At 60.2% G+C, this 55485-nt stretch carries 56 protein-coding genes, 1 tRNA gene and 1 pseudogene (2 of these 58 running past the window's edge); 32 read left to right on the top strand and 26 right to left on the bottom strand.

Annotation, left to right across the window (positions count from 1 at the left end):
* On the bottom strand, window positions 1–432 hold the 5' portion of the coding sequence (mobA, locus tag Q1A20_RS07835) for a molybdenum cofactor guanylyltransferase MobA (RefSeq protein WP_299402729.1). It extends 177 nt beyond the left edge of the window; the window shows 432 of its 609 coding nt (coding positions 1–432); its start codon is at window positions 430–432; the stop codon falls past the left edge of the window.
* Window positions 429–1316: a formate dehydrogenase accessory sulfurtransferase FdhD gene (locus tag Q1A20_RS07830; RefSeq protein ID WP_299916686.1), complete on the bottom strand. Its 888-nt coding sequence runs from the start codon at window positions 1314–1316 to the stop codon at window positions 429–431. Before Q1A20_RS07830 ends, mobA begins: the two co-directional genes overlap by 4 nt.
* A gap of 47 nt (window positions 1317–1363) precedes the next feature.
* Here Q1A20_RS07830 and Q1A20_RS07825 point away from each other — a divergent pair, with 47 nt between their 5' ends.
* Window positions 1364–2095: an AzlC family ABC transporter permease gene (locus Q1A20_RS07825; RefSeq protein ID WP_299916684.1), complete on the top strand. Its 732-nt coding sequence runs from the start codon at window positions 1364–1366 to the stop codon at window positions 2093–2095.
* Window positions 2092–2418: an AzlD domain-containing protein gene (locus Q1A20_RS07820; RefSeq protein WP_299402724.1), complete on the top strand. Its 327-nt coding sequence runs from the start codon at window positions 2092–2094 to the stop codon at window positions 2416–2418. Before Q1A20_RS07825 ends, Q1A20_RS07820 begins: the two co-directional genes overlap by 4 nt.
* 9 nt (window positions 2419–2427) lie before the next feature.
* Here Q1A20_RS07820 and Q1A20_RS07815 read toward each other — a convergent pair whose 3' ends face one another.
* From Q1A20_RS07815 to Q1A20_RS07795, 5 genes are all read right to left on the bottom strand, one after another.
* Window positions 2428–3027 carry a hypothetical protein gene (locus Q1A20_RS07815; protein WP_299402723.1) on the bottom strand — a complete coding sequence of 200 codons (600 nt, stop codon included), beginning with the start codon at window positions 3025–3027 and terminating at the stop codon, window positions 2428–2430.
* A gap of 21 nt (window positions 3028–3048) precedes the next feature.
* Complete coding sequence (locus Q1A20_RS07810; RefSeq protein ID WP_298973995.1) at window positions 3049–3183, bottom strand: aa3-type cytochrome c oxidase subunit IV; 135 nt, start codon at window positions 3181–3183, stop codon at window positions 3049–3051.
* A gap of 180 nt (window positions 3184–3363) precedes the next feature.
* Window positions 3364–3825: a DUF6173 family protein gene (locus tag Q1A20_RS07805; protein ID WP_298973998.1), complete on the bottom strand. Its 462-nt coding sequence runs from the start codon at window positions 3823–3825 to the stop codon at window positions 3364–3366.
* Between the two features lie 3 nt (window positions 3826–3828).
* Entirely contained in the window at window positions 3829–4875 is a 1047-nt protein-coding gene (locus tag Q1A20_RS07800; RefSeq protein WP_298974000.1) for an MBL fold metallo-hydrolase, read from the bottom strand.
* On the bottom strand, window positions 4875–6590 hold the full coding sequence (locus Q1A20_RS07795; protein WP_298974003.1) for an acyl-CoA dehydrogenase: 1716 nt from the start codon (window positions 6588–6590) through the stop codon (window positions 4875–4877). The genes Q1A20_RS07800 and Q1A20_RS07795 overlap by 1 nt, the downstream gene beginning before the upstream one ends.
* Before the next feature lie 126 nt (window positions 6591–6716).
* Between Q1A20_RS07795 and Q1A20_RS07790 the strand changes: the two genes are divergently transcribed.
* Window positions 6717–7673 carry an L-threonylcarbamoyladenylate synthase gene (locus Q1A20_RS07790; RefSeq protein WP_299916681.1) on the top strand — a complete coding sequence of 319 codons (957 nt, stop codon included), beginning with the start codon at window positions 6717–6719 and terminating at the stop codon, window positions 7671–7673.
* Window positions 7674–7700: 27 nt separating this feature from the next.
* Here Q1A20_RS07790 and Q1A20_RS07785 read toward each other — a convergent pair whose 3' ends face one another.
* Window positions 7701–8285 (bottom strand): YqgE/AlgH family protein, encoded by a 585-nt coding sequence (locus Q1A20_RS07785; protein ID WP_299503835.1) that lies wholly within the window; start codon window positions 8283–8285, stop codon window positions 7701–7703.
* Window positions 8286–8402: 117 nt separating this feature from the next.
* Here Q1A20_RS07785 and Q1A20_RS07780 point away from each other — a divergent pair, with 117 nt between their 5' ends.
* Window positions 8403–9209 (top strand): protein-disulfide reductase DsbD domain-containing protein, encoded by an 807-nt coding sequence (locus tag Q1A20_RS07780; protein ID WP_299916680.1) that lies wholly within the window; start codon window positions 8403–8405, stop codon window positions 9207–9209.
* On the opposite strand, the gene Q1A20_RS07775 is transcribed toward Q1A20_RS07780, so the two are convergent.
* The 5 genes from Q1A20_RS07775 to Q1A20_RS07755 form a co-directional block, all read right to left on the bottom strand.
* Window positions 9206–12835, bottom strand: a complete 3630-nt coding sequence (locus Q1A20_RS07775; RefSeq protein WP_299916678.1) for an efflux RND transporter permease subunit — start codon at window positions 12833–12835, stop codon at window positions 9206–9208. The two genes, Q1A20_RS07780 and Q1A20_RS07775, sit on opposite strands and share 4 nt — an antisense overlap.
* A gap of 5 nt (window positions 12836–12840) precedes the next feature.
* Entirely contained in the window at window positions 12841–14298 is a 1458-nt protein-coding gene (locus Q1A20_RS07770; protein WP_299402714.1) for an HlyD family efflux transporter periplasmic adaptor subunit, read from the bottom strand.
* A gap of 92 nt (window positions 14299–14390) precedes the next feature.
* Window positions 14391–14933: a molybdenum cofactor biosynthesis protein B gene (moaB, locus tag Q1A20_RS07765; RefSeq protein WP_298974017.1), complete on the bottom strand. Its 543-nt coding sequence runs from the start codon at window positions 14931–14933 to the stop codon at window positions 14391–14393.
* 1 nt (window position 14934) lies between these two features.
* Entirely contained in the window at window positions 14935–15546 is a 612-nt protein-coding gene (locus Q1A20_RS07760; protein WP_299916675.1) for a LysE family translocator, read from the bottom strand.
* Entirely contained in the window at window positions 15539–16318 is a 780-nt protein-coding gene (locus Q1A20_RS07755; RefSeq protein WP_299916673.1) for a uracil-DNA glycosylase, read from the bottom strand. Before Q1A20_RS07755 ends, Q1A20_RS07760 begins: the two co-directional genes overlap by 8 nt.
* Window positions 16319–16434: 116 nt before the next feature.
* On the opposite strand from Q1A20_RS07755, the gene Q1A20_RS07750 reads away from it, so the two are divergent.
* The 5 genes from Q1A20_RS07750 (at window position 16435) to Q1A20_RS07730 (ending at window position 20281) form a co-directional block, all read left to right on the top strand.
* Window positions 16435–17382: an aspartate carbamoyltransferase catalytic subunit gene (locus Q1A20_RS07750; protein WP_299916671.1), complete on the top strand. Its 948-nt coding sequence runs from the start codon at window positions 16435–16437 to the stop codon at window positions 17380–17382.
* Window positions 17379–17924: a hypothetical protein gene (locus Q1A20_RS07745; protein WP_299402708.1), complete on the top strand. Its 546-nt coding sequence runs from the start codon at window positions 17379–17381 to the stop codon at window positions 17922–17924. Before Q1A20_RS07750 ends, Q1A20_RS07745 begins: the two co-directional genes overlap by 4 nt.
* A gap of 181 nt (window positions 17925–18105) precedes the next feature.
* Window positions 18106–19389, top strand: a complete 1284-nt coding sequence (gene pyrC, locus Q1A20_RS07740) for a dihydroorotase (protein ID WP_299916669.1) — start codon at window positions 18106–18108, stop codon at window positions 19387–19389.
* On the top strand, window positions 19389–19997 hold the full coding sequence (gene plsY, locus Q1A20_RS07735) for a glycerol-3-phosphate 1-O-acyltransferase PlsY (protein WP_299402705.1): 609 nt from the start codon (window positions 19389–19391) through the stop codon (window positions 19995–19997). Before pyrC ends, plsY begins: the two co-directional genes overlap by 1 nt.
* Window positions 19994–20281: a hypothetical protein gene (locus Q1A20_RS07730; protein ID WP_299916667.1), complete on the top strand. Its 288-nt coding sequence runs from the start codon at window positions 19994–19996 to the stop codon at window positions 20279–20281. Before plsY ends, Q1A20_RS07730 begins: the two co-directional genes overlap by 4 nt.
* Here the strand turns inward: Q1A20_RS07730 and Q1A20_RS07725 are convergent.
* A complete protein-coding gene (locus Q1A20_RS07725) occupies window positions 20266–20652 on the bottom strand; it encodes an ectoine synthase (protein ID WP_299402702.1) in 387 nt (128 codons plus the stop codon). The two genes, Q1A20_RS07730 and Q1A20_RS07725, sit on opposite strands and share 16 nt — an antisense overlap.
* A 75-nt stretch (window positions 20653–20727) precedes the next feature.
* On the opposite strand from Q1A20_RS07725, the gene Q1A20_RS07720 reads away from it, so the two are divergent.
* From Q1A20_RS07720 to Q1A20_RS07710, 3 genes are read left to right on the top strand one after another with little or no spacing between them, the layout of a single operon-like run.
* Complete coding sequence (locus Q1A20_RS07720; RefSeq protein ID WP_299916665.1) at window positions 20728–21666, top strand: aldo/keto reductase; 939 nt, start codon at window positions 20728–20730, stop codon at window positions 21664–21666.
* The gene (locus tag Q1A20_RS07715) at window positions 21663–22733 is read left to right on the top strand and encodes an FAD-binding oxidoreductase (RefSeq protein WP_299402700.1); all 1071 of its coding nucleotides are present in this window, start codon (window positions 21663–21665) and stop codon (window positions 22731–22733) included. The genes Q1A20_RS07720 and Q1A20_RS07715 overlap by 4 nt, the downstream gene beginning before the upstream one ends.
* Window positions 22730–23386: a DUF938 domain-containing protein gene (locus Q1A20_RS07710; protein WP_299402699.1), complete on the top strand. Its 657-nt coding sequence runs from the start codon at window positions 22730–22732 to the stop codon at window positions 23384–23386. Before Q1A20_RS07715 ends, Q1A20_RS07710 begins: the two co-directional genes overlap by 4 nt.
* On the opposite strand, the gene Q1A20_RS07705 is transcribed toward Q1A20_RS07710, so the two are convergent.
* From Q1A20_RS07705 to Q1A20_RS07685, 5 genes are all read right to left on the bottom strand, one after another.
* Window positions 23383–25875 (bottom strand): FAD-dependent oxidoreductase, encoded by a 2493-nt coding sequence (locus tag Q1A20_RS07705; RefSeq protein WP_299402697.1) that lies wholly within the window; start codon window positions 25873–25875, stop codon window positions 23383–23385. The genes Q1A20_RS07710 and Q1A20_RS07705 overlap by 4 nt on opposite strands.
* 131 nt (window positions 25876–26006) lie before the next feature.
* Window positions 26007–26645, bottom strand: coding sequence for a spondin domain-containing protein (locus Q1A20_RS07700; RefSeq protein WP_299916663.1), 639 nt, complete (start codon window positions 26643–26645; stop codon window positions 26007–26009).
* A 28-nt stretch (window positions 26646–26673) separates the two neighbouring features.
* Window positions 26674–28083, bottom strand: a complete 1410-nt coding sequence (locus tag Q1A20_RS07695; RefSeq protein ID WP_299916661.1) for an FAD-linked oxidase C-terminal domain-containing protein — start codon at window positions 28081–28083, stop codon at window positions 26674–26676.
* A 26-nt stretch (window positions 28084–28109) separates the two neighbouring features.
* Complete coding sequence (gene ggt, locus Q1A20_RS07690) at window positions 28110–29888, bottom strand: gamma-glutamyltransferase (protein ID WP_299916659.1); 1779 nt, start codon at window positions 29886–29888, stop codon at window positions 28110–28112.
* A gap of 25 nt (window positions 29889–29913) precedes the next feature.
* Window positions 29914–30900, bottom strand: coding sequence for a D-glycerate dehydrogenase (locus tag Q1A20_RS07685; RefSeq protein WP_298974049.1), 987 nt, complete (start codon window positions 30898–30900; stop codon window positions 29914–29916).
* Window positions 30901–31018: 118 nt separating this feature from the next.
* Here Q1A20_RS07685 and Q1A20_RS07680 point away from each other — a divergent pair, with 118 nt between their 5' ends.
* Window positions 31019–31522 carry an SH3 domain-containing protein gene (locus tag Q1A20_RS07680; protein WP_298974051.1) on the top strand — a complete coding sequence of 168 codons (504 nt, stop codon included), beginning with the start codon at window positions 31019–31021 and terminating at the stop codon, window positions 31520–31522.
* Between the two features lie 18 nt (window positions 31523–31540).
* Here the strand turns inward: Q1A20_RS07680 and Q1A20_RS07675 are convergent, their stop codons facing one another.
* Window positions 31541–32467 carry a haloalkane dehalogenase gene (locus Q1A20_RS07675; protein ID WP_299402690.1) on the bottom strand — a complete coding sequence of 309 codons (927 nt, stop codon included), beginning with the start codon at window positions 32465–32467 and terminating at the stop codon, window positions 31541–31543.
* 92 nt (window positions 32468–32559) lie between these two features.
* Here Q1A20_RS07675 and Q1A20_RS07670 point away from each other — a divergent pair.
* Both Q1A20_RS07670 and Q1A20_RS07665 read left to right on the top strand, forming a co-directional pair.
* Window positions 32560–33553 (top strand): annotated as a pseudogene (locus Q1A20_RS07670) (NADPH:quinone reductase).
* A 100-nt stretch (window positions 33554–33653) separates the two neighbouring features.
* A tRNA-Gln gene (locus Q1A20_RS07665) sits at window positions 33654–33728 on the top strand.
* Window positions 33729–34005: 277 nt separating this feature from the next.
* On the opposite strand, the gene Q1A20_RS07660 is transcribed toward Q1A20_RS07665, so the two are convergent.
* Together Q1A20_RS07660 and Q1A20_RS07655 are read right to left on the bottom strand one after the other, a co-directional pair.
* Window positions 34006–34392 carry a DUF4440 domain-containing protein gene (locus tag Q1A20_RS07660; RefSeq protein WP_299402689.1) on the bottom strand — a complete coding sequence of 129 codons (387 nt, stop codon included), beginning with the start codon at window positions 34390–34392 and terminating at the stop codon, window positions 34006–34008.
* 4 nt (window positions 34393–34396) lie between these two features.
* Window positions 34397–34705, bottom strand: coding sequence for a hypothetical protein (locus tag Q1A20_RS07655; protein ID WP_299402687.1), 309 nt, complete (start codon window positions 34703–34705; stop codon window positions 34397–34399).
* Window positions 34706–34804: 99 nt separating this feature from the next.
* Between Q1A20_RS07655 and Q1A20_RS07650 the strand changes: the two genes are divergently transcribed.
* From Q1A20_RS07650 to Q1A20_RS07620, 7 genes are all read left to right on the top strand, one after another.
* On the top strand, window positions 34805–35707 hold the full coding sequence (locus Q1A20_RS07650) for a LysR family transcriptional regulator (RefSeq protein ID WP_299402685.1): 903 nt from the start codon (window positions 34805–34807) through the stop codon (window positions 35705–35707).
* Window positions 35708–35743: 36 nt separating this feature from the next.
* Window positions 35744–36145 carry an ACT domain-containing protein gene (locus Q1A20_RS07645; RefSeq protein ID WP_299403230.1) on the top strand — a complete coding sequence of 134 codons (402 nt, stop codon included), beginning with the start codon at window positions 35744–35746 and terminating at the stop codon, window positions 36143–36145.
* A gap of 321 nt (window positions 36146–36466) precedes the next feature.
* Window positions 36467–37420, top strand: coding sequence for a hypothetical protein (locus tag Q1A20_RS07640; protein WP_299402684.1), 954 nt, complete (start codon window positions 36467–36469; stop codon window positions 37418–37420).
* Window positions 37417–38286 (top strand): ThiF family adenylyltransferase, encoded by an 870-nt coding sequence (locus Q1A20_RS07635; protein WP_299402682.1) that lies wholly within the window; start codon window positions 37417–37419, stop codon window positions 38284–38286. The genes Q1A20_RS07640 and Q1A20_RS07635 overlap by 4 nt, the downstream gene beginning before the upstream one ends.
* The gene (locus tag Q1A20_RS07630; protein WP_299916654.1) at window positions 38283–39491 is read left to right on the top strand and encodes a hypothetical protein; all 1209 of its coding nucleotides are present in this window, start codon (window positions 38283–38285) and stop codon (window positions 39489–39491) included. Before Q1A20_RS07635 ends, Q1A20_RS07630 begins: the two co-directional genes overlap by 4 nt.
* The gene (locus Q1A20_RS07625; RefSeq protein ID WP_299916652.1) at window positions 39484–40569 is read left to right on the top strand and encodes a GNAT family N-acetyltransferase; all 1086 of its coding nucleotides are present in this window, start codon (window positions 39484–39486) and stop codon (window positions 40567–40569) included. Before Q1A20_RS07630 ends, Q1A20_RS07625 begins: the two co-directional genes overlap by 8 nt.
* Window positions 40566–41543 (top strand): hypothetical protein, encoded by a 978-nt coding sequence (locus Q1A20_RS07620; RefSeq protein WP_299916650.1) that lies wholly within the window; start codon window positions 40566–40568, stop codon window positions 41541–41543. Before Q1A20_RS07625 ends, Q1A20_RS07620 begins: the two co-directional genes overlap by 4 nt.
* Here Q1A20_RS07620 and Q1A20_RS07615 read toward each other — a convergent pair.
* From Q1A20_RS07615 to Q1A20_RS07605, 3 genes are all read right to left on the bottom strand, one after another.
* The gene (locus Q1A20_RS07615) at window positions 41540–43174 is read right to left on the bottom strand and encodes a hypothetical protein (RefSeq protein WP_299916648.1); all 1635 of its coding nucleotides are present in this window, start codon (window positions 43172–43174) and stop codon (window positions 41540–41542) included. The two genes, Q1A20_RS07620 and Q1A20_RS07615, sit on opposite strands and share 4 nt — an antisense overlap.
* 293 nt (window positions 43175–43467) lie before the next feature.
* Window positions 43468–44181, bottom strand: coding sequence for a response regulator (locus Q1A20_RS07610; protein WP_299402673.1), 714 nt, complete (start codon window positions 44179–44181; stop codon window positions 43468–43470).
* Window positions 44174–46405, bottom strand: a complete 2232-nt coding sequence (locus tag Q1A20_RS07605; RefSeq protein WP_299916646.1) for an ATP-binding protein — start codon at window positions 46403–46405, stop codon at window positions 44174–44176. Before Q1A20_RS07605 ends, Q1A20_RS07610 begins: the two co-directional genes overlap by 8 nt.
* Before the next feature lie 259 nt (window positions 46406–46664).
* On the opposite strand from Q1A20_RS07605, the gene Q1A20_RS07600 reads away from it, so the two are divergent.
* From Q1A20_RS07600 to Q1A20_RS07585, 4 genes are all read left to right on the top strand, one after another.
* Entirely contained in the window at window positions 46665–47510 is an 846-nt protein-coding gene (locus tag Q1A20_RS07600; RefSeq protein WP_299916644.1) for an alpha/beta hydrolase, read from the top strand.
* Window positions 47511–47589: 79 nt separating this feature from the next.
* Window positions 47590–48420: a class I SAM-dependent methyltransferase gene (locus Q1A20_RS07595; RefSeq protein ID WP_299916642.1), complete on the top strand. Its 831-nt coding sequence runs from the start codon at window positions 47590–47592 to the stop codon at window positions 48418–48420.
* 156 nt (window positions 48421–48576) lie between these two features.
* Window positions 48577–48936, top strand: coding sequence for a group 1 truncated hemoglobin (locus Q1A20_RS07590; RefSeq protein ID WP_299402666.1), 360 nt, complete (start codon window positions 48577–48579; stop codon window positions 48934–48936).
* Window positions 48937–48939: 3 nt separating this feature from the next.
* Complete coding sequence (locus tag Q1A20_RS07585) at window positions 48940–49962, top strand: adenylate/guanylate cyclase domain-containing protein (RefSeq protein ID WP_299402664.1); 1023 nt, start codon at window positions 48940–48942, stop codon at window positions 49960–49962.
* Window positions 49963–50043: 81 nt separating this feature from the next.
* Here Q1A20_RS07585 and Q1A20_RS07580 read toward each other — a convergent pair whose 3' ends face one another.
* Window positions 50044–50448: an Rrf2 family transcriptional regulator gene (locus Q1A20_RS07580; RefSeq protein ID WP_299402662.1), complete on the bottom strand. Its 405-nt coding sequence runs from the start codon at window positions 50446–50448 to the stop codon at window positions 50044–50046.
* A 72-nt stretch (window positions 50449–50520) separates the two neighbouring features.
* On the opposite strand from Q1A20_RS07580, the gene Q1A20_RS07575 reads away from it, so the two are divergent.
* The 6 genes in view from Q1A20_RS07575 to Q1A20_RS07550 are tightly spaced (at most 9 nt apart) and all read left to right on the top strand, a layout consistent with a single transcriptional unit that may run on beyond the window.
* Window positions 50521–50838 carry a DUF6525 family protein gene (locus Q1A20_RS07575; RefSeq protein WP_367180877.1) on the top strand — a complete coding sequence of 106 codons (318 nt, stop codon included), beginning with the start codon at window positions 50521–50523 and terminating at the stop codon, window positions 50836–50838.
* A gap of 9 nt (window positions 50839–50847) precedes the next feature.
* Window positions 50848–52371, top strand: coding sequence for an ABC transporter substrate-binding protein (locus Q1A20_RS07570; protein ID WP_299402660.1), 1524 nt, complete (start codon window positions 50848–50850; stop codon window positions 52369–52371).
* Window positions 52368–53051, top strand: a complete 684-nt coding sequence (locus Q1A20_RS07565) for an ATP-binding cassette domain-containing protein (protein WP_299402659.1) — start codon at window positions 52368–52370, stop codon at window positions 53049–53051. Before Q1A20_RS07570 ends, Q1A20_RS07565 begins: the two co-directional genes overlap by 4 nt.
* Window positions 53045–53770 (top strand): ABC transporter ATP-binding protein, encoded by a 726-nt coding sequence (locus Q1A20_RS07560; protein ID WP_299402657.1) that lies wholly within the window; start codon window positions 53045–53047, stop codon window positions 53768–53770. The genes Q1A20_RS07565 and Q1A20_RS07560 overlap by 7 nt, the downstream gene beginning before the upstream one ends.
* On the top strand, window positions 53767–54705 hold the full coding sequence (locus Q1A20_RS07555; protein WP_299402655.1) for an ABC transporter permease: 939 nt from the start codon (window positions 53767–53769) through the stop codon (window positions 54703–54705). The genes Q1A20_RS07560 and Q1A20_RS07555 overlap by 4 nt, the downstream gene beginning before the upstream one ends.
* Window positions 54698–55485, top strand: partial view of an ABC transporter permease gene (locus tag Q1A20_RS07550; RefSeq protein WP_299402653.1) — the 5' portion only. It continues 7 nt past the right edge of the window; the window shows 788 of its 795 coding nt (coding positions 1–788); its start codon is at window positions 54698–54700; its stop codon lies off the right edge, out of view. The genes Q1A20_RS07555 and Q1A20_RS07550 overlap by 8 nt, the downstream gene beginning before the upstream one ends.

The raw sequence follows: 55485 nt of genomic DNA, 5'->3' as shown, positions 1-55485 counted from the left end.
GAGGCCAAACGTCGGGTGTCGGACCCGACCACGATCGGGATCGGGCGTGGCCGCAAGCGCAAGGGGATGGCGCATCCCGTCAGCCGCCAGCAAAAGCTGCGGCACCAGATCGCCCGGGAAAAAAGGTGTGTCCGCCGCTGCCGTGACAATTGTATCCGCGCCGCGCTCTGCCGCCCAGTCGAGCCCGGCCAGCACTCCGGCAAGCGGACCGGCAAAACCCTCGATACTATCGGCCAGAACCGGCAGGCCAAAGCCTGCGAAGCGCGCAGGATCACCATTTGCGTTCAGGGCCAAACCTGCAACCTGCGGGGCAAGGCGATCAATCACACGGGCGAGCAGCGTCTGCCCCTTGAGGCGCAAGAGCCCCTTGTCGCCACCACCCATCCGCGTGGCCTGCCCACCCGCGAGGATCACACCCAATGGCTGTTTCATTCCGCGCCTTTCCGGCCTGCGCGCCGGGGTTCCTGTGGCACTGTCGAGGGGTCCGTGTCTCGGAGCAGGCGGTCTTCTCCGGACAGGCATAAAAACCGCTGACCCTTCATGCGACCAATCAGGGTCAGCCCGACCTGTCGCGCGATCTCAACGCCCCAAGCGGTGAACCCGGAGCGTGACGCGAGCACCGGAATGCCCATCATCGCGGTCTTGATCACCATCTCCGACGTCAGGCGGCCCGTCGTGTAGAGGAGCTTATCCGCTGCGGGAACGCCTTCGGCCAGCATCCACCCGGCGATCTTGTCCACCGCATTGTGGCGGCCGACATCTTCCATATAAACCAACGGTTTATTCTCATGACACAGGACCGTACCGTGGATCGCTCCCGCTTCAAGGTAGAGCGAGGGTGTGCGGTTTATCTTGGCACTCAGCGCATAGAGCCATGAGGTTTTCACCGGGGATGGCGGCAGGCTGACCCCTTCCAGCCCGGCCATCATGTCGCCAAACACCGTGCCCACAGCGCAACCGCTGGTTCGGGTCTTCTTGCGCATTTTTTCCTCGTAGTCGGTCTTGCGCGCGGTGCGGACAACGACGGTTTCCAACTCCTCGTCATAGTCCACGCCAGTGATGTCATCGGAGGCACGCAACATCCCCTGATTGCGCAAGAACCCCAAGGCCAGGTAGTCAGGATAGTCGCCAATCGTCATGGCTGTCACAATCTCCTGCCCGTTCAGGAAAATCGTCAACGGGCGCTCTTCAACCACATTCGTCTGAATGCGCGCGCCCTCATGGTCGAACCCCGCCACCGTTCGCGTCAGCCGGGGCGCGCGCGGATCAGGGGCGATCAGATAATCGCTGGTGGTATCCAGTTTGGCCAATTGCATCCTCTTTTCGGTTGGGGTACCGGTTGGGGCAACTGTAGAAGCATCTTATGCCCTCCACCACACCGAAAAAACGCACCACGGCCGGGGCCTTTTGGAAAGGCGCTGCAGATGGCGCCCCCTTCCTGCTGGTTGTCGCGCCTTTTGCGATGTTGTTTGGCGTTCTGGCAACAGAAGCCGGATTGGATGTGTTGGAAACGCTGATGTTTTCCGCTGTTGTCTTTGCCGGTGCGGCACAGTTCACCGCCTTGCAGCTGATGCAGGAAAACGCCCCGACCGCCATCGTTCTGGCATCCGCCCTGGCGGTGAACCTGCGGGTGGCGATGTATTCTGCCTCGCTGACCCCGTGGATCGGTGCCGCGCCGCTCTGGCAACGTGCGATTGCGGCCTATTTCACTGTGGATCAGTCCTACGCTTGTTCGGTGGTACAGTTCGAGAAAGAGCCGCAGATGACCGTGCCGCAGCGCATGGCCTATTTTTCCGGCGTTCTCAGCCCCATCGTGCCCACATGGTACATCAGCACCCTGTTCGGCGCCTTGGTGGGTACGCAGGTGCCGGACACCTGGGCCTTGGACTTTGCGCTGCCGATCACTTTTCTGGCGCTGGTTGCGCCGATGCTGCGGACACCGGCGCATGTCATCGCAGCGGTGGTCGCCATCATCACCAGCCTGCTGACCGCCTGGGTGCCCTATTCGCTGGGGCTCATCATCGCGGGCACATTGGGCATGATGGCCGGGGCCCAGACCGAACTCGTGCTTGAGCGTAGAAAGGCCAATGCATGATCGACAAAGCCGAACTCTGGACCGTGATCATTGGCCTCGGGGTCGGCAGCTATGCGCTGCGATTTGCCTTCCTCGGGATCGTGGGGGACCGCCCGATGCCGCCCTGGCTGCTGCGTCACCTGCGCTATACGGCGGTGGCAATGCTGCCCGCGCTGGTCGCCCCGCAGGTCGTCTGGCCAGCCGCCACAGATGGCGCTGCTGACCTGCCGCGCATGTCCGCAGCAACAGTGACTCTGGTGGTCGGGTTGCTGACAAAAAACGTATTGGCTGCGGTATTTTCGGGCGCTGCCACGCTCTTTGGCCTGCTGTACCTTTTAGGCTGATGGTGCAGCCTAGCCCTGTGCCGCGACAATCCCGTCACGCACTTCACCCTCGTCATTCTCGTAATACCTGTCCGTCACGACACCAGGGCGTTGATCAAGCTGTTCCATCAACCGGATCGGAAAGAATGTGCTGTCGACGTTTTCAAAACCAGGCACCTGTTGCAAGATTGATGACGTCGCACTGGTACAGAACGCCCCCGGCACGCCGCCATTGCTGCGCACCAGTTGCAAAGCACGCTCCGCCTGTTCCGGGGTCACCACGAATTCCTGGCTGACCACATGATAGGTGCTGCGCGCATGGGCGCTTTTATAGGCCTGCACCCAACCCGGCGAAATGCCATAGAGTACATCACCACGCTCCGGCACGTCCGCGTGATAAAAGGATCCCGCCGGATCAAAGATGACACGCTGTGATCCGGACACCATCAAGGCCGTGTGACCACCCGACCCGGACCGGTTGTTGACCATGGTAAATATGGTCAACTTGGGCGGACCCTCATCGACATAGGCGCTTGTGGCAATCTTTTCCTGCGAGGCTTCAAAAGGCGATGTAATCGCGCAACCCGTCAAAGCCGCGAAAACCGCCAGCATCATTAATGCGCGCATCATGCGGCTCCCAAAAACACGGGTTCAGGTGATGAAAATCGCCATCCAAACAATAATCACAATGATCGCAATCACGATCCGGGTGGTCCAGCGCATGAACCCGTCAAATGTCTTTTCTTGAGTGGTGACGTTCATCTCACCGTGTTTGTGATCTGCCATTGCCGCAGCCCTTTTTAGTGGTGTTGCCGTCAGCCCTACTGGATTCGTGCACCGATGTCACCCATCCCCGAACCTTCTGCGGTGAAATGACAGATCACAGCGCCAACATCCGCGCGTCTCTGCCAAAGGCAGAGCGCGTGGGCATGTCGTGCGGCGCAGCCGCTCCGCTCGACAGATGTTTCAGGCGCTGTCTTCGATGTCCTGCGCCAGCCGAAACCCAATCCGCCGCGCTTCGGCCTTCTCTTCCGGCTTGGGCAACGCCCGCAGCATCACGTTCAACTGGCTCACATGCTGGATCAGCTGCGTTTTGCCACCCGCCCCGTCCGAGCCGTAAAACGTTACGATATCGGGATCGAAATACCCCATACCCTCGATCCGCAGAACGCCGACATCGCCGCCGGTGAACCCCATCGCAACCTCATGCGAATTGTCCAGCTGCTCTTCGAAATGCTTGAGATAGAGGATGATGCGTTCATAGGCCCATTGCGCCGGTGATTTTTGTGCCGCGGGTTTCGATTTTATAGCATCCGGCAAATCCGTGGCTTTGGGGGCCGGCGTATCGGGGTCGCAATGCACCTCGTGGACCCGCGGCAAGGCGTCCGCTTCGATGGCTTCGGCTGCGGTTGCGATGTTTTCGCCCATGGTTCATCCTTTGCGTTGGTAGACCCAAGCACCATCTTCGCGTCTGGACCGCATGGCAAGCCCATCCTGATACAGATGGCTCAAATGAGCCACAGCCTCCACCAGCGCCAACCCGTATTCCCCCGGCCCAATCGTGCGCTTGAAAAGCGGTGCAAAGCATTCCGCGGCCGATTTCGGCGTGTCCAGATAGGCCAGCAACCGTTTCAGCGCTCCGTGATGGTTATCAATCAACTGCCGCATCCGCATCGGCAGTCCGGTAAAGGGTAACTTGTGCCCCCCCAGCACCAGGTGATCGGGTCGCGCCAACGTCGACAGCCGCTCGCAGGCCTCCAGCCACTCCGCAATCGGGTCGGCCATCGGTTCGGTCGCATAGACGCCGATGTTGGGGCTGATCGATGGCAATATCTGATCCCCGGCCAGCACCAGATTGTCGTCCCGGCTCCAGAAGGTTGCGTGTTCTGGTGCGTGGCCGTTGCCAATGTGAACATCCCACAGACGGCCACCCATCTTGAGAGTGTCCCCCTGCTTGATGCGGGTAAACCCAAGCGGCAGCTGCGTGACAACGTCCGAAAAGTTAAAAGGCCGCTCTTGTGCCCGTTGCGCGTAGATCTCGGCATCCATGCCCGCCGACCGATAGAAGGCCAGGTTTTCCGCAGAGGGCACGGCTTGTTCATCCAAGGTCAGCATCCGCGCCATCAGCCACGCCGTCCGCGTAGTGATCAGCTCCGCACCATGCTCCGACTGCAGCCACCCAGCCAGACCGATGTGATCGGGGTGGTGATGCGTCACGACAACCCGGCCAATGGGTTTGCCCTGCAACGGTCCGGCCATCAGCTGCTGCCAGATCGCCTTGCTGCGGTTGGACGCAAAGCCGCTGTCGATAACCGTCCAGCTATCGCCGTCATCCAGCGCATAGACATTCACATGGTCGAGCTTCATCGGCAGCGGCAGACGCATCCACAAGACGCCCGTTGCGACCTCAATCGCCGCGCCTTCCGACGGGGGGTCTTCCCAAGGGTAGCGCAATCCCTCTGGCGGTTGATCTTTCATCAGGCCGCCAAATCATCTGCGCTGAGCGCATAGAGGTCTTCCGCACCTGCCTGCGCCTGCGCCAGCAGCCCTGCGTGCTCAGGCAACAGTCGTTTAATGTAGAACCGCGCCAATGCTTCGCGTTTGCCCCCCTGATCCGCCAGCGCCGCCTTGAGGTGCAGATACCCGCCCATCACCCGTGCAAAAGCCCGCAGGTAAGGCACCGCACCGGCAAAACGGGTGGTCATGTCCTGCTGCGCCGCCATCCATTCGGTTACTTCTCGCAGAGTTTCCGTGGCTTGCCAAACCGGTTCTGCCAGATCGGGCAGCGCCGCCCGGGCTTCTTCGGCGCAGGACTCGATCTCGTCCAGCAGTCGGGCGGCAGCATCGCCCCCATCCATCATCTTGCGGGCAACAAGATCCATGGCCTGAACCCCGTTTGTCCCCTCGTAAATCGCGGTGACTCGCACGTCTCGGCTGAACTGAGCCGCCCCGGTCTCTTCGATGAACCCCATGCCGCCGTGCACTTGCACACCCATTTCGGCAACGGCAATGCCGGTATCGGTGCCAAAGGCCTTGGCAATCGGCGTCAGAAACGCGGCACGGGCGCGCCAATCGGTATCGGAGGTTGCGTGTTCCATGTCGATCGCCATCGCACAGCTCAGCGCGATGGCCCGTGCGGCAAAAATATCGGCTTTCATGGTCATAAGCATGCGCCGCACATCTGCATGATCCATGATCGTGCCGGTGCCTGCCTCCAAAGTGCTGCGCCCCTGCTTGCGCTCCAGCGCATAGGCCAGCGCGTGCTGATAGGCCGCCTCGGCAACACCAATCCCCTGACCGCCGACACCCAGACGGGCGTTGTTCATCATCGTGAACATCGCTGCCATGCCGCCCTCTTCCGACCCGACCAGCCATCCAGTGGCCGCATCAAACTGCATAACTGCGGTTGGGGATCCGTGCAGGCCCAGCTTGTGCTCCAGGCTGACCACATTCACACCATTGCGCGCGCCCAGGGTACCATCGGCGTTCGGGATGAATTTCGGCACGAGGAACAGGCTGATGCCCTTGGTCCCTGCAGGCGCGCCGGGGATGCGGGCCAGGACAAGATGACAGACGTTTTCGGCCACATCATGATCGCCCCAGCTGATGTAAATCTTCTGTCCGGTGACCGCAAACGTCCCATTGCCGTTGTTTTCAGCTTTGGTTGACAGCGCGCCGACATCGGAGCCCGCCTGTGGCTCCGTCAGGTTCATGGTGCCCGTCCAGTCGCCCGCTGTCAGCTTCGGCAGATAAAGCGCCTTGATGGCATCGCTCGCGTGATGCTCCAGCGCTTCAATCTGGCCCTGGCTCATCAAAGGGGCCAGTTGCAGCGACAAACACGCGCTGCTCATCATTTCGTTCACCGCTGATGTTAGGGTCATCGGCAGGCCCATCCCGCCGTATTCCGGATCTGCGGCCATCCCGACCCAGCCGCCTTCGGCAATCGCGGCCCAACCTTCTGCAAACCCGGGCGAGGTGCGCACAACGCCGTTTTCCAATCGCGCAGGGTGCAGATCACCGGCGCGTTGCAATGGCGCCAGCACCTCTTCGGTCAGCTTGCCCGCCTCCGTCAGGATCGCCCGCGTCACATCATCGGTCGCCTCAGCAAATCGATCTGTTGCGCGCAACCCGGCGTAGCCTACCACATGGTCAAACAAGAAAGCATAGTCATCCACGGGCGCATGGTAAGGCATCGGTCGGTCTCCGGTTGGCGGTGCGGCTGTCTTGGCAAGCAAGACACCACCCTATAAGGGTCTACGCCATTGAACATGTGCCGCATCGCCCCGCCCGGCAACCAAAACGCGGCGTCACGGAGCGTGATGACTGAGACCTCACCTTTGATCCTGCAAGCCGACGCAAGCGGCATTGCAACTGCGGCCGCACTTTTGACAAAAGGTGCACTTGTCGCCTTTCCAACCGAAACCGTCTATGGCCTTGGCGCAGATGCCCGTGACGGGGGTGCCGTTGCCGCCATCTACGCCGCCAAGGAACGCCCCAGTTTCAACCCGCTCATCGTGCATGTTCCTGATGTGGCAACCGCGCGGCGCTATGTCGCGTGGCCGGAAACCGCAGATATTCTGGCGCAGGCCTTTTGGCCGGGGCCGCTGACGCTGGTCTTGCCGCTGTTGCCGGCTCACGGCCTGTCCTCACTGGTAACTGCTGGGCTGCCGACGCTTGCGGTGCGCGTGCCTGCCCAAGCCTCGGCCAAGGCGCTCTTGGAAGCTTTCGGCGGGCCGGTTGCGGCCCCTTCTGCAAATCCATCAGGTCGGATCAGCCCGACCACTGCAGACCACGTATTGCAGGGTTTGGGAGGGCGGGTCGCGGCCATCGTCGATGACGGGCCCTGTTCGGTTGGGCTGGAAAGCACGATCATCGGGTTGGATCCCGATCCGGTTCTGTTGCGGGCGGGTGGGCTGCCGTCTGAAGCCATCGAAGCCGCACTCGGCGGGCCGCTCCAAGCCATGGCTTCTCCAGCAGAGAACGAGCAGGTCACAGCGCCCGGTCAATTGGTCTCGCATTACGCGCCTGCTGCGGCTCTCAGGATGAACGCCCAAACCGCCAGAGCGGGCGAGGTACTATTGGGGTTTGGGCCGATGACCTGCGATCTCAACCTGTCAGAGACTGGCGATCTGCACGAAGCAGCGGCAAACCTCTTTGATTGCCTGCATCAGTTGGACAGGTTGCAACGCGCTATCGCTGTTTCCCCGATCCCAACCCATGGTCTGGGTCGCGCGATCAACGACAGGTTGGCCCGCGCCGCCGCGCCGCGCCCATAGCGGTCGCTGCAGGGCTCTGGTTTGAGCTCAGGCGTGCCCGGCAGTTGCAGAGAGGCCCAAGGGATCGATGCCCAGACTTTTGATTGTATCTGACCACTTGCGATCGGCAGGCGTGCCAAACACCAGCTTTTTCGTGGCATCCGCCGTCAGCCACCCATTGCGCGCAATCTCGTTTTCCAACTGGCCCGGCCCCCAGCCAGCATAGCCCAGCATCATCAACGCCCGTTCCGGCCCGCTGTCACGCGCAATCTCTTCGAGAATATCCAGCGTCGCCGTCATGCCGTACCCGCCGGGCACAGAGAGCGTATGCAGACTGGATTCGTAGTCGTCCGAATGCAGCACAAACCCGCGCCCCGTCTCCACCGGCCCGCCAAAATGCACCGGCATGGCCGCTGCCTTCTGGGTCGGTTGTATCTCCAACTGGTCAAGCACATCGCTCATCCGGACATCCGCGCTTTGCTTGTTCAGGATCAGCCCCATCGCGCCCTTGTCGGAATAGGCGCAGAGCAGGATCACCGCACGTTCAAACCGGATATCGCCCATGGACGGCATCGCCACCAGAAGTGAACCGGTCAGATCGAGCTTTTCAGACTGAGAAACAGCAGACGCCATAGGATCAGAATGGCCTGCTCACCCGGTTGGTGCAAGAGGGTTGCATGCCCCCTTGGCGAAACATGGCTAACCGGATCGTGACTTGGCATTTCAATGGCTCTGAACCATATCGGTGCTATGAGAAGCTCATTTGTTGCCGCCGCCCTTGCCTGCCTCACCGCCCTGCCCGCCGCTGCACAGGATCGCTTTGCGATTCCGGTGACGGCACAGGTGCTGCCCGGCTGGGTGCGGGACGACGGCGCGCGTGTGGCCGCGGTGCAGCTCTCACTTGAGCCGGGCTGGAAAACCTATTGGCGCGCGCCCGGCGATGCTGGCATTCCGCCAAGCTTCGATTGGTCCGGGTCGCGCAACCTGCATTCCGTCGCCATAACCTGGCCAACCCCGCAAGTGTTTGACCAAAACGGGATGCGCTCTATCGGATACGAAGATGAATTGGTGATCCCCCTCGTTCTGGCGCCTACCGCCCCCGGTGAACCGATCCGCGTCAGATTGGATATGGAGATCGGCATCTGTTCGGACATCTGCATCCCGCACAGCCTGAATTTCGACGAAACGCTGACGGGCGGCGGCAGCAAACCGACACCGGCCATTGCGGCGGCCCTTGCGCAAAGCCCTTATTCGGCCCAAGAGGCCGGGGTCACGGCGGCCACCTGCCGGATTGAACCAACCAAGGATGGCCTTCGGATCGAAGCGCGGGTAACAGCACCCTCCGCCGGCGCGCACGAGGTGATGGTGATCGAACCCGGCCTCGGCGATGTCTGGGTCAGCGAGGCACAAACCCACCGAACGGGCGGCGATGTGATTGCGGTTTCTGAAATGATCCACGTCGAAGGGGGCGCCATCGCCGTGGATCGCTCCGCCATTCGCCTGACGGTCCTGGGCAGCAGCCACGCGATTGACATTCGGGGGTGCAGCGCGGGCTAGGCCACCCTGCCGCGACGTACCAGCATCACCGTTGCGGCGACGCAATAGGCCGCGAAAACAACCAGCGCCGCTCCCGCAACAAACAGCGCAAAGGCAGCTGGCATATGCGGCCAGGCCTGCACAAGCGGGACGGCCTGTGTGATTGCGGCAGGCAATGCGCCCTTCCAGATCGTCGCGCCCAACGTGACCACGCCCCAGCCCATCAGAACTGCCCAGATGAAAGCAAAGCCGATGCGCAGGCTGGTCACTGGCGCACTTGCACTGCGTCGCATTGCCTGCACCTGCCGCGAGACATCATGCGAGACTGCGATCAGTGCGGGCACCATCAGCAGAACCAGCACAACACCGAAGCCCAGGCCATAGACCAGCGTGATCACGGTGGGTTTGAGGAATTGGGCCTGACGGCTGCTTTCATAAAGCAGCGGCGTCATTCCCAACACTGTTGTCATTGTCGTCAGCATGACCGGGCGCAACCGGTCGGCGGCGCCATCGATGATGGAGGGGATCAGGCCCCGTTCCTCGGCGTATTCGTCGATTGTCGTGATCAAAACGATGGAATCGTTGATGATGATGCCGGTCATGCCCAGCAGACCCACCACGGTGAACATGCTCAGCGGTATTTCCCAGACCACGTGCCCGTAGATCGTGCCCACCAGTCCGAAGGGGATGATCGACATAATCACAACCGGGCGCGACCAACTGCCAAAGATCCAAGCCAGTACCAAATAGATGCCCAGGAGGCACAGGATCAGCCCGCTGGCGGCATCGCTGAGAAAATTGCGCTCCTGCTCCGCCAGACCGGACAGGTACCACGACACCTGCCGTTCGCTGGCGATCTGTGGCAGGATTTCCTCCGACAGGGCACGCTGGATTTCGCTGGCCTGCTCGGGATCATCCTCGGAGATATCACCGGTGACCGAGATCACCCGCGTGCCGTTCCTGCGTTTGACCGATAGAAACCCTTCCAGGCTTTGCACGGTCACGATGTCCGCCAAAGGCACGTAGACCCCTTCGGGCGTGCGCATCTGCGTCCGCTCCAGGAAATCCGACGTCAGCTCGCTTTCGGGCAACTCTACATAGATCGTGGCGCTGCGCAGCCCCTGAGGATATTTGGCCGCCTCAATCCCGCCCAGCCGGTCACTGAGCACACTTCCCAAGGCATCTGTCGTGAACCCCAGCGCCTGACCTTTGGCAGTCAGATCCAGGATCAACTCCTCTTTGTCGTAGGACAGATCATCCTGAACAGCGAGCACCTCGGGATACCGCATGAGCGCATTCTGCAGGTCCAGGCTGGCCTTTTTGAGCGTATGCGTATCACTGCCGGAAAACTGAACGCTCAAGGCGTCGTCCCCTTGCCCGGACCGCCAGCCGCGAAAAGACAAGGTCTCAACCAGCGGATGGTTGACGATCCGATCGCGCAGATCGGCGACAAAGGCAAAGCTGGAGTAGGGCCGGAGATCCGCATCAATCAATTCGATCGAAATCCCGCCGAGCAGGTCTCGATCCTTCAGCCCGACGCCCTCCAGCCCGCGGCCCGCGTTGCCGCCCACCTCTGACAGCACGAATTTGATCGAGTTGGTGCCATATTCCTCGGCGTATTCCGCGCCGAGCTCTTCCGTTGCGCGCTGTAGCTCCCGCATCATCGCGATGGAATCCTCACGTGTCGCACCCTCGGTCATCGCAAAGTTACCGGTCACCGACCCGCGTTCTGGCGAGTTGAAAAACCGCCATTGTACATCCCCGCGGATGAAAACCGCCGCCTGGCTGGCAAGCACTGCGATCAACCCAGCGATGACCACATAGCGTGCGACGATCACCCCCGCCATGAAAGGACGGAAGATGCTCTCGCGAAACCAGTTGAAGCCGCGATTGACGAGCGTCGATGGCCAATCGATGCCTAGCGTGCCGATCCAACCCACAACAGCGGCTTTGCGGTCGCGCTTTAGCAGCAGAAAGACGGCCGCAACCACCGCAAGCGCAATGGCGCCGGTGACCACATCGCTTGCAAAAGGCACCTGCGCAAAAAATCTGTCCTCCGGCGCCAGCCACAATCTGCGCACAAATGCAGCGCCGCCCCCGACAAGCAGCACCAGAACAGCCAAAGCACCCGCCAGTTTGCCCCGCGAGAACTCCGGCGCTTTCGCGCGCGACAATGAATGCGCCATGTGGTTGGGCAGGATCAGGAAACACTCGACCAGGGAGGCGATCAAAACGGCGATCACCGTCAGTGGGATGTCGTGAATGATGGTGCCAAACCGGCCCCCCACCGCCAGCAGGCCAAAGAAGGCAATCACCGTGGTCAGCGTGGCCGCAAACACCGGCATGGCCATCCGTCGGGCGGCGGTTTCAGCGGCAATGAAGGGCTCTTCTTTCAGATGCCGGGCGCGGTAATCCGCATGTTCACCGACCACAATCGCGTCATCCACGACGATGCCAAGGGTTATGATCAGGCCGAAAAGCGAGACCATATTGATGGTGATCCCCCCCGCATACATCAGGGCAATCGCCGCCATCATCGCAGCAGGGATGCCTGCCGCGACCCAGAAGGCGGTGCGGGCGTTCAAGAATAAAAACAGCAGCCCCAGCACCAGCCCGAGGCCGACCAGACCGTTGTCCATCAGGATATCGAGACGCCCGGAAATCGCGGCGGCCCGGGTACGGATGAGCTCCACTGTCGAGCCTGCCGGCAGGGTCGCTTGCAGCTCCGCCGCGACTTTTTCAACGGTGGCCTGAATTTCGATCGCATCGCCTTTGGCGGACCGATCGACACGGACCGAAATCGCCGGGTCCTCGCCAACAAAATAAGCGCGCGCGCGGTCGTTGCTCTCCTGCGTCACCGTTGCCACATCGCCGATTGTCAGCTTTGACCCATCCGGGTTTGAGCGCAGCACGATCCCGGCAATCTGGTCCGGTTCCCGCTTTTCGGTACCGGTGCGCACCCGGGCATTTGCGCCGGTCACATCGCCCGCTGGCGTGGTATCGACCTCCGCCGCGATGGCCGATGCAATTTCGGCCATGGTGACATCGTGGGAAATCAACTGCGCGGTGGGCACTTCAACGGTCAAGCGCGGTGCCGCCACCCCCCGAATGGTCGCGCGTGTGATCCCCGCTGAAAAGAGCCGGTTGACGAATTCGTCGGCGAAAATCCCCAACTGCTGCGGCCCGACCGGCCCGCTGATCACAACGTCCGTCACGCGGTCCCGCCAGGCGGCGCGGCGCACGGTGGAGATCTCCGCGCTATCCGGCAGATCGGTGACGGAATCCACCGCATCCTGCACCTCACCCACCGCGCGCGACATGTCCCAATTCGGTTCAAAATTCAGCCTGATCTGGCTGCGCCCCTGCCGCGCTGTGGAATTTGTGCTCTCGACCCCTTCCACGGCGCGCAAGGTCGGTTCCAGCACCTGAACAATCGCCCGGTCCACGTCTTCGGCCCCGGCGTTTTTCCAGACCGTTGTGACCGTGACCCTGTCCAGAATGGTATCGGGAAAGAATTGCGTGCGCATGTTGGGCAGCGCAGCCAATCCTGCAACCACCATTGTCACAAGCACAAGGTTCGCGATGGTTCGGTGCCGGGTGAAATAGGAAAGGATACCGCTCGCAGTTCCGGGGAAATGCCGCGCCATATCCCCTAGCCCCCGATGCGGCTTTCGAGGCGCGCGACGACTTTTGCCGAAACCTCATGCTCTGCCAATTTCGCCAGGACGCGTGCCTTGGCTTCCTTTGACATGGCATTGCTGCTTTCCACAAATGCCACCAGGCGCGCCCGGCGCTCCTCGCTCAGTTCGAGCATATCCGGTGGCATGACCGGCGCCTCGCTGGCGCGGCGCGTGGCGCGCACGGAAATTCCCGGCCCCAACAGCGGGGTTTGCGCACTGACCACATCGCGCCCGACCAGATCCTCGCCGCGCACCAGCACGTCATCGCGTTGGCGTCTGACCAGCGTCACGATGATGGCTTCGAGCCTGTTGTCATCCCCCAGAACCAGAACCTCGCCCTGTGAATTGAGCGCGGAAGCCGGCAGGCGGACCACGTTCTCGACCGGTGGCTCGACCACGCTCAAGGACACGAAATCGCCCGGTCGAAACCCGGGCGCCTTGGTCAGTCGTGCAAAGATAAGACGCCCGGTCTGGATTTCATTGGTGGCGGCACTCACACGGCTCAGCGTGCCCGTCGCTTGCAAATCAACCCCTGTGACATCGAGTGTCGCGGTCACCGGGGCGGCGATCAGGTCACCCTGCGCATCCAGCAGCCGAGCATATTGCGCCGTGGAGACCCGAAAAGAGACCTCCAGATCTTCGGCGTCAATCAAATCGGCCAGACGTTCGTTGGAAGCCACCAGCCGACCTTCGACCACAGAGGTGTCGCTGAGGGTGCCGTCAAAGGGCGCGCGGACGGTTGTATCCTTCAGATTGCGCTGCGCCTCTTCCAGAGCAATGCGCGCGCGCGTCAGCCGAGTGGCGCCAAGATCGATGCGCGCCTCTGCCTGCGTGATCGCCTGACGCCGCGCCAGCACGGTCGCGCGGGCCGCCGCAGCGTCCAGTTCCGCCGTTTCGATCGCAGCTGCGGTGCCCACACCGCGCTCCTCCAGATCAACCTGCCGCCGGTAGGCTCGTTGCCGCAGGTCAGCCTGTTCCACTGCCGCTGCTTCTTCGTCACGGGCCAAATCGAGCGCGCGCGCAGCATCGCTGACCTCGGCCTGCGCATCAGCCAGATCCGCCTTTGCTCGGTCCAATACCGATTGCATATCAGCAGGATTGATCCGCGCCAGGACATCGCCCTTGCGCACGGTCCCGCCCTCTTCGAAGGCTTCCGCCAGATAGATCACGCGACCGGAAACCGCCGCGCGCAATTCCAGCGTGCGACGCGACTTCACCTCGCCAAAGGTTTCGAGCAACGGGTTGAGCGTCTGCGCTTCGGCACGGATCAGATTAACGGCAAACACGCGCTCCTTGGCCTCGGGCTTAAAACCCTGATCGGCCAGACGAAGCTGAATAGCCGTCCCAACCAGCTGCCCCGCATAGGCCAGCAGCCCAAGCGTCACAGCCGCTAAAAAAAGACCAATCATACTTTGGCGTAAAAACCGCATTTCGCCGTTATCCTAATAACTTACTGCAGCGCAGTATAACCTAGTCAAACTGCGATGCATACCAACTCTAAAGGGTGATACGCACCAGATTGTTACTTCCGTCGGTGATGTTCATCCAGACGCGGGAAAATCTCCACGAAATTACAGGGCCGGTGGCGATAATCAAGCTGACGGACAAGAATCTCATCCCAGGCGTCCTTGCAGGCGCCCGGACTGCCGGGCAGAGCAAAGAGATAGGTGCCATTTGCAACCCCGCCCGTTGCCCGGCTTTGCACAGCACTGGTGCCGATTTTCTTCATCGAGACAATGGTGAAAACCGTGCCGAAGGCGTCGATTTCCTTTTCATAGACATCGCGGTGCGCCTCTACGGTGACATCGCGCCCGGTCAGCCCGGTGCCGCCGGTGGAAATGACCACATCGACGCCGCTGTCCTTGCACCAGGCCCGCAATTGCGCCGCAATCTCATCGCGCTCATCGCGCAGGATACGCCGGTCCGCCAACTCGTGCCCCGCCGCCAGAAGCCGTTCGACCAGCACATCCCCAGACCGGTCCTCCGATAGCTCGCGGGTGTCTGAGACGGTCAAGACTGCGATGCGCACCGGCACGAAGTCCTTGCTCTCGTCGATACGGCTCATTTTATGCTTTCTCCAAAACGGCAAGGCGCGCAGCCAGTGCGGTAAAGATCCCTGCGGTGATCCAGTCCAACACGCGGCTGCCGCGGGCAAGCCGGTGGCCCAGTGACCCGGCGAACACGCCGACCAGCCCGTTGATCAGAAAACCGCCAAGGCCAATGACGGCGCCAAAAACAGCAAATTGCGCCAAGACCGGCCCGGCGCTGGGGTCAACGAACTGCGGCACGAATGCCAGGACAAACAGGATCACCTTGGGGTTTGTGAGATTGACCAGCAACCCCGCGCGAAACGCGCGTCCCCTGGGCAGCACCATCGCGTCGTCAGTTTGGGGTGACCCGCGCAACGCGCCAAAGGCCAGCCAGAGCAGATAGGCCACGCCGACCCAGCGGATGACGTCAAAGGCCAGCGGCATCGACGCCACCACCGCGCTGAGCCCGGCACCAGCCAGCAATACGTGGATCATGCCGCCCGTGGCGATGCCCGCGCTGGCCAGCCAGGCGGCACGCGGCCCGGACTTCACCCCCTGCCCCAGACAGAACATCATATCTGCGCCCGGCGTGAGGTTCAGCGCCAAAGCCGCAGGCACAAATGCCATCAAAGTGATCGGATCAACCATCGGCAATCCGCGCCTTGAGGCTCAACAAATCTGCCCAGGCGTCGCGTTTGGCTGCGGGTTGCCGCAGCAAATAAGCCGGGTGGAACATCGGCAGCGCTGGCAAGCCGAAACACTCCGTCCAGGTGCCGCGCAGCCGCGTGATCCCGCGTTTGCCCAACAGGGCCTGCGCACTTATATTCCCCATGATGACAAGGGCTTGGGGTTTTGCCAGGGCGATGTGACGTTCCAGGAAGGGGCGCATCATGGCAATCTCCTGCGGCAGCGGATCGCGGTTTTGCGGCGGTCGCCATGGCAGAACGTTGGTGATATAGACCGGTGCGGACGCGTGGTTGCGGCCCATATCAATTGACGCCAGCATCTTGTCCAGCAACTGGCCCGCGCGTCCGACGAAGGGGCGGCCTTCGCGGTCCTCATCCCGCCCCGGCGCCTCGCCGATGATCATCACAGACGCCCCCGGCAAACCGTCAGAGAACACCAGATTGCGCGCGCCGCGCTTCAACTCGCAATGCTCAAAAGCGCCCAGCGCCGCCTTGAGGCTCTCCAGATCCTGCGCAGCCATCGCTACGCGCTGCGCTTCGGCAACGGGATCAACCTGCAGCGGTGGGGGAGCCGTTCCCGCAGCTATCTGCGCGGCCTTCTGCGTCTTTGGTTTCGCCAGCGTTTCGGGCAATTCGTAGCAATTGACCGGCGCATCGCAGATCGCCTCGGTCGCGCCCAGTTCGACCTGCCAATCCAAAAGCGCCAAGGCGTTGTGAAACTCTGCTGATTCCATGCGGGCATACTATGCTGGCTTGGCGCCGAACTGAACCACCCCTGCACATCGAAGCCCAGCTTGCCCGTGCCGCGCACCCTCCCTATAAGGTGGCAAATCACGATAGGTTGCCGCTCATGACGTTTCCGCACCGCCACCTGCTTGGGATCGAGGCCCTGCGCCCCGAAGAAATCACCACATTGCTGGATCTGGCGGATCAATATGCAGCCCTGAACCGGCAATCCGACAAACACGCCGACGTGCTGGCAGGGCTTACCCAGATCAACATGTTTTTTGAAAACTCGACCCGCACGCAGGCGAGTTTCGAGATCGCAGGCAAGCGCCTTGGCGCCGATGTGATGAACATGGCGATGCAGGCCAGTTCGGTCAAAAAGGGCGAAACGCTGATCGACACGGCGCTGACGCTCAATGCGATGCATCCGGATCTGCTAGTCGTGCGCCATCCGCATTCGGGCGCGGTCGACCTGCTGGCGCAAAAGGTCAATTGCGCGGTGCTGAACGCAGGCGACGGGCGGCATGAACACCCCACCCAAGCGCTGCTGGACGCCCTCACCATCCGTCGCGCCAAGGGACGTTTGCACCGTCTGTCCATCGCGATTTGCGGCGATATCGCGCATTCCCGCGTCGCACGGTCCAACATCATGTTGCTGGGCAAGATGGAAAATCGCCTGCGCCTGATCGGCCCGCCCACCCTGATGCCCGCCGGCATTGCGGAATTTGGCGTCGAGGTCTTTGACGATATGCGCGAAGGGCTGCGGGACGTGGACGTGGTGATGATGCTGCGCCTGCAAAAAGAGCGGATGGATGGCGGGTTCATCCCCTCCGAACGCGAGTATTACCACCGTTACGGGCTGGACGAAGACAAGCTCAAATCCGCCAAACCCGACGCCATCGTCATGCACCCGGGCCCGATGAACCGCGGCGTGGAAATCGATGGGACCCTGGCCGATGACATCAACCGTAGCGTCATTCAGGATCAGGTTGAAATGGGGGTGGCGGTGCGCATGGCTGCCATGGACCTGCTGGCGCAGAACCTGCGGCTGACCCGCGCGGCCCCCGCATGACGACACAGATTGAGATCAAGGCGCAGGAGCGCGGCGCGATCCGGGTTTTCGCGGTCAATAAGGCCCCTGGCGAGGTCGCGGAGGCGTTAAAGACCCTGCCGAAACCCGATCTGGCGCGAAGATTGCTGGGCAACCCGCATCTTGACACCTCCACCACCGAAATCTTTCCCATGTCGGATCTGACGGGCATGGGGTTGAGCGCCTATCTCACCGAAGGCTACGCGGTCGAAGACACCCAGATAACGCCGGATCGCAGCAAACTGGATGCCCTTGAGGGATATGTCCTTTTGCTCTTTTCAGACAGTTTCGCCGGAACGGACGTGACCCTGAAACCCGGTGGCGATCTGACGCTGATCGGGACCTACACCGAATACACCCCTCCCGCAGCAGGCGGATCGATCGCGACTGAAAGCGCCAAGCCCTACAGCGGCGCGACGGGAAAATCGCCCCAACCGGGTGGTGGCAAAGGATCCGGAAGCGCCGTGATGGTATTGGGCATCATTGTGCTGCTCGTGCTTGGCCTTTGGTGGATTTTGGGATGAAGACGCGGGGATGCCATCATGAATGATCCAAAAGACCCGAAAATGTCGGGGCGCATTGCGATGATCGCCTTGCTGGTCGCCTTTGGCGTTGTCGGCCTGATGCTCTGGGCCGGCTCATGAGCGTGACCGTGTCGGATATAAGAGTGATGCCCATGCTGAAACCCACCCGGAGCGTGGTGACATGACAAAAACAACTTTTTTGAACGCCCGTCTGATCGATCCGGAACGGGATGAGATCACGATTGGCGGACTGGTGGTCGAGGACGGGCGTATCACCAAGCTCCTGCCCAAAGATGCGCCGCGCCTGACATCGGGGCGGGTCATCGACTGTCATCTGAAATACCTCGCGCCGGGGCTTGTCGACCTCGGCGTGAAAGTTTGCGAACCGGGGGATCGCCACAAGGAAAGCTATCGTTCAGCAGGCCTTGCCGCGGCGGCGGGCGGCGTGACCACAATGATCACGCGCCCCGATACGGAACCAGCCATCGACAGCCCCGAAACCCTGGAATTCGTGACGCGCCGCGCCAATGAAGCCGCCCCGGTGAACGTCATGCCCATGGCCGCCCTGACCAAAGGCCGCGCGGGCCGCGAGATGACCGAGATCGGGTTCCTGATGGATGCGGGCGCTGTGGCCTTCACCGATTGCGACCGGGTTGTCACCGACACCAAGGTCTTTTCGCGGGCGCTGACCTATGCGCGCAGTCTGGGCGCGCTGGTGATTGCGCATCCGCAGGACCCCGGGCTCAGCAAAGGGGCCGCTGCAACCTCCGGCAAATTCGCATCCCTGCGCGGGTTGCCCGCCGTGTCCCCCATGGCCGAGCGCATGGCGCTGGACCGTGACCTGGCCCTGATCGAGATGACCGGCGCGCGCTACCACGCGGACCAGATCACCTGCGCCCGTGCCTTGCCCGCGCTGGAACGTGCCAAGGCCAACGGGCTGGATGTGACCGCAGGCACTTCCATCCACCACCTGACGCTGAATGCGCTGGACGTCGCGGATTACCGGACGTTCTTCAAACTCAAACCACCCCTGCGCGATGAACAAGACCGGCTGGCCGTTGCTGAGTCGGTCAAAACCGGGCTGATCGATGTGATCTCTTCGATGCACACGCCGCAGGATGAGGAAAGCAAGCGCCTGCCCTTTGAGGAGGCGGCCTCCGGGGCTGTGGCGCTCGAAACGCTTTTGCCCGCAGCTATGCGTCTTTATCACGCCGGGCTGATTGATCTGCCTGTGCTTTGGCGGGCGATGTCGCTGAACCCGGCGAAACGTCTGGGGCTGGAGAGCGGACGGTTGAGCATTGGCGCCCCAGCAGATCTGGTGCTGTTTGACCCTGACGCGCCGTTTCTGATGGACCGTGCAACGCTGCGCTCCAAATCGCGCAACACCCCGTTTGACGGGGCCCGGATGCAGGGTAAGGTCCTGTCAACCTACGTCGCCGGTACTTGCGTTTTTGAGAGGACCTGATGCCCGTCATCGAACATGCCGCCAGCATTCTGCTGCTCTGGGCCCTGATTGGCTACCTGCTGGGATCAATCCCCTTTGGCATGGTTCTGGCCCGCGTGATGGGTCTCGGCAATCTGCGCGATATCGGGTCAGGCAACATCGGCGCCACCAATGTGCTGCGCACCGGGAACAAGACCGCAGCGGCGCTCACGCTCATCCTGGATGGCGGCAAAGGGGCGGCTGCGGTCTTGCTGGCGCGTGCTTTTGGTGGCGAGGACACCGCCCAGATCGCCGGGCTGATGGCCATGATCGGGCATTGCTACCCGGTCTGGCTGCGGTTCGCGGGCGGCAAGGGGGTGGCGACGTTTTTGGGCATCATGCTCGCGCTCAGCCTGCCGGTGGGCATCGGGTGCTGCATCGCCTGGCTGATCGGCGCACTGCTGTGGCGCATCTCTTCGATGGGGGCACTTGTCTCTGCCGCCGCCTCGACATTTCTGTTGGTCTTCCTCGGAGAGGGCGAAGCGGTGGTTCTGGGGGGCTTGCTGACAGTAATCGTTCTATGGCGGCACCGCGCCAACATCTCGCGCCTGCGCGCAGGCACCGAGCCGAAAATCGGCCAGAACTCATGACACCCGCCCCACAGGCGGGGGTCGAAGCCGCCCTGCTGGCCCTTCCAACCGGTGTGTTCAGGGGCCAGACGGGAAACCGCAGATATGTTGTGTCCAAGACCCTGTTCAACGCCGGAAAATCCATCAAGCTGGTCGCCGAAGAACTGGGTGGAAACGACTATATCAGCCTGAATTTCTACCGGCTGAACAGGGGCGCGCGGCTTTACCCTTGCGAAATGAGCGCGCAAAAAGTGAGCGATTTCATCCTGAACCTGAGGCCCCAAACGGATCAGGACGACGCGTAACTGCCATCCGGTCCATGTACCTCATCGCCCTGCAGCGCGGGTGAAAACACGCAGATCAGGTGGAAGGGTTCCGTCCCATCGTTGCGCACCTCATGCCGGTCATGCGCGTTCGGGGCATAGAGGACGCCCGGTGTGATGTGGTGCACGGTGCCACTGTCAAGCTCGGTGACCGTACCCGCACCGCCAATGCAATAGCAGGCCTCGACGTGGTTCTTGTACTCCAACGTCAATACCGCCCCCGGAAGCACTCGCGTCTCGGTCATGGAAAACCCCATGCCATCCGATTTGACCAGCAGACGCAGGCTGGTCCAGCCAGGCCCCGATGCGTCACGCGATGTGCCCTCCAAATCAGACTTATGTGCCGTAATCATGTCCGCATCCTTTCCGCGCTCAATCAAGTGTTTTGATCATTGCATGGCGCGCCGGGTCATGCCACTTCTGAACCTATGACACATGCGTTGACCAGCCCTGATGGCACCCCCGCAAGCCGCCTTGCCTTTGGCACCATGCAATTTGGCGGGCGGGCCGATGAAACCGCCGCGCGCGAAATGTTCGAGGCCTCCATCGCGGGCGGCATCACCCATTTCGACACCGCCTATGTTTATAACGACGGCGCGTCAGAGGAAATTCTGGGCAAGTTGCTGGGGGACCGGCGTGACCGTCTGATCATCGCGACCAAAGCCGCCTACACCGGGGGCGGGTCGAAACAGAACATCCAGGACTCCTTCGCGATCTCGCGCAAACGTCTGAACCTCGATGTGGTCGATATCCTCTACATGCACCGCTTCGACCCTGACACGGACCTGCATGAGAGCATGGAAGCGCTGGCCGAGCTGAAACAGCAGGGTCTGATCCGCTACGTGGGCGTGTCGAATTTCGCCGCCTGGCAGGTGGTCAAAGCCATCAACATCGCGGCAAAATTCGACGTCACCGTCGATATCCTGCAACCGATGTACAATCTCGTGAAGCGGCAGGCGGAGGTGGAAATCCTGCCGATGTGCGCCGATCAGGGCGTGGCCTGTGCGCCCTATTCCCCGCTGGGGGGCGGGCTGCTGACCGGGAAATACAACGCGGGCAAAGGCGGACGTCTGACCGAAGATGATCGCTACGCTGCGCGCTACGGCCTTGACTGGATGCATGCGGCCGCGGTCGGGCTTAGTGAGGTCGCCGCGGAAATCGGTGTCAACGCGGCAACCTTGGCCGTGGCCTGGGCCGCCGCGCATCCGATAGGGCCGACGCCGATCATATCCGCACGCTCAGCTCAGCAACTTGAACCATCATTGGCCGCCCTGGACTATCAGATGAGCGATAATCTTTATGGTCGCTTGGCGGCTCTCAGCCCCACACCACCGCCCGCCACGGATCGGATCGAAGAACAGCAATGACGGACATCCTCGTCATTGGCGGGGGGATTGCCGGCCTTTCTGCCGCGGCGCGTTTGTCCGAAGACGCGCAGGTCACCGTCATTGAGGCGGAAACAGCGCTCGGCTATCACGCCTCTGGCCGGTCCGCGGCGCTGATCGAGCAGAATTACGGAGCCCCCAGCGTTCAGGCGTTGAACCGGGCCAGTGTCGATTTTCTGCAGGATGGTGGGTATCTCAGCCCGCGCGGATTGATGATCATTGCGCAAGCCCATGAACGCGCCGCCTATGAACAAGACATCGCAACACTGGGCACGACGCCGATTACCATAGAGGAGGCCTGTGCGTTTGTGCCTGTGCTGGACCGGGAAAAGCTGGCCTTTGCCGCCTATCACGAAGATGCCCAGGACATCGACACGGACCTGTTGCTGCAGGATTTTGCCCGTACCCTGCGCCAGAATGGCGGCACGGTGATCCCCGGCAGTCGCGTGAACGCGATTGTTCGGGAAAATGGGTGCTGGCACGTGAGCGCGGGCGACAGAACAGAGGTTGCGCCGACCCTGGTCAATGCGGCAGGGGCCTGGGCGGATCAGGTCGCTCAGATGGCGGGTGTTGCAGCGCTGAACATCGTGCCCCATCGTCGGTCCATGGCGCGCATCCCCGCCCCCGGCGGTCACGACGTCAGCACCTGGCCAATGTTTTTCGGCGTCAATGAAAGCTGGTACGCGAAACCCGATGCCGGGCATCTGCTGGTCTCCCCCGCGGATGAAGATCCGGTGGCACCCCATGACGCCTGGGCCGAAGACCTGACGCTAGCGCAAGGGCTGGCGCTCTATGAGGAGATGGTCACGGAACCCGTTACGCGCCTGCAATCCAGCTGGGCGGGCCTGCGCAGTTTCGCACCTGACAGGTCGCTTGTTCTGGGGCGCGAGCCTGCAATGCCCGAATTTATCTGGTGTGCAGCGCAGGGCGGGTATGGCATGCAAACCGCACCCGCCGCATCGCGTCTTCTTGCGGATATCGTGCTGGGAAGATCATCCGAATTGGACCCTGAAACACGTGCGGCGTTGACCCCGGACAGGTTGCGATGACCTCCAAGTTACCCCCAAACGCCAGCGTTGCGGCCAGCCTGGAGGGCGCGAAACTGCACGCGCCCGCCGCCGCCCGCAATGCAGAATTCCTTTGTGATCTGCTGCGCGCTCACGCGCCCAAATCTGGGCAGGCGCTCGAAATCGCCAGCGGGACAGGCCAGCATGTCACAGCCTTTGCCACCGCCATGCCAGGTCTGAGGTGGCACCCCACCGAAGTCGATGCCGCGCGCATATCCAGCATCGATGCCTATGTGCAGGACGCAGGCCTTGGGAACGTCGCGCCCGCGCGGATGCTGGATGCCACGCAAGCCGATTGGCATCGCCAAGCGGGTCAAAAAGACCTGATCGTATTGATCAACCTGCTGCATCTCATCCCAGAGCAACCCGCCAAGACGTTGGTGACCGAGGCGATGCGCGCGCTTTCGCCCGGGGGCACATTCATCCTCTACGGGCCTTTCAAACGAAACGGTGTTTTAACCAGTGATGGTGATACACGTTTTGACGCTGATTTGCGTGCCGCGGATCCCGCCATTGGGTACAAGAACGATCAGGATCTCTGCGCCTGGCTGGAATTGGCAGGCGCGCACCCCCTCAAGCGTATCGAAATGCCAGCCAACAACCTCGTCTTTGCCGCGACGAAGCCGGAGCCCTAGCCATCCACGCGGATACGCTCGTTTTTCGGATCATAGGGGCTGTCTTCGACCACCTCGGCATCCCACAACTGATCAAACATCTTGACCTTGAGCTTGGTGCCCTGCACCGCCAGTTCCGGGGTCACGTATCCCATGCCAATGCTTTTGCCGAAGGCCACGGAATACCCGCCCGAGGTCAGACGCCCAACCCGTGTATCACCATGGTAGAGCGCTTCACGCCCCCAGGGGTCCGCGTCGGATGGTCCGTCGATCAGCAGGGTCACGCATTTTGACCGCACGCCGGTGGCCTGCATCCGGTCCTTGCCGTGGAACTCCTTGGAGAGGTCAACAAACCGCGGCAGGTCCGCCTCCAGCGGCGTGGCGTCCCGGCCCAGTTCGGTGCCAAAGGCGCGATATGATTTTTCCTGCCGCAGCCAGTTCTGCGCCCGTGCGCCCACCAGTTTCATGCTATGCGCTTCCCCGGCTTTTTCCAGCAGATCAAAGAGGTAGTTCTGCATCTCGATCGGGTGGTGCAACTCCCAGCCCAATTCGCCGGTATAGGCCACACGGATCGCCTTGACGGGGCACATGCCCAGTTCGATCTGGCGCATGGACAGCCAGGGGAACCGCTTGTTCGACAGGGCCGTCGCCGGGTCCGCGTCCTTGATCACCGATTGCAGCACATCACGCGCTTTTGGTCCGGCAATGGCGAAAACCCCCCATTGCGTGGTCACATCCTGCTCGTTGATGCGGCCGAATTCTTCCTCTTTCTCCATGATGGTCTTGTAAAGGTAGTCCTGATCATAGGCGTGCCAGGCCCCGGCTGAGACCAGGTAATAGTCATCTTCAGCCAGCCGCACGATGGTGTATTCGGTCCGCGTCGTGCCGTGGCTGGTCAGCGCATAGGTCAGATTGATGCGCCCGACTTTCGGCAGCTTGTTGGTTGTGAACCAATCGAGGAAACCGGTTGCACCTGGCCCGCTGATCCGATGCTTGGTGAAGGCCGTGGCGTCAATCAGGCCAACCCCTTCGCGGATCGCTTTGGCCTCGTCGACCGCATATTGCCACCAACCGCCGCGCCGGAACGAGCGGCTGTCGTGATCGTTGAAGCCTTCGGGCGCATAATAGTTCGGACGCTCCCACCCGTTGACCCAGCCAAATTGCGCACCGCGTGCCGCTTGCCGGTCGTAGGCCGGAGAGGTGCGCAGGGGCCGACACGCCGGGCGCTCCTCGTCGGGGTGATGCAGAATATAGACGTGGTTGTAAGCTTCCTCGTTCTTGCGCGCGGCAAATTCGGTCGTCATCCAGTCGCCGTAGCGCTTGGGATCAAGCGACGCCATGTCGATCTCGGCCTCGCCGTCGACCATCATCTGCGCGAGGTAATACCCGGTGCCCCCCGCCGCCGTGATCCCGAAGGAGAAGCCCTCAGCCAGCCACATATTTGTCAGCCCCGGTGCCGGGCCCACCAGCGGATTGCCGTCGGGCGTATAGCAGATCGGCCCGTTGAAATCGTCTTTCAGCCCGCAATCCTCGCAGGACGGGATACGGTGGTTCATCGCCATGTATTGATCTTCGATCCGCTCCAGATCGAGCTGAAAGAGATCGGCGCGGAAACTGTCCGGCACACCGTATTCGAACCGTGCAGGCGCGCCTTTTTCGTAGACGCCCAAAATCCAGCCACCGCGTTCTTCGCGCACGTAGGATTGCGCATCGGCATCGCGGACGACGGGGTGTTCGACATTGCCTTCGGCGCGGAACTTCACCAATTCCGGGTCCTGATCCATCACGATGAATTGGTGCTCGACCGGGATCGCGGGCATCTTGATGCCCAGCATCTTGGCGGTGCGCTGCGCATGGTTGCCGGAGGCGGTCACCACATGTTCCGCTGTGATCACGATCTGCTCGTCGGTGGGCACCAGATTGCCGCCCTTTTCGGCCATCTTCGTCGCGGTCACCTCCCAATGGGTGCCGTTCCAGTGAAAGGCATCCGCCTGCCATTTCCGCTCGATCATCACGCCGCGTTGCCGCGCACCCTTGGCCATCGCCATGGTCACATCGGCGGGGTTAATGTAGCCATCGGTTTGGTGGTAAAGCGCGCCCTTGAGGTCATCGGTGCGAATGAGCGGCCATTTTTCCTTGATCTCATCCGGCGTCATCCACTGGTAGGGCACGCCGCAGGTTTCGGCCGTGGAGGCGTAGAGCATGTATTCATCCATGCGCTCCTGCGTTTGCGCCATCCGCAGGTTGCCCACAACGGCGAACCCCGCATTCAGCCCGGTCTCCTCCTCCAGCGTCTTGTAAAACCGGATCGAATAATCATGAATATGCGTGGTGGCATAGGACATGTTGAAATAGGGCAGCAGCCCCGCCGCGTGCCAGGTGGAGCCGGAGGTCAGCTCGTCCCGCTCCAGCAGCATCACATCGTCCCATCCCGCGCGCGCCAGATGATAGGCAATGGAGGTGCCGACAGCACCGCCGCCAACGACAAGGGCTTTTACCTGGGTTTTCATGCGCCGAATCCTCTGTCTTGCGAAGTTGCCCTATTTCTAGAAAACACCTGAGCGTCCGCGCTCTGCCCAGCCGACCGCAAAGCGCGCAAAAACGACTTTTCCCACACCACGCTTCGGCAAAATGCGACTGCCTAGGGCGACACCCTGGAAAAAACGGCGCGCCCGATCGGGCGCAATCCGTCGGCTTGCAAAAACGCGGGGTGGGTCAGGAGCCTGATGGATTGGCGTGGCTGTGTGGGGAGATTAGGACCGCTGTAGGCCTGCCCACTGTCCGCCCCCGCATCCCAGACCCAAAGAGGCACCGTGAGATTTTCACGCCAGCCTTCTGGGGTCTTCAGGGATATATTGCTCACACCGCTGAACCAATCCGGGCTGGGTGCCAGCATGGTCGCGAATGAAACCTGATCGTGTTTCTCCGACAGTGCGAGGGTAAATTCAAATGTGCCGCGTCCCGCCTCGGTTCCCGGCAGGATGACAGGCGCCGCGGCACGGCCCCGGCGCGCGGCCTCCGCCACCTCAGCTTCCAAGACCGTCACACGCCCGTTTGTCGCGACCAACGCCAGACCGCTGGAGGCCGTATCCCCATCCCGAAACAGGGTGTAGCGCCCCGAATGTGCGAAAGCGATTAACCGGGACCAATGCGCATCATCTGGCGGCGACAGGGCTGTGTCTTCCGACCAATTCAACGTGACCTTGACGTCGTATACCACCTCATCCGCCAAGGCAGCGGCTGTGCAACACAACAAAGCAGCAACAAGCATGCCCGTCATCGCAGATCTGAAAGAGAACGGTGTGGGCTTAGTCATCCGGGGAGAGAATTTTGCCAGGATTCATAATGCCTTTGGGGTCCAAGGCCTGTTTGACCGCGCTCATGACGTCGGTCGCGCCACCCAGTTCCTGCACAAGATATTTCTTCTTGCCCTGCCCGATGCCATGCTCGCCTGTACAGGTCCCATCCATCTTGATGGCGACTTCATTCAGCCAACCCACGAACAGCGTGGCGCTCTCCAACTCCTCGGCATTCTGCATATCCACCAGCAAGGTGACGTGGAAATTCCCATCACCGGCATGACCGACAATCAGCGCAACCAGCCCCAACTCTTCTGCCTTGCCCTGTGCCGCACCGACGCAATCGGCCAGCCGGGAAATCGGTACGCAAACATCCGTTGCAATGGCCTTTGCACCCGGGCGGACCTGCAGCATCGCCCAATAGGCATCGTGGCGGGCCTGCCAGAGCTGGTTGCGCTCCTCTGTGGTGGTTGTCGCCGCATAGCCCTGGCCGCCGTGATCCTCCGACAAAGCACCAAAGATTTCGGCCTGTTCCACCACCCCGGCCTCCGTGCCATGAAACTCCAGCAGCAACAGCGGTGTCTCGGGCAGGTCGAGCTTGGAATAGGCGTTCACGGCACCGACAGTTGCCGCATCCAGAAGCTCGATCCGCGCGACCGGCAGCCCATATTGGATCACAGCCATGACCGTCTGGCAGGCAGCATCCACCGTCGGAAAGGAACAGCTTGCGGAACTGATGGCCTCCGGAATGCCCTGCAATTTCAAGGTGATCTCGGTGATGATCCCCAGGGTACCTTCTGACCCCACCAACAGCCGCGTCAGATCATACCCCGCAGAAGACTTGCGCGCGCGGGTGCCGGTGCGGATGATTTTGCCATCGGGCATCACCGCTTCCACGGCCAGCACATTGTCTTTCATCGTGCCATAGCGCACGGCATTGGTGCCTGACGCGCGCGTTGCGGCCATCCCGCCCAAAGACGCATCCGCGCCCGGATCGATGGGGAAAAACAGCCCCTGATCCCGCAGATGCGTGTTCAGCGCCATCCGCGTGACGCCCGGCTGCACACGACAGTCGAGATCGCCCGCATTCACCTCCAGCACCCTGTCCATCTGGCTGACGTCGATGCAGATACCACCGGCAGGTGCGTTCACGTGACCCTCCAGCGAGGTGCCGGTCCCATAGGCAATCACCGGGACGCTATGCTGCGCACAGGCGGCCACGACGTCGGACACTTCCTGCGTATCCACTACAAAAACAACCGCGTCAGGGGGTTGGTTTTCGATCCAGGTTGTCGTGTGCCCATGCTGTTCCCGGATCGCCTGCCCGGCCTGGAACCGCTCCCCGAATTGCTGTTTCAGCACGCCAAGAACGGTTTCGATACCGGTCTCGTTGCGCGGCAACGTCGCGTGATACACCATAGTCTGCCTCCCCAGAGTGACCGATCCTATTGGCCCAGTGCAATGCCCTCGCGGCGGGGATCTGCGCCGCCCTTGAGCCCCTCACCAATCGAAATCGCATGCAGACCCGAGGTCAGCGCACGGCTGCCGACTTCATACCCCAGGGCGGTTAGCCCCTCGGTCAGCGCCTCGGCGGAGGTGCCTTCCTCCACATCATACGTGCCGAAGCGGTTGACCGCATGCGGCACCGACACGGCCTGTTGTACGTCCAGCCCCCAATCCAGATGCGCGATGATGCTCTCCGCGACATAGCCGATGATCCGGCTGCCGCCCGGGCTGCCGATGGCCAGGACCGGCGCACCGTCTTTCATCACAATGGTCGGTGCCATGGAGGACCGCGGGCGCTTGCCCGGCTCAACCCGGTTGGCAATCGGCACGCCATCCACATGCGAGCGGAAGGAGAAATCGGTCAGTTCGTTGTTGAGCAGGAAACCCCGCACCATCAGGCGGCTGCCAAAGCCGTTTTCAATGGTCGTGGTCATGGAAGCGACATTGCCCTCTGCATCGACGATCACGAAATGGGAGGTCGAGGGCAGCTCAATCGACTGATCATCCGCCCACATCAGCGCATGGTCGAATTCCGGCGCGCCGGGGGTCACTTCGGGCAGCGCGTCATCGCCCGCCAGCAGGGCGGAACGTCCCGCAAGATACATCGTGTCCAGAAGCCCCCTGGTCGGTACCGGCACAAAATCGCTGTCCGCCATGTAGCGGCCCCGGTCCGCAAAGGCCAAGCGCGACGCGTCACCAATCAGGCGGCGGACTTCAATGTCCATGGGGCCAGCGCTCAGATCGTAATTGTCCAGCATCCCGAGGATCTGCCCGACGGTCAGCGCCCCGGAAGACGGCGGCCCCATGCCACAAACATCATGCGCGCGGTAGGTCACACAGACCGGCGCGCGTTCCTTGACCGCATAGATGCCTAGATCAAGCGTGGACAAGACGCCGGGATTGCCTTCAGCCGTTTGTACGGTATTCACGATATCGGCGGCAATCTCACCGGTATAGAAGGCACGCGTGCCACCCTCTGCCATGGCTTGCAGGGTCGCACCATAGTCTGGGTTTTTCAGCAGATCGCCTGCTGCAAGCGGCGCGCCCCCAGGCATGAAGTACTCAGACGTGGTCGCAAAACGGCCCAGGCGTTCCGCATCGCCTTCGATCAAACCTGCAAGACGGGGCGAGACTTCGAAACCCTCCTGCGCGCGGGTGATGGCAGGCGCCAACAACTCCGCCCAGGGCAGTTTGCCCCAGCGCACGTGGGCGTCTTCCATCAAGGCGGGGGTGCCGGGCGTGCCGACCGACAAGCCACCGACAACCGCATCATAAAAACTCAACGGTTCCCCGCTGCCGTCCTGAAAGAGACGCGGCGTGGCCGCCAAAGGCGCGGTTTCGCGCCCGTCCAAGGTGGTCAGCGTGCTGGTTGCTGCATCGAAATAGACCAGAAACGCCCCGCCGCCGAGGCCGGAGGATTGCGGCTCCACCAGACCGAGCATCGCCTGTACGGCGACCAGCGCATCTGCTGCGGAGCCACCCTTGGCCAACACGTCGGCCCCCGCCTTGACCGCCCAGGGGTTGGCCGCGGCCACCATCCAGTCCTGCGCCTCAACCGGCGTGCCCGCGAATTTTGCCTCCAGCGCCGCAGCAACATCTTCAGAGATTGCCTGAAACGCACCCTGCGTTGCGGCCTCTGGCTGAACCGCGTCCGCGGCCTGTTGTGCACCTGCGGTTGTTGCGGCGCAAAGGGCCAGTCCTGTCAAGAAAAGTCGCATGGTCTCTCCAATCTGAAAGCTGGGGTTATAGCATGGACGGCACAACCTGATCCGGTGGTCGGTGGCCGTCGTCGAAGGTCTTGATGTTGATGATGACTTTTTCGCCCATCTCCATCCGTCCCTCGCGGGTGGCGGAGCCCATATGCGGCAGCAACACCACGTTTTCGAGCTCTCGAAGACGCGGGTTCACATGGGTGCCGCGTTCATAGACATCGAGACCAGCGCCTGCGATCTCACCGGATCGCAGCATGCGGGTCAGGGCGTTTTCGTCGATCACTTCACCGCGCGAGGTGTTCACGATCACTGCTTCTGGCTTCATCAGTTTCAAGCGACGGGCGTTCATCAGGTGAAACGTCGACGGCGTGGCCGGGCAGTTGATGGAGATCACATCCATGCGGGCAACCATCTGATCGAGGCTCTCCCAATAGGTGGCTTCCAGCGCCTCCTCGACCTCGGGACGCAACCGGCGGCGATTGTGATAATGCACCTGCATGCCAAAGGCCGCCGCCCGGCGTGCAACCGCCTGCCCGATCCGGCCCATTCCCAGAATGCCCAACCGGCGACCGCCAACCCGACCGCCCAGAAACGCGGTGGGCGCCCAGCCGTCCCAGCCATCGGATTGCATCACATTCAGCCCCTCGGGCATCCGGCGCAGCACCGCCAGCAACAGCGCCATGGTCATATCGGCGGTATCATCGGTCAGCACACCGGGCGTGTTCGACACCAGAATGCCGCGCTGACGGGCGGTGGAAACATCAATATGATCAACCCCTGCTCCGTAATTCGCGATCAGCTTCAAACGGTCGCCCGCCTGCCCGATCAGGGCAGAATCGATCTCGTCAGTCACCGTCGGCACCAGCACGTCCGCGGATTTCATGGCCGAGACCAGATCGGTGCGGCTCATCGGCGTGTCGTCATCGCGCAGTTTTACATCGAAAAGCTCAGACAGGCGCGTCTCTACCGCTTCCGGCAACCGTCGCGTAACGACAACACTCAGCTTAGGCTTTGGCATTTTGGGCCTCCCCGGACTTGGCGCAACCACCCTTTTCATGGCATGGTGGCTGAGATGGCGACGAGGCACAAGAACCTCGCGCATTCAATCGGGCAAAATACGAATAACGGGCACTGTCATGACCAAAACCTTTTTTGCAGCCCTCGTTGGGGGCCTCCTGCTTGCGGTGACACATTCGCCGGGTTTTGCACGCGACACGGGCCCCGTTACGAATCTGCCACTGCCGCGCTATGTCTCGATGAAAGCTACCGAGGGAAACGTGCGGCGCGGCCCCTCGCTGACACACCGCATTGACTGGGTTTTCAAACACCGCGACATGCCCCTGCAGATCGTTGCGGAACACGGGCACTGGCGCCGCGTCGAGGATCGCGATGGCCAGGGCGGATGGGTGCATTATTCCCTGCTGTCCGGCGTGCGCACAGTGATCGTGGAAAAGGATATGCTGCCGATCCACGTCCGTCCCGATGCCGAAGCGCCGGTGGCCGCAGCCCTTGAGCTTGGGGTGATTGCCCGGCTTGGGAAATGCGGGCCGGAATGGTGCCAGCTGCGCTCCGGCGGCTATCGGGGATGGGCCCCAAAATCCCGCCTTTGGGGGGTGGCACCGGATGAGATCCGGGAATAACCCACCTGCATTGCCGCGCTATCCATGCCCGGTTGCAGCAATGCTCGACGCGATAAATGAATTGGTCAGACGCGCGAGTTCGGGTCCGACGTCCTCCTGCAGGAAGTGCCCGGCACCGGGAAGGACCTTATGCGGCTGGCCCGCAGCGCCGACCATTTCAGTCTGAAACACCCGGTCCACGCCCGCCATGATTCTGTCCTCAGCGCCGAATAGCGTGAGCACCGGAAGCTCAAGCGTGCGCAAAACCTCCCAGGAGCGGCGATTGGCCTCGGACGCGGGATCATCCGGCCGGTCCGGTACCAGCATGGGAAACTGGCGCGCACCGGCCTGATATGTCTCATCCGGAAACGGCGCGTCGTATGCGGCGATTTCAGCCTCGGATAACTTGCTGACCGTGCCGCCATAGACAATGCGTCCGGCACGGAATTCGTCGACCTCCTGCGAATAGGTGCGCCAGGATGCAAAGGCCTTTCCAAGGGTCTGATCGCCGGTTGGCAGGGCAGTGTTTGCCACAACAAGGCGCGAGAACCGGTGGGGCATTTGTGCGAGCAACCGCAATCCGATCAACCCACCCCAATCCTGACAGACCAGCGTGATACGGTGCAGATCAAGCTGATCCAGCACATCAGACATCCAGTCGACATGCCGCTGGTAGGTGTAGTCTTCGCGTTTGATCGGCTTGTCGGACCGACCAAACCCCACCAGATCCGGCGCCACAACCCGGTGACCCGCCGCCGTAAAGACCGGGATCATGTGACGGTAGAGATAGGACCAGGTCGGCTCCCCATGCATCAGCAGAACCGGCGCCACGGCAGAAGGCCCCTCATCCAGATAGTGCACCCGCAGTGCGCCGCCTTCGGTGTCATCGATGCCCAGGTAATGCGGCTCAAAGGGAAAATCGACCAACCCGTCAAAACGGTGGTCGGGCGTTCGCAGCACTTTCATGACCCTATCCCATCCCGTGAATACCCGATGGTATTCCGTGTAATTCACCCTAGGGTAGCGCTGAATGACCCTGAATACAAAGAGGCTTCGCAATGCGTGCAATTAGTTATGATCAGTTTGGCGCGGCGGCAGAGGTGTTGCAGCTATCGGATCTGCCCGGACGGGTGCCCGGCCCGGGTGAGGTCTGCGTTGAAATGGCGTTTTCCGGGGTCAACCCATCGGATGTCAAAGCCCGCGCAGGATCGCGCCCGGGGGTCACCAGACCGCCCTTCCCAAAGGTTGTGCCGCGCACAGCGACGGCGCGGGCGTCATTGCTTCGGTTGGCCTGGCGTAGATCCGGCGCGCATCGGTGAACGCGTCTGGGTCTGGAACGGTCAATGGCAACGCGCATTTGGAACCGCAGCGACGCACATCACCTTACCAGCCGAGCAAGCGGTCCCACTCTCCGACAAGACCAGCCTTGAAACAGGGGCGATCCTGGGCATTCCAGGACTGACGGCGGTCCACGCCGTTTTTGGCAGCGGAGAGGTCACCGGCCAAACCGTGCTCGTGCATGGTGGCGCGGGCACCGTTGGCTACCTGGCGGTGCAACTCGCAAAATGGGGCGGTGCAAGGGTGATTGCGACGGCCCGAGGGGCGGGTATGGCGCGATGTGAAGAGGCTGGCGCCGACGCTGTGTTGGACTATGCCGCACCAGACCTTGCAAACCAGATTCTGGAGGCAAATGGCGGACAACAGGTTGAGCGCATCGTCGAAGTGGAATTCGGGCGAAACATTGAAACGGACACTGCGGTCATGGCGCCAAATGGTGTCATTGCGGCCTTCGGATCAGCGCAGGACATGACCCCAAGCCTCCCGTTTTACCCGCTCCTGTTCAAGGCCGTGACAATCGATATCGAGCTGATCTACCTGTTGCCTTCGGCAGAGCGCCAAAGCGCGATTGCGCCTCTACACGCCGCGCTAGATGCCAATACGCTGCACTGTCCAGTCGACAAAATCTATCCGCTCGCCGATACGGCAAAGGCCCATCAGGCCGTCGAAACAGGGGGCCGCCAAGGCGCGGTTCTGATCGACGTCACCCGCTAGGAGCAGCGCATTAGCTGGTAGGATTGACGGAAAATGCACAATTTTTGTCAAAAACGGGTCTTGCGCGTCCGGTCAGAGGGGCTTAATTACCGCGACACGTTGGGATGTAGCCAAGTGGTAAGGCAACTGTTTTTGGTACAGTGTACCGTAGGTTCGAATCCTACCATCCCAGCCAAAAAATCTCTGTATGCCTTCCGATGTGAATCGCAACTTGCCCCGCGAGACTTAGAACTTTTGTCGGCTATGAACGCAACTTCGTATCAACTTAAGTGATTTTAGGCGTCTCTGCACCCTTGCAGTTACGTTCAACCCGTTCTGAAGAAATGCCCTAGTTCATATGCGCTTGTCAGCAATTGGCATCTAAAAAGGCGATGGTTTGAAGTGAGCAGGCTCCAGAGGCGCATCGCTCGCAACGAAAACTACAGAGTTAAGCGGCGCGACCAAGGGAGGACTTAGGAAGGCCCGTTGTTGTCCATGTCGAGGATCATCTTCCACGCTCCGGTCTCGTCGCGCTTGTAGACAAGCACCAGGCGGCCCTCGGGGCTGCGGACATCACCGGTATCGCGCATCTTCATGGTTCCGTAGAAACGACCACAGACCACGGCAGTGTCACCATAAAATTGCAGGTCTTCGATGTCATAACCGGAGGTGATTTCAGCGGCTGCAATGCGCGGATTGTATTTGTCGCGAATGGCTTGGGTGCCCACGGTTACAGGTTGGCGTTCATTGACCGTCATGACGTCCGGGTGGCACGTGTTGACCATCCGCTCAATGTCGCCACCGTCTAGGCCGCCATTCCACTGGTTGATGATGGCTTCGATTTCTTCGCGTTCAGTCATGGTCTTACTCCGATGCTTTGGGTTGGTAGGTTGTGAAAAACTGGCCCACGATCATTTCTTCGATCTGGCCGAGGAAGGCTTTTGTCGCGGGGCGTTGCGCAAATTGGGGTGTCACCCGCTTTGCCGTTTCGTAGTTAGGGAAGGTGAAAATATCCGCATAAAGTGTCTGGCGAGACGGGTCTGTCGTCACCAAGGTTTCCCAAGATGTGACACCTTCAAGTGCGACAAAGTCAGCGCGGGCCGCCTCGCGGATGGCATCAACTTCGGCGCCCTCTTTCATCTTCAGGACGAAAATCTCGATGATATTAGGCATTGTGTCTTCCTCATGATTACGACTTGTCATGAAGCTAGGCCATCGCTACCGTAAGGATAACCCGCACTTATTCTAAAACAGTGATCGAATTATCGAACAATGAGCAGAAGCAGTTTTGGAGATATTCGCGTCTTTGTCGAAGTTGCCCGCCGCGGTGGTTTCCGCGCTGCTGCCGAACACCTTCACCAGGCCCCGGCGTCGGTGAGTGAAGCTATCCAGCGGTTTGAAGACCGGCTTGGCGTGCGCCTCTTTGAGCGTTCCACGCGATCGGTTGCACTAACCCCAATCGGGGAGCGGTTCTATGCGCGCAGCTTACCGGCAATAGCAGAGCTGGAGGGCGCGATGCGCGATCTCGACGATCAGAAGGATCAAATCACCGGCACGCTGCGCCTGTCTGCCCCCTACAGCGCCGGACCGTTCTTTCTAGACGATCTGGTCGCCCGGTTTGCTGCCGCCTACCCGGCGGTCGATGTCGAGCTGATCTATGACGACAAAAAGGTTGATCTGCTGACATCGGGCATTGATGCAGCCATCCGATCAAACACGTTGCTTAACCCTGACACCCATGCGGTTGCCGTTGGTCCCGAGCTGTCAATGAGCATCGTGGCATCGCAGGCCTATCTTGCAACCAAGGGTGTTCCACAACAACCACGCGACATTCTGGACCACGACGCGATTTGTTATGCCTTCGGGGCCGGAGGGCATCATGCCCCTTGGGGTTTCACTGGACCCGACGGACCATTCACCATGCAGCCGAAGCCCAGGCTGGTTGCGAACGACATGCGGTCCCTTTTGCACTACGCGCGCCACGGACTTGGCCTCGCCTATGTCTATGCGGAGATCGCAGCGCCATCTGTCACGAACGACGGCTTGGTTGAAGTGCTCGGCGAACATCTGTCGTCTTTGCCGCGTTATTCGCTCAACTACCGCAGCAAACGGCATATGACACGTCGGCTCAGAGCCTTCGTGGACATGGCGAAAGAAGGTAAAACAATCTACTGAGACGCCACACCCGAAGACAACGTGTTTGGAGCACTCATGGTCGGAGAGACAAACCTTAACGCGCTGATCAAATCGCTATCTGCTGTGCTGCACGACGGCGTGTTCGTCTTTGCCACGTGCCCGCCGCACCAGCCCATTCCTGACATTACACCCCGCATGATGTTTCAAGAGGCCGAAGGCATGACCCTTATTCTGCTCAAGTCCGAAGCCGAAGCTCATTCGCTCCCGTTCGAGTTTCCATGTCGGATGATCACCCTCAACATACACTCTTCCCTCGAAGCCGTCGGGTTTATGGCTGTTATCGCGTCTGAGTTGGCAAAGCATGATATGGGGGCAAATCCTGTTTCTGGATTTTTCCACGATCACTTGTTTGTCCCTGACGGTCGGGAACAAGAGGCGGTTGCCGCATTGGAGAACCTCGCCCACTCCATGTCGTGACGCAGAAGACATCGTTGGATCAGTCCACCACACGATGCCGTCGCACTTCTGGCGCGGAACAAATGCCGTTTGTTGAGCTATCTTGACCGCAACGTCGAGCAGTCAAAGCGCATTTCGGCGTGAGGCATAAGCCGGACATACCTAAGGTATCAGTCGCTTGGCCTCTTGGAATGTTGCAGCGACGCCTTTTTCCTTTGGACAAACCTATCCGCAGCCATAAAACTGCAAAGACCTGCTTCCCACTCAAGCAGATAAGACCGAGGTTTGCGTGAGCGACTCGAAAGACCTTGAGCAGGCTGAATAAACTTTGAGGATTTGTGCATGTCCGGACTTGTCCGTGCGTTGTTTCAATCAGAACTTGATTTGACCCTCGCGACGGGCAAGCAATTTGAAACGCGGATTGTTGAGCGGCCTGGGCTGTGGATGTCAGAAGATGAGCTGGCGACCCTGTCTCAGGACCTGATCACGGTTGCCTCAAAGACCCTGGCGCGCGGCGCGCTGACCTATGGCGTTTTCTCGGGTGATCCGGAGCGGCTGAAATCCACGATCATCACACTTGTGCGGCGCAAGGATACCGGACAGCCGGTTGCGTTCAACGCGCTGGCCCTGATGGACATCACCACGATGGCCGAACCGATGGAGGTTCTGCATCTGGGACTGGTTATGGTCGATCCGGAGGAGCAATCCCGGGGATTGTCCTGGGTCCTCTATGGTCTGACCTGCATCTTGTTGCTATTCCGCAATCAGATGCGCCCGCTGTGGGTCTCCAATGTCACGCAGGTGCCGGCCATCGTCGGCATGGTCGCGGAAACCTTCAGCGGCGTTTTCCCGACGCCCCGGCGACCGAGGCAACGGTCGCTTCAGCATCTGCTGCTTGCCCGGACGATCATGGCAGACCACCGACACGTGTTCGGGGTCGGGGGCGATGCCGGGTTCGACGAGGATCGCTTTGTGATCACCAATGCCTATACAGGCGGCTCGGACGATCTGAAAAAGACGTTTGAAGAAGCCCCCCACCACCGCGATCAGGTTTACAACGACTTCTGTCAGCAGACCCTGGATTATGACCGGGGCGATGACGTGTTACAGCTCGGCCAGATCGATCTGGCAACAGCAGTCGGGTATCTGAAGAATTCGGTGCCCAGAGCCTCGCTGGCAAGTGTAGGTTTGACCCTTGTGGCCATGATGCTGCAACGGCTGATCTTGCCCGCCATCCACTGGTTCGACAACAGCCGCCGCTTTGGCACGTTGCGCCCGCGAAAGGATCCAGCTTGACCTTCTCCTACGATACTTTCACGACGCGCAATATCGGCTTTGTCACCCCGGAGGAGCAGGCAACCCTGCGCGCCGCACAGGTGTTTGTGTGTGGGACGGGCGGCATGGGCGGCGCCTGTGTCTTTGCGCTGGCCCGGATGGGCGTGGGGCGGCTGATCCTCGCGGACATCGATGAATTCGAGACATCGAACCTGAACCGCCAGGCCTTTGCCTTTCGCGACACCATCGGGCAACACAAGGCCGAGGCGACGCGCGACCTATGCCTGCAAATCAATCCCGACATGGAGATCACGGTGTATCGAGACGATTGGCCCGCGCATGTGCAAGACGCGACGGCTGCGAGTGCAATCGTCGTCAATGGCACGGATGATCTCGGTGCCTCGCTTTTGCTCTATCGCACAGCGCGTACCGAAAACCGGGCGGTGATCGACGCCTATGCCTCGCCGCTGCCCTCGGTCTACGTCACGCAGCCGGGAGATCCGATGCCGGAAGAGCGGATGAGATATCCCACAGGTGATACCGCCTGGGATGCGCTGACCCAGGACCAGCGAGACGAAGCCTTTTTCCATGAGGCAACACATGTGATCCTGCATTCTTCGTCGCGTCACTACATCGATCTCGATCTGGCAGGCGAGGTCGCTGCAGGCAAACGCAGCCGCATGTCCTTTGCCCCGATGGTGATCTCGACGGGCATGCTGATGGCCTATGAAGTGGCCAATGGCATTTTGGGCCGCAAGCCAGGCGCGGACTATCGGGGCTGGTTCTTCAACCCGCACGCGGCCCGGGTCGAGCACCCACGGAGTGCAATCACCGAAGCCCTCTTGCGACCGGTGGTGACACGCTTTTTGCGCCGTATGATGGCATGACAGGTCTCTCACCTGAAATGATTGCCGACAGCGTCGTCACGCTGGCAAGCCTGATCGGTCTGGCCCTATTTGCGCAGGTTTTGCGCATGCAGCAGCCGCGCACCGCGATCACACAGCGGTTCTTGTTTGTGATTCAGGTGGTGGCCGCATTGCTGACTATCCGTCTTTTGCAGTGGCTGACCGAGGTGGAGTGGATCGGACGCCTGACCTTTGCCGTGGCTGGCCTTGTCCCGCTGGCCATGCTTCTGGTGACTGAAACACTGCTGCGCCGCCATGCGCCGCTGGCGTTGAAAGCCTGGGCGGCTGGGGGCGCGCTTCTTTTTGCGCTGGTGGCCATGCTCGCCGGCCCGGATCAGGCCCTTGTGGCCACCGTTTCGCTGGCCATCTTTCAGGTGACGACCTTTGTCGCGCTCACCCTCCTTGTGCTTGGTCGGGACCGGCAAAGCCTGTCGGTTGCCGAAAATACTACGATCGACCGATTGGCGCTGTCTCTGGTCTTGATCGTGCCGCTGGCGATGACGGATTTCCGAACCGAGTTTCTCGACCTCCCCGTGCGGCTGTCGGGGATTGCCATTCTCGCGGTGTGCTGGCTTGGCCTGACGCTCCGGCGCAGCGATGCAACGCAGTCGGAGGTCATCTCGGCGACGGCGGCTCTTGTCGTTGGCCTGGTCGTTGCGTCCCTTTGCATCATGGAACTCGCCGGGCTTGATGCGCGCACCACGGTGCAGGTGATGGCGATTGTTATGAGTGTGGGTTTACTGGCCCTGATTTTCAATCAAGCCCGTCTTATCAGACGCGCGGATAAGGTAGGGCGGGTTCTCGACGTTTTGGCTGACACGCGGCTGGACGAGCATGGCGCGTTCCTGCAAGCGCTGCAAACGCGGGCACTGACCTCCGGGGCGCTGATTCTGGACGCTGACGGTCTGAACGATTTCGATGCGGCATTCCACGACTATTTATTGCACCAAACCATCGTGTCCTCCGACAATCTCGACCAGCTTGGCAACCCTCAGCTGGCCGAGCAATTCGACTGGTTCTTTCGCAAGTTCGAGGCCAGCCATGCGATGCTGGTCTCAAAGGATCCGCTCCGCATCATGGCGCTGAATGTGCCGACACTCGCGCAATCGAGGCAGCTGGAACAGGAATTAAGGATTGCGCAGCGCCTTGCGACCCTGCTGGCCGAACGGGGCGCGTCACATGGTTGAGATCGTCGAACGCGATTTCCCGTCTTTCTTCGAGGTACCGTTTCAGGCCTATGATGCAAGCACGCCCTATGTCTCGCCGCTGAAATCGGATCTGAAGCGTTTTTTGACGGCAGGCACCAATCCTTTGTTTCCAAGCGATGATGCCTTCACCTATTTTACCGCCCGTCGCGGCGATCGTCCGCTGGGCCGGATCGTGGTGCATACGCATGCCGCCTCGAACGAGCTGCACGGGACGAACCGCGCCTCTTTTGGATTTTTCGACTGCGATGATGACGCGCAAATTGCCGCCGCTTTATTGCAAAGAGCCGAGGCCTGGGCGCGCGAAAGGAAGCACAACGAACTCGTTGGCAATTTTAACCTCACAGCCATGCAGCAGCTGGGCGTGCAGACTGATCACTTCGGGCGCGCGGCCTATACCGACATGGTGGTGAACCCAGCCCATATTCCGAAGCTGCTGCACCAGAACGGATTTGCGCCCTTCTTTCCAGTGATGACCTTTGAATTGGACTTGGCCCAGGCCACAATCCCGCCCTTCAAACTGACGCCGGACTATGCCTTTGCCCCGGTCAAGCGCAAAACCTTTGCTGCCCGTATGGAAGAGGCGCGGCAGGTGCTCAACGACGGGTTTTCGCAAAACCCAATGTTCGTGCCGCTGACCGCGGAGGAGTTCACCTTTCAGGCGGGCGAAATGACAACCATCATTGATCCCCGGCTATCCGCCGTGCTGACCCAAGGTGACGCGCCTGTCGGTGTGGTCATCTGCATTCCCGACCTGAACGGATTCCTGAAAGCGACACGCTCTCGGTTCTCGCTGATGACACCGTTTCATTTCCTGCGCTATCGGTTGCGGCGCAAACGCGCGGTGATCATCTTCTATTCGGTTATCAAAGCCAGCCATGGGCGCGGGCTGATGAGCGCCATTCTGTCCCGCACCCTGACCCAGTTGCGCGAGGCGGGCTACGCGCAGCTTGGGATCACCTGGATTGCCGATGAAAATCAGGCATCCCTGCGAATGATGTCCAAGATCGGGGCTGCGCCCTTGCACCGCCTGCACTTGTTCAGGAAAGATCTTGCATGACACCTGATCTCTTTCGGCATCTGGTCACGCAAGCCAGTCTTGCCCCCAGTGTTCACAACGTGCAACCCGCCCGCTGGCGGCTCGAGGGGGAAACGGTGTGGCTGTTTGAAGATCGGCGGGTGCGTCTGCCGGCGGCTGACCCCACGGGTCATGATGCGGCGATGAGCCTGGGTGCGGCCTTCGAGGGGATGGCGATGGCTGCGGCGCAGGAGGGCTTGCGCACCTCTTTTAACCCAGCGGATGACGAGGGCACCGGAGACCTGCGCCCCGTCGCCCGCCTGACCTTCACCCCGGGTGCCACCGAGGATCCGCTGGTCCAGCATGTGGCCGCGCGACAAAGCTGGCGCGGCGATTTCGCAACGGCCACAACCGAGGACAGGCAAACCGCAGAAGCACTGGCAGACGCGGATTGCATCGCGGTCACCGGCCCCCATACGATCCGCGTCATCGCAAAACTGTTGGACATGGCCAGTTTCACGTTCACGGTACGAGACGACTTTCGCGCGGAGCTTCTGTCGTGGATGCGGTTGCGGCGCGGTCATCCGAACTGGGGACGCGATGGATTGAACGCGGATGCGATGCGCCTTGGGGTCTTCGACAGGATCGGTGCCGGAGTGGTATTGGGGCGCGGCTTCAGGCCGCTGCTGAGGTGCGGGCTCGTGGAAAAGCTCCTATCTGAGGAGGAAAAGACGGCTGGGGCGGCAGCCATTGTGGTGTTTCACCGCCCCGTGGGTGAAGACCCGTTTGACAGCGGTCGCGCCTTCTATCGGGCGTGGCTCAGGATTGAAGCGGCCGGTTTTGGGGCGGCTGTTCTGGCCGCACTGGCGGATGATCCGACGAGTGCCGAGACGCTGGCTGCGATGGTGGAGTTGCCAAAGGGCCGTCGCATCGTCTCCTCGTTTCGTATCGGCCGCCGCCCGCAGCATGCGCTGTTTCCAGCCGCACGTCGGTCGTTGGATGAGTTGATTGTCTAAAGCTGCTTGAGAAATTCGATCAGTGCGGTTTTGTCCTCATCGCTGAGTGTCGCGCCAAAGTCATGACCGCCATTGCCAAGGCCGGGGTGCGTCGTGTCCAGAATGACCGGTTCGGAGAAGGGGACATAATCTGCCGGATATCGCCCGTCTTCCAAACGCAGGCCCAAACGGGTGAACTCGAGCATGTGGCCCCCCAGTTCAAACGTTTCCGGCCGCGCGTCCGGGGTCAGCAGATGCCAGATTGTCGGAACCGACCCGTTGTGCAGATAAGGGGCGGACGCCCAGATGCCGTCCAGAGGCGGCGCGACATAGGCCTCGGTGCGCGCCACGGCAATCTGGTCGCGATAAGGCGTATCCCGAAACGTGTCGGCAAGGTCTTCGGTGAAGGCCGCGGCCCTGAGCGGATCGGTTCCGACCTCGCCGAGCCAGTTCGGAAAAGAGACCAATTTTGGCTTCCCGTCTTCGACATTGTAGGCACCATGACAGGCCGCACATTCGGCGGCATAGACCGCGCTGCCCGCCAGAGCGAGGTCGTCATTGATCACTGCTGGAAAGGGCTGCGAGTTGTAGGCGCTGTTCAGAAATGCATAGATTTCTTCCGCAACAGGCACGGCCTCGATGGCTTTGCTCGGGTGCACACCCATGCTGGGCACGGTGAAGAAAGTCGTAATCGCGGCCAAAGCGGCCCGCTTTTCAGCTGTGTTATCAGCGGCTGTGGTCTCCGCCTGCCGTTCGGTCTGTGGCACCGCATAGGCGCCATCAACCAGAAGACTACTGCGCCAGTGCCGATGCCCCAGATCAGGGATGGATACGATGCCCGCATCGGCAAGACCGTCCCCAAGGAGCGGCACATCAAAAACATGCTTGAGCGCCGCAACCCCGTTGGTACTGCCCGGGACACCATTGAAAAAAGGCAAAGGACGGTCGCCCGGAATCTGATCCAGGCGCGCCCGCACCATGGGCAGGACGAGCCACCGCAGCGCCTGCCGCTCGCGCCAGCCTGTTTCCGGATAGAGCGTCCCCACCATCTCCATCAGTCTGGCCGGCGCGTCCTGATAGGCCTTGAGCGTCCGAAACACCGCCTGCGTATAGGCTTCAAGGTTTAGTGACGTATTGGGCATTCCGATCCATGCGGCCGTTGGATCAGGCTGACCATCAGTGCGATAGGTGACACCGGCATGGCAGGCAGCGCATCCCATATTGGCGACTTGCACGGGCAGTCCGGCCAGGGGTGACAACACACCATGCGTGATACCCAAGGGCAGTGCGTCCGGTCGGTCCGGCACGCCCTCTGGCATGTTCTGGACTCGCGTCTGCACCAGAAATCCAAATGAGGCCAGCAGATTGTTTAGCGTTTTAAGATCCGCCGATTGCGTGGGATCTCCATCAACGGCTTCCAACACAAGAGCTGCGGTGACCAGTTTCCACGGCACCGCGTGGCTTTCCAAGGCGTGCAGGCTCAATCCACCAAAATCCGCCCCAACAAAAGCCGCAGCCCCGCGTTCCGCCGGACCAGCGTCTGCATCAACGGCGGGCATCGCGTCCGAGCCGACCTCATGACGCGCCCCGAACCAAAGCCCGGCTGCCGTCACGACCACGATGGCCGCAATTGCCAGAACTATCCGCCGCATGAGATGTCCCATTTCGAAAGCCACCGCAAAGAGCGCGTGCTGATGTCCTGGCTGTTGGAGATGGGTCCGAATTCCAAGTCTGTTTCCCGTTACCGTTGTCCTCGGGTGGATAGCAGTTTCAAATCACCTTTGCGAATATAACAAGCGGGCTGACGAATACAGAATGGCTCCTGACGCTCCAACCGACTTCGATAGCTTTGTCGCTTATGTCAGAGGAAACGAAATTAGCTCCACTGCGTCAGTGAACGAGTAAGCGGCGCTCAGTCCGCGGCGGCGAACCATGTCGAGAGACGTCACTTTGGATCGTAAACGTATCCGATGCCACGCACGGTTCGGATAATCTCCGGCTTCTCGGGATTGGTTTCAAGTTTTCGGCGCAATCGAGATATTCGGATATCAATGCTGCGATCAAAGGGGTCCCAAGACCGGTCATGTGCTTGTTCCAAAAGCTGATCTCTGTTCAAAACCCGCCCTTTGTTTTCCGCAAAAACCTTGAGCAAACTATATTCCATTGCGGTCAACGGGACTTGGGACCCATCAGCCTGAAGAAGCTTTGCCGCGTTTTTGTCCAGGACATAGTCCCCGAAGGCGGCGCGGTTTTCGCCGGAGTCTTCCGTCTTTGCCGTGCCAATGATCGCCTCTCGTCGAAGGATCGCTTTTATACGCGCTTCGAGTTCTCGGAGATCCACGGGTTTGCCAAGGTAATCATCAGCCCCCATCTCCAAACCGATGATACGATCAATCACATCGCCTGCTGCGGTCAGCATGATGACAGGGGTCGCATTCTCCGGACGAAGCGACCTTAAAATCGAAAGGCCATCTTCCTTCGGCATGTTGATATCCATGATCATGACATCCACTGCGTTCGCCGAAAGTATGTCCCGAAGCTCTTCGCCACCAGCGGCTGCTGACACTTTATATCCACGCTTGCCAAGATACTCCTGAAGCATTTCGCGCACGTCGATCTCATCATCACACACCAAGATATGGGTTTTCTGATTATCCATCTGCAGTTTCCTTGTGCTCGGCGAGCAGTTTACCGACAAGGTGTCTAAGTTCCGAAGGTGAAACGGGTTTCTCGAGATAAGGGAGGCCCGAGTCCCTCAACAATTCCAGAGATTTCTGTCCCATGGTATCGCCCGTGACATAAGCCGTCTTGCTCAACATTTCTGGAAAATGGGTCACCAGCGCGTCGTAAATCTGGCGCCCATCGACACCGGGCATGTTCAGATCACTGAGGAATACATCGTACTTCGCTGTGCGAAGGCAGTTAATCGCTTCTTCGCCGGAGGAAACGACGTCAACCTCGAACCCCTCTCTTCTGAGGATCTCAGCGTTCAACTCCCCCACTTCGACCTCATCATCCACGACCAGGGCTTTGAGATTTGCGGAGGGTGAGATCGGCTCAGCCGGCTCATCCACTTCTGAAATCCGATTATCGGCGGCGGGCAGTGTGATCCGAAAACAGGTGCCCGAATTGTCGGTCTGGTCGAGCCTGATCTGCCCGTCATGAGAAAGAATGATCCGGTGGCAGAATGCGAGGCCAATGCCAGTCCCCTCTCCAACCTCTTTGGTTGTAAAGAACGGCTCGAAAATACGGGCGCGAATGGCTTTGGGAATGCCTGGGCCATTATCTCTCACAGTCAGTTGCACCGTGCCTTTGTCGGGCTGTGCTTCGGCAGACAGTTCAATAAGGTCACCGCAACCCGACGACGTCATGGCCTGTTCGGCATTGATGATGAGATTGATGATGACCTGCGTAATCTGGTCAGCATCTGCGGCGATTGGTGGCAAATCTACGGGAAGCTTCTGCTTGATGCGGATGTCCCCGGACGTGCTGCCATAGCCCACCACATCGGCGGCCGTTTCAATGACCCCTGCAACATCGACCTGCTCGATCTTGCTGGGTTGCTGGCGTGCCATCGCCAGGAATGTCTTGACGATCTTGGCACAACGCTCCGCCGCATTGCTGATCTTGTCAATCCTGACGGTCAGATCAGGATCGGTGATCTCCTCTTTCAGCATGAGTGAGTGACCCACAACGACAGAGAGGGGGTTGTTGAGTTCATGCGAGACACCGGCAAGCAATTCACCAAGCGCGGACATCTTTTCATTCTGGAACAGCATCTCGCGTTGTTTCGAAAGCTCTTCCTCAATGGCCAGTTCGTCTGTCAGGTCGCGTGTATTGGAAACGATGACTTCTTTACCATTGAACTCTATCAGGCGCGAGGAATCCGCACCCCAGAACTTTCGTCCACGCGCATTGATGAATTCTATCCGCCGATCTTTCAGTGACCCGGCCTTACGCAGTTCCTTCAAATAGCGCTGCCGCTCGACGGGATTGGCATAGTAGGACTGGGAGCTTTGGGCCGGGCCGAACAGTTCTTCCATGTCCGGCGTTGCAAAAAGGATTTCTCCCGTCTCGGCATCTGTCATGTTAATGGCGGCCGGATAGGCTTCCATGACTTGCCTGATGAGGGCGTCCGCTTCCTTTTGGACGGTCAAATCGATGATGCTGGTGACGATGACCTCTTCGCCTTTGTAGTCAACAAGCTGCGAAGAGATGCTCGCGGGAAACATGTTGCCTTTGGCGTCCAACAGATCAAGCTTGAAGTCATCAACCCGTCCATCTGCAAGCAGCAGAGTAACAAAGTCCGCTCGTTCTTCCGGATGGGCGTAATGCTCCCTGGCCGTTTTGGTAGGCCCGAAAAGCTGAAGGGCGGCGGGCGTGCGGTATAGTAATTGCCCATCTCCAACCCGTGCCATCGTTACCACGGCGGAGCTAGCATCCAGCACTTTTCTGATCAGAAGATCTCCGTCGCGCTCTTCGATCTCCGCTTGTTTCCTGTCGGTGATTTCCTCACGCGTCACAACAAAGCCGCCCAAACGGGTGGGGTGAACCGAGACCAGATAAGTGCGCCCGTCCGTTTCGGTCAATTCATAGTCTTGGATGAACTGGATGCCATTGGCCAGCCGGTCAGAGACCCACTTTTCTTCGGTCCCGATAGCATCGGCATAAATGCCTCTGCGCGCCGTCTCGCGCATCAGGATCTCCCAATCCAGACCGGGCTTCAGTAAATCGGAGACCCCCTTGTTCATCTCGGCATATTGTTGGTTGAACATCACGAGGCGGCGATCCTCATCATAAAGGGCGAAACCCTCCTTGAGAGACTCGATTGCATCGCGCAGGAGGTCTCGCGCTCTCTCGATTTCCTTAAAATCGTCCGCCATGCCCATCGTCATCCTGATCGTCTAGGGTATCATTGTTTCAGTGCCATTTCAAAATCGGCATCTTGTGTTTCAATTGTTTCACAACGATCTGCTTCGCACTAGGCCCCGCCGTAAATCCTCATATTTTGAGGGCGGATAGCGCTCTGTGTGACCTGCTTCACAGAGCAACAACTGAAACACTTTGCGCCCCTTTCAGACATTCCATTGAAACAAAGAAGCATCAGTTCTTACTCATCCAAAACGCAAGTGAGTAAGCGCCATGACAATCCCTTTTAGACCTACCGAAACTGGTAATGCACCGATTGTCGCCCTGCATTCTTCTGCCTCCAGCAGTGGACAATGGCGGCAACTTGAAGCGGACCTCGAAGGCCGGTTTGAGGTGTTTGCATTTGACCTTCCCGGCTATGGGCGCGCGCCCTTGGCAAGTGACCCATCTCGGACAGGTGCGGCAGGTTCTGCTGCCGCCGTCGTTCAGGAAATTGAGAAACTGGAGGGTGCTGTGCACCTCGTCGGTCACTCAAATGGCGGCGGCATTGCGATCAAGGTCGCGCTGATGCGGCCCGACCTTGTCAAGAGCCTGACCGTCTACGAACCGGCTGCCTTTCACTTTCTGAAGCACGGTAAAAATGCAAGCCAGCGCTTGTTTCAACAGATCCAAGGCATATCGGATCAGGTCGCGGCGGCTGCGGGGGAGGATGATGATGCAGCCGCCGCCGGGATGAGGCAGTTTCTGGATTTCTGGAATGGCGAAGGGTTCTGGGACGGTCTCCCCGTTTCAGCCAGGCAAAGATTTGCGGGCCAGATCTCGTCGATCATGACCGATTTTACCAACGGTTTCGCCGAAACCTGGGCGCTGAAGGATTTGTTCGGATTGGATATACCGACCTTGGTGATGACGGGGTTGGACTCTCCCGAGATCGCGCAACACGTCGCAGTGGCTATTGCCAAAGCGCTTCCCAAAGCGCGCATCGCCCTCCTGCCGGAACTTGGGCATATGGCGCCGATCTTTCAGCCCGAATGGATCAATTCAAGAATTTTCGAACACGTGGCCACTGTGGAACGGCCAATCGTGACCTGCAGTTGGCCAAGTCAGGAAGCTGCATAACCCGTTCGCATTCTTCGGATGCAACACTCCACGAAACTGCTGGCATATTTCCAGCATAACACCCAAAGGATTTGAAAAAATGGGCATTCAAACATCTATCAATCATACGGCTGATTACGCGGCCATCAAAGCGAAGCAAAATGTCGCCTGGGGGTCCGGGGACTACAGCAAAGTTGGCGTCACTCTTCAGATCACCGGTGAAGAGCTGGCCGAAGCCATGGATATGAAAGCGGACGCCAAGGTTCTGGATGTCGCCGCAGGGAATGGCAACGCGACCTTGGCCTTCGCCAGACGCTTTTGCAACGTCACCTCGACGGACTATGTCGAGGCCCTTTTGGAAGCCAGCAGCAGGCGCGCAGAAGCGGAAGGTCTGTTTGTCACCTATAAGGTGGCCGACGCAGAGAACCTGCCATTTGAGGAACAGTCCTTTGACGCGGTTGTGTCCACGTTCGGGGTGATGTTCACGCCCAACCAGCACCAATCAGCCGCAGAGCTGCAACGCGTTGTGAAAACAGGTGGCAAGATCGGCATGGCCAGTTGGACGCCGGATAGCTTCGTCGGCCAGCTGTTCAAGACCATTGGGAAACATGTTCCGCCGCCGGCTGGCGTGAACTCACCTGCTGTGTGGGGGAACGGCGCGTGGCTCGAAGAGGCCTTCGGTGGCACCTGCGAAATCCTTTCGTTCCAGCGCAAGAACTTTATGCTCCGCTATCGCGACGCTGAGCATTTCCTGGACTACTTCCGCACATTCTACGGCCCGATGCACAAGGCGTTCGAAGCACTTGATGCCAATGGGCAGGCGGCATTGCGCAGCGATATTCTGGCGCTCGTCGAGAAGTTCGATGTCTCGACACATGAGTCCCTTTGCATCTCATCGGAATATGCCGAGGTCATTCTCGAACGTCTTTGAGACACCGGCATGTGTCGTCGATGCCCTTCGGCTGTCAGCTGGAGGGCATCGGCCCATAGCATGTAGTAGACAGGCTTGAATTGATCCAAAGAGAATTTGTAGTCTTCGGCAGAGGAGACCTCTCCTGATCTTGCTGTATTTGAAAAGGATTATTTGATGGCCGAACGCACGCTCTATGAGAAGTACGGGGGATTTTCGAAAGTCAGCAAGATCGTCCTCTCGTTTTATGACACCCTTCTGGACAACGATGAGATCGGCCATTTTTTTGACGACGTGGATATGTCCCGCATCGTTGATCATCAGACCAAGTTCATCGCATCTCTCCTAGGTGGTCCGGCCGCTTACACAGACAAGCAGCTGCGCCAGTTGCATTCTCACCTTGACGTCAATGACGCCCATTTCGATGAGCTTGAAGCCGTGCTGCGCGGCACGCTGCTTGAGCACAGTATGGCACCCGAAGACGTCGAGATTGTCGTTACGGAATTTGGGAAACGCCGTCCCTTGATCGTTAGGTGATCTATGAGCATTGAAGCCATCAACGAGCAGCTGCTCCGCGCCATCGGTGTCGGTGTCGCGCTCTTGGACCGCCAGACGCTCCAATTCGGTTTCCGCAATGACACATTCAACGAATGGTTCAGCAACGAAGACCAGCCCGGCCAATTGCAGCTGCTCTTCCCCAAGTTAGACGTTGATGCGCTGCGAGAAAGCCTGACGAGTATTGGGCGATATACATCTGAAATCAGGTTCAAAAAGAAACGCAGAACGCTAGTCATTGCGCTCGACTTCACGGCTGCAGATGAGGATGTGCTTGTTCTTGTCTGCCAGAATATCACCCGCATTAAAGAATTGGAATCCATGATTGATTCCTACTCGATGATGGTCGAGAGGAACACGCGCGAGATCAAACGGGAAAAAGAGCAGGTGGAAAAACTCTTGCTCAACATCATGCCCCGGTCCGTCTACGAAGAGTACAAGACCTTCGGTGTCGTCACCCCGCAATTGTATAATCCTGTGTCTGTTCTGATGCTCGATTTTGTCGGGTTTACCGATATGGTCGCCTCGCAAGATCCCAGCGTGACCGTCACCGAACTGAACGATATCTACAGCGCGTTTGACCGTATTGGCGAACAATTCGGCTGTGAACGCATCAAGACAATTGGGGATGCCTATATCACCGTCGCGGGTCTGCCTGATCCGACACCGGATCATGCAAAGGCGATTGCCAACACGGCCATCCGATTTGTACGCTACCTGACGCGCCGCAACCTGAGCCATCCGCATCAGTGGCGGTGCCGTATCGGCCTGTCTTCCGGTTCTGTGGTTGGTTCGGTCGTTGGGATTCAGAAGTATGTCTACGATATTTTCGGACCTGCCGTTAATCTGGCATCCCGGCTGCAGGAGTTCTCTGAGCCAATGGAGATCAGTGTTCAGAACGACGTGGCAGCTGTTCTCAAAGATCAGTTCGACCTTGAGAACCTAGGTCCAAGGGTGATCCGTGGGTTCAGTGAACAGGACGTCTGGCGGCTCTCCGACAGCACTTGAGGCCGATGGATCCGACTTGGAGGCCAGATTGATCGGATTACCGCGCTGTAGCCAACGGCGGCTTCGCGGCGGTAGGTTGATTTAAGTGCCACGCACCTCAGAGATAGACGTTTCGCCCAACCGTTGGACCAAGCTTTGTTCGATGTCCTCCAAAACGCTGGAGACGCGTTTGTGCAGCGCATGTTCCACCGAGCACGCTGGCGCATCGGTGTCCTCGCTGCTGGCAACAAGCCGTTCATCAAGGGCAAGGTAGACATCTGCCAGCGTGATCGCTTCTGGCACGCGCGCCAAACGCCAGCCCCCCGCATGTCCCTTTTCGGACGTCAACAGCCCCGCTTCCCGAAGGCGGCCCAAGACCCGCCGCACAACAACCGGGTTTGTCCCCGCATGTTCGGCAATATCGGCAGAGGTCCGCATCTTTTCGGGATCGCCAGCCATATGGCTGAGAGTGTGTAGCGCCAAAGACAGGCGACTGTTTCGCTTCAAGGTATTTCTCCGCTCATTCTTTGCTTCACGTAACATTTTTTGTTGCGTGCATCTAGTAACTCCAGTAGTTGCGTGAAGGTGTTCATTCTCCTCTTGGCAAATAGCATGTCTCCACAATACAGCCGCAATCTGGGACAAACGAGCCTTCGCAACAAGCGCCGCACCGGAGACCCGATGCAAGCCTATGACGCCTTGCCAACACCACTGCGTCGCTGGCTTTGCCAGGCCGCATTGCCTTGGTCACCTGTATCGGCCCGGAAAATCTGGCGCCGCGCGCAGGCGAAGGGTCTGAGCACAGACGAAGCGCTTGCCTTGTTGCGACGGGCCGAAATCCATACACTCGCCCGCGATAAGCGCGCGATCCGCCAGCCAATTCATCCCACAGAATGAGGAACTTCCATGTCGTTCATGACACGGCTCGCTGCTGCTGCCTTGCTTTCCCTATCAACGGCTCTGCCCCTTGCGGCGCAGGAGGGGAGCCTGACAATCTCTGTCGGCTCCGGTCCGACGGCGGAAGTGCCCGACCCGCGGGCAGGATACAACGGTTGGATGTCGAACCAGACCGGGGTGACAGAGACGCTGATGGGCATCGACTATGAGTTGAACCTCTATCCGCGTTTAGCAGAAGGGCTCGCGCAAACCGCGCCAAACACATGGCGCGTGACATTGCGCGAAGGGCTTCAGTTCCACGACGGCGCACCGGTGACAGCGCAGGCTGTTGTGGATGCGATTGTGCCGATATCGGATGACACCCACGCCGGACACAATGCCCGCATTGAAAATCTGCTCGATCTGAAATCGATATCGGCAGAGGGCGACCTCACTGTTGTGTTTGAGACGAACACCCCCAACGCCGCGTTCCCCTGGACGCTTGCAGAGCCCGGCATTGCCATTCTTGGTGCGGCGTCCGAGGACTTCCCGATCAACGCCACCGGTCCTTTTATTTTTCGGGAAGCCATCCCCGAACAGCTTTACCGTGTTGAAGCAAACGCTGACTATCGCCTTGGCACGCCGGGCCTGAGCGAGGTGCGCGTTGTTGGCATCCCTGATCCTGGTGCAGCGGCGCTGGCCTTTGAGGCGGGCGAGGTCGATATGGTGATCAACTATCCTGAAACGGATTTTGCACGCATTCAGGACACCGGCGCATTGGGGTTCTCTGCGCCGACGGCGCGGCTCTATTTTTTCACGGTAAATGCAGCCAGCGGCCCGATGGCAAACCCGTTGATCCGACGCGCCATCTCCGCCGCGATTGACCGACAAGGCATTGTGGACGCCGCCCTTTCGGGCGTCGGCGGCGTGCCTGCGGGCACCGTCTATCCTGCCGGGATGGGATGGGCTGCAGACATCGATCCGGTTTATGATCCAGCTCTGGCCGAACAGTTACTGGCGGAGGCCGGGGCAACCAAGGCCGGCGGTATCTGGATGCTGGATGACGCACCGCTGGAAATCGACATCGTGACCTACTCTTCGCGTGCCGCGTTGCCGCCGACGGCGGAATTGACGCAAGCCTTCCTGCAGGCCATTGGCGTCACGGCGACCGTGCGCGTGGGCGAATACGGCGCGAGCAACGACGCGATCGCGGATGGCACGGCCGATATGTTCCTGCAGGCTTGGGTGACAACGCCCCAGGGTGATCCCGCCGCAGTTCTGGAGGCGCTGTTGAAATCCACAGGTGGATCAAACGGGGGGGGCTACAATAACCCCGAACTGGATCAATTGCTCGCGGAGGGCCGCACGACCTTTGACAAGGCGGGCCGCGAAGCCATTTATGACCAGGTGCAGGAGATCATTGCGGCAGAGGCTGCCATGATCCCGGTCTTTCACGTCAGCCAAACCAATGTCGCGCGGGCGGGCCTTACCGGCTATGCCGTGCACCCGACCGAGACCTATTGGATCACCCATGAGACTGCCTTGACCGAATGACCATCTCCGTGACCGGCCTGAGCGCAATACGCTCGGGCCGAACCATTCTGCATTCCACGAATATGGAGATCACGCCCGGCGAACGCGTCGGGCTTGTTGGCGCATCGGGGTCTGGCAAATCGACCTTAGGTCACGCGCTGGTGGACACTCTGCGCGCGCAGGGTCAAAGCGTCGCCCATGTCCCGCAAAGCCCTGATGAGGCGCTTGATCCGATACGATCCATGGCGTTTCATTGGCGCGAGGCGGAGGGCGCGCTGGACCTCCCATCCGACATTTCCCGCCAACAAGGGCTCTTTGCGGCGCTACAGATCGAAGGCGGTGACCTGCGCAAACGTCCCTGGGGATGGAGCCGGGGGATGCAGCAGCGTTTTGTCATCGCCATGGCCCTCATCGGAACACCAGACCTGTTGGTCATGGACGAGCCCACATCGGCGCTGGATCCTGTGGTGGCGGCGGGCACGATGGATCTTCTTGACGCCTACCTACCCAGTCGCAAGACGGCTTTGCTGCTGATTACGCATGATTTGGGACTTGCCGCACTGCGTGTGAAGCGTCTGATGGTTATGGAGGCCGGTCGCATTGTGGAGGATGCGCCCACTGCGCAGGTCTTATCTGCACCCAGGACCCAAGCGGCCAAGGCGCTTTGCGCCCATCGCAACTGGCTGGAACTGCCATGCTGAGCGTTGATCGGGTCTCTGTCCGGCGCGGCACGAAATTGGTCCTAGAGGATGTTTCCCTGTCGCTTGCACCGTCGCGAACGCTTGCGGTCGTCGGCGAAAGCGGGGCGGGAAAATCCACGGTGATCAACGCGGTCCTCGGGTTGGTTCCATGCGCCTCTGGCCAGATCACGTGGAACAATGCGCCCGTACGTATCAGTCGGTCGGCTCTTGTCATGCAAGAACCACGTGGTGCGTTCAATCCGCGTATGTCACTTCGCCTTTCCGTGATGGAGCCTGTGAAAGCACGGGGGCAGGCAATAGACCAAAGCAGGCTCGACAGGCTTTGCAACGGGTTGGAGATTGCGCCGGACGTGCTCGACCGTCGTCCGACCGAAGTCTCCATCGGTCAGGCGCAACGCGCTGGCATTCTGCGCGCTCTGATCGCCGCCCCACCTCTTGTTCTGTTTGACGAACCGCTCTCGGCGCTGGACGCAGTCACGCAAAAGCATACCGCCCGCCTGATCGCCCAGATGCAGCTTGAGGAAGGATTCGCAGCGCTGATCGTGACCCATGATCTGGGCTATGCCGCTGCCTTCGCGGACGACATCGCGGTGCTGCGGGCGGGACGGATCAAAGAGGTGACCGCATCGAAAGCCTTTGTCGAGGCGCCTCAATCCAACTACGGCCAGACCTTGCGCGATGCGGCCTTCGCGCTTGGCGCACTGGAACGTGTGGCGTGATCCGACTTATCGCGACCCTTTTCCTGCGTGCCGCTGTCGTCCTGGCAGGGGCGGCGCTGGCAACCTTTGCGCTGCTTTGGCACGCGCCCGGTGATCCGGCGCTGGCCATTGCGCTGGCCCGCTACGATGCGGTCGTCCCATCCGAGGTGGTCGATCTGGTCCGCACAAATGCTGGTTTAGACGCGGGGTTCTGGAAGGCGTTCCAAGCATGGATCGGTCCCTTGTTGGTTGGGGATTTTGGTAAATCGGCAGTGACCGGACGCGATGTCTGGCCAGAGCTTTTGACCGCCATGTCTTATACCGTGCCGCTGGCCCTTGCGGGCTTGCTGATCGGCGTCAGCCTGTCCGTCCCGCTGGCCCTTCTGGCAACACGGCAGCCCGGTGGTTGGCTGGATCGTTGCGCCGTGGGAGTGGCAACCATTGGTGCGGCCATCCCGGCCTATTGGCTGGGTCTGCTTTTGATCCTGCTTTTTGCAGTTCATTTGGGCTGGCTTCCGGCGATGGGGGCCCGAACTCCGGCGCACATCATTCTGCCCGCGCTCACATTGGGGCTCGGCGTCGCGGCATCGCTCACACGCATTTTACGCTCCGGTATCCTGGAGGCCCGAGGCCAGCCGTTCCTGCCTGCATTTCGGCGGCGCGGTGTGGCGGGGCGCGCCATTGAACGTGACCACGTTGCCCCGCATGCCGCGATCCCGGTTGTTACCGTCTTTGGCCTTGAGCTGGCGCTTCTTCTGGAAGGCGCGGTCATGGTCGAGGTGATCTTTGCACGTCCCGGCCTTGGCAGCTTTCTGGTGAATGCCATCGAGGCCCGCGATTTTCCCAAGGTCCAAGCCGTTGTCATCCTTGCAGCGCTGCTTTTCGTAACCGTTAACCTGCTGATTGACCTGATCTATCGCACGCTGGACCCCCGGATCGGAGAGCACGATGCATAGTGTGATCGTCCTCGCATTGATCCTTGTGACAGCTGCGCTCATCGGGCCCGTGCTCGCCCCGCATGACCCGGCACAGATCGACATTCCCAACCGTCTCAGCGCCCCCGGTGCTGAATGGGTGCTGGGAACCGATGCCCTTGGGCGCGATATCCTGTCGCGCCTGTTGCATGGCGCGCGCTGGTCTCTTGGTCTCGCGTTCCTGATTTCCATCATTGGGCTGGTCGTAGGCACGCTGATGGGTCTTGTTGCGGCACTTGGTGGCAAACTTGCAGACTGGGTGGTGATGCGCACCACCGATACATTTCTGGCCTTCCCCGACCTCGTAGCCGCCGTTGTCATCGCAGGAGTGCTCGGTGCAGGTACCGGCAGCTTGATCTTTGCCCTGACCGTGACCGGGTGGATGCGCTATGCTCGGGTCGCACGCGGGATTGGCCTGTCCCTAAAAACCCGGGGGTATGTCGTTCAGGCGCGGCTCGCCGGCCTATCGCCGCTCGCCATCGCGCGCTGGCACTACCTGCCGTCGCTCCTACCGTCGCTCACCGTTGTTTGGACCGGCATGTTCGCGCGCGCCATCCTTGGCATCTCGGCCCTTGGTTTTCTGGGGTTTGGGGTGCAGCCACCGATGCCCGAATGGGGCACCATGCTGCTGGACGCACGCATCCATATGCGCTCAACTCCACTGCAAATGATCTGGCCCGGGCTTGCGGTTGTGACATGCGTTCTGGCCATCAACCTGACTGGGGATGCCCTGCGCGACGCGCTCGCCGAAAAGGAGCACCG

Origin of the sequence: uncultured Roseobacter sp., from assembly GCF_947501835.1 — a bacterium.
Lineage (GTDB): Bacteria > Pseudomonadota > Alphaproteobacteria > Rhodobacterales > Rhodobacteraceae > Roseobacter.
This window is presented reverse-complemented; position numbering and strand designations above follow the sequence as displayed.

Excerpts from the sequence above, each read along its gene's own strand:
- Q1A20_RS07830 (WP_299916686.1), bottom strand. The coding sequence starts at position 1,316 with ATGCAATTGGCCAAACTGGATACCACCAGCGATTATCTGATCGCCCCT.
- Q1A20_RS07825 (WP_299916684.1), top strand. The coding sequence starts at position 1,364 with ATGCCCTCCACCACACCGAAAAAACGCACCACGGCCGGGGCCTTTTGG.
- Q1A20_RS07820 (WP_299402724.1), top strand. The coding sequence starts at position 2,092 with ATGATCGACAAAGCCGAACTCTGGACCGTGATCATTGGCCTCGGGGTC.
- Q1A20_RS07815 (WP_299402723.1), bottom strand. The coding sequence starts at position 3,027 with ATGATGCGCGCATTAATGATGCTGGCGGTTTTCGCGGCTTTGACGGGT.
- Q1A20_RS07810 (WP_298973995.1), bottom strand. The coding sequence starts at position 3,183 with ATGGCAGATCACAAACACGGTGAGATGAACGTCACCACTCAAGAAAAG.
- Q1A20_RS07805 (WP_298973998.1), bottom strand. The coding sequence starts at position 3,825 with ATGGGCGAAAACATCGCAACCGCAGCCGAAGCCATCGAAGCGGACGCC.
- Q1A20_RS07800 (WP_298974000.1), bottom strand. The coding sequence starts at position 4,875 with ATGAAAGATCAACCGCCAGAGGGATTGCGCTACCCTTGGGAAGACCCC.
- Q1A20_RS07795 (WP_298974003.1), bottom strand. The coding sequence starts at position 6,590 with ATGCCTTACCATGCGCCCGTGGATGACTATGCTTTCTTGTTTGACCAT.
- Q1A20_RS07790 (WP_299916681.1), top strand. The coding sequence starts at position 6,717 with ATGACTGAGACCTCACCTTTGATCCTGCAAGCCGACGCAAGCGGCATT.
- Q1A20_RS07785 (WP_299503835.1), bottom strand. The coding sequence starts at position 8,285 with ATGGCGTCTGCTGTTTCTCAGTCTGAAAAGCTCGATCTGACCGGTTCA.
- Q1A20_RS07780 (WP_299916680.1), top strand. The coding sequence starts at position 8,403 with ATGAGAAGCTCATTTGTTGCCGCCGCCCTTGCCTGCCTCACCGCCCTG.
- Q1A20_RS07775 (WP_299916678.1), bottom strand. The coding sequence starts at position 12,835 with ATGGCGCGGCATTTCCCCGGAACTGCGAGCGGTATCCTTTCCTATTTC.
- Q1A20_RS07770 (WP_299402714.1), bottom strand. The coding sequence starts at position 14,298 with ATGCGGTTTTTACGCCAAAGTATGATTGGTCTTTTTTTAGCGGCTGTG.
- moaB (WP_298974017.1), bottom strand. The coding sequence starts at position 14,933 with ATGAGCCGTATCGACGAGAGCAAGGACTTCGTGCCGGTGCGCATCGCA.
- Q1A20_RS07760 (WP_299916675.1), bottom strand. The coding sequence starts at position 15,546 with ATGGTTGATCCGATCACTTTGATGGCATTTGTGCCTGCGGCTTTGGCG.
- Q1A20_RS07755 (WP_299916673.1), bottom strand. The coding sequence starts at position 16,318 with ATGGAATCAGCAGAGTTTCACAACGCCTTGGCGCTTTTGGATTGGCAG.
- Q1A20_RS07750 (WP_299916671.1), top strand. The coding sequence starts at position 16,435 with ATGACGTTTCCGCACCGCCACCTGCTTGGGATCGAGGCCCTGCGCCCC.
- Q1A20_RS07745 (WP_299402708.1), top strand. The coding sequence starts at position 17,379 with ATGACGACACAGATTGAGATCAAGGCGCAGGAGCGCGGCGCGATCCGG.
- pyrC (WP_299916669.1), top strand. The coding sequence starts at position 18,106 with ATGACAAAAACAACTTTTTTGAACGCCCGTCTGATCGATCCGGAACGG.
- plsY (WP_299402705.1), top strand. The coding sequence starts at position 19,389 with ATGCCCGTCATCGAACATGCCGCCAGCATTCTGCTGCTCTGGGCCCTG.
- Q1A20_RS07730 (WP_299916667.1), top strand. The coding sequence starts at position 19,994 with ATGACACCCGCCCCACAGGCGGGGGTCGAAGCCGCCCTGCTGGCCCTT.
- Q1A20_RS07725 (WP_299402702.1), bottom strand. The coding sequence starts at position 20,652 with ATGATTACGGCACATAAGTCTGATTTGGAGGGCACATCGCGTGACGCA.
- Q1A20_RS07720 (WP_299916665.1), top strand. The coding sequence starts at position 20,728 with ATGACACATGCGTTGACCAGCCCTGATGGCACCCCCGCAAGCCGCCTT.
- Q1A20_RS07715 (WP_299402700.1), top strand. The coding sequence starts at position 21,663 with ATGACGGACATCCTCGTCATTGGCGGGGGGATTGCCGGCCTTTCTGCC.
- Q1A20_RS07710 (WP_299402699.1), top strand. The coding sequence starts at position 22,730 with ATGACCTCCAAGTTACCCCCAAACGCCAGCGTTGCGGCCAGCCTGGAG.
- Q1A20_RS07705 (WP_299402697.1), bottom strand. The coding sequence starts at position 25,875 with ATGAAAACCCAGGTAAAAGCCCTTGTCGTTGGCGGCGGTGCTGTCGGC.
- Q1A20_RS07700 (WP_299916663.1), bottom strand. The coding sequence starts at position 26,645 with ATGACGGGCATGCTTGTTGCTGCTTTGTTGTGTTGCACAGCCGCTGCC.
- Q1A20_RS07695 (WP_299916661.1), bottom strand. The coding sequence starts at position 28,083 with ATGGTGTATCACGCGACGTTGCCGCGCAACGAGACCGGTATCGAAACC.
- ggt (WP_299916659.1), bottom strand. The coding sequence starts at position 29,888 with ATGCGACTTTTCTTGACAGGACTGGCCCTTTGCGCCGCAACAACCGCA.
- Q1A20_RS07685 (WP_298974049.1), bottom strand. The coding sequence starts at position 30,900 with ATGCCAAAGCCTAAGCTGAGTGTTGTCGTTACGCGACGGTTGCCGGAA.
- Q1A20_RS07680 (WP_298974051.1), top strand. The coding sequence starts at position 31,019 with ATGACCAAAACCTTTTTTGCAGCCCTCGTTGGGGGCCTCCTGCTTGCG.
- Q1A20_RS07675 (WP_299402690.1), bottom strand. The coding sequence starts at position 32,467 with ATGAAAGTGCTGCGAACGCCCGACCACCGTTTTGACGGGTTGGTCGAT.
- Q1A20_RS07660 (WP_299402689.1), bottom strand. The coding sequence starts at position 34,392 with ATGACTGAACGCGAAGAAATCGAAGCCATCATCAACCAGTGGAATGGC.
- Q1A20_RS07655 (WP_299402687.1), bottom strand. The coding sequence starts at position 34,705 with ATGCCTAATATCATCGAGATTTTCGTCCTGAAGATGAAAGAGGGCGCC.
- Q1A20_RS07650 (WP_299402685.1), top strand. The coding sequence starts at position 34,805 with ATGAGCAGAAGCAGTTTTGGAGATATTCGCGTCTTTGTCGAAGTTGCC.
- Q1A20_RS07645 (WP_299403230.1), top strand. The coding sequence starts at position 35,744 with ATGGTCGGAGAGACAAACCTTAACGCGCTGATCAAATCGCTATCTGCT.
- Q1A20_RS07640 (WP_299402684.1), top strand. The coding sequence starts at position 36,467 with ATGTCCGGACTTGTCCGTGCGTTGTTTCAATCAGAACTTGATTTGACC.
- Q1A20_RS07630 (WP_299916654.1), top strand. The coding sequence starts at position 38,283 with ATGACAGGTCTCTCACCTGAAATGATTGCCGACAGCGTCGTCACGCTG.
- Q1A20_RS07625 (WP_299916652.1), top strand. The coding sequence starts at position 39,484 with ATGGTTGAGATCGTCGAACGCGATTTCCCGTCTTTCTTCGAGGTACCG.
- Q1A20_RS07620 (WP_299916650.1), top strand. The coding sequence starts at position 40,566 with ATGACACCTGATCTCTTTCGGCATCTGGTCACGCAAGCCAGTCTTGCC.
- Q1A20_RS07615 (WP_299916648.1), bottom strand. The coding sequence starts at position 43,174 with ATGCGGCGGATAGTTCTGGCAATTGCGGCCATCGTGGTCGTGACGGCA.
- Q1A20_RS07610 (WP_299402673.1), bottom strand. The coding sequence starts at position 44,181 with ATGGATAATCAGAAAACCCATATCTTGGTGTGTGATGATGAGATCGAC.
- Q1A20_RS07605 (WP_299916646.1), bottom strand. The coding sequence starts at position 46,405 with ATGGCGGACGATTTTAAGGAAATCGAGAGAGCGCGAGACCTCCTGCGC.
- Q1A20_RS07600 (WP_299916644.1), top strand. The coding sequence starts at position 46,665 with ATGACAATCCCTTTTAGACCTACCGAAACTGGTAATGCACCGATTGTC.
- Q1A20_RS07595 (WP_299916642.1), top strand. The coding sequence starts at position 47,590 with ATGGGCATTCAAACATCTATCAATCATACGGCTGATTACGCGGCCATC.
- Q1A20_RS07590 (WP_299402666.1), top strand. The coding sequence starts at position 48,577 with ATGGCCGAACGCACGCTCTATGAGAAGTACGGGGGATTTTCGAAAGTC.
- Q1A20_RS07585 (WP_299402664.1), top strand. The coding sequence starts at position 48,940 with ATGAGCATTGAAGCCATCAACGAGCAGCTGCTCCGCGCCATCGGTGTC.
- Q1A20_RS07570 (WP_299402660.1), top strand. The coding sequence starts at position 50,848 with ATGTCGTTCATGACACGGCTCGCTGCTGCTGCCTTGCTTTCCCTATCA.
- Q1A20_RS07565 (WP_299402659.1), top strand. The coding sequence starts at position 52,368 with ATGACCATCTCCGTGACCGGCCTGAGCGCAATACGCTCGGGCCGAACC.
- Q1A20_RS07560 (WP_299402657.1), top strand. The coding sequence starts at position 53,045 with ATGCTGAGCGTTGATCGGGTCTCTGTCCGGCGCGGCACGAAATTGGTC.